Raw genomic sequence first — 43,511 nt, 5'->3', positions numbered from 1 at the left:
CCCCGGCAAAGATCGACGGTCCCCGCACCCAGATCCTCGCCTCCGGCGTCTCCGTACCCTGGGCCATCGAGGCACAGCGCGTCCTGGCAGATGACTGGAACGTCTCCGCCGACGTCTGGTCCGTGACCTCCTGGAACGAACTGCGCCGCGACGGACTCGCCGCCGAAGAAGAAGCCTTCCTCAACCCCGGCCAACCCGCCCGCGTCCCCTTCGTCACCCAGCAACTCGAAGGCGCCACCGGCCCCATCGTCGCTGTCACCGACTACATGAAAGCCGTCCCGGACCAAATCCGGCAATTCATCCCCAACGAATTCGCCACCCTCGGCGCCGACGGCTTCGGCTTCTCCGACACCCGCGCAGCAGCCCGCCGCTACTTCAAAAACGACACCCACTCCATCGTGGTCCGTGCCTTGGAGATGCTGGCGCGCCGCGGCGAGGTGGATGTTGACGCCCCGGTTAAGGCGATTGAGAAGTACAAGCTGCTGAACGTCAACGCCGGCACCACCGGCAACGCGGGCGGCGAGGCCTAGCCTCAGCCCTCCTGCAACGGCAGCAACGCACGACGGCGGCCCTCACCTGCAAAGGTGGGGGCCGCCGTCGTACTGTGCGGGCAACGCGGCACGGCGGCCGGACACACTGTGATCCTCGACAAGGGCGGTTGTAGCCTTCGCACAAATGGAGCTTGGGTGGCGGTGGCCGTATGCTCAAAGAATGCCAGCAGCAACCAGCCCGTCCTCGAAGCGGAAACCCTCCCCGCCGAAGGTCACGCCGGAGAAGTCCGAGACCCTCAAGCAGCTCCGCGCCAACGTTGGCCAGCTCTCCACCTCCACGATGCGCAAGCTTGAGCAGTCATTGCCCTGGTACAGCCGGCTCAGTGCCGATGAGAGGTCTGCGCTGGGCATGGTGGCCCAGAACGGGATCGCGGCCTTCGTCACCTGGTACGAGCGTCCAAGCTCACCATCGTGGATTCTGACGGACGTCTTTGGGACGGCCCCCACGGAACTGACCCGCTCCATCAGCCTGCAGAAAGCGTTGCAGCTGATCAGGATCGTGGTGGAGGTTGTTGAAGACCAGGTTCCCGTCATCGCGCCGGAGGCCGACCAGCCGTCCCTGCGCGAAGCAGTCCTGAGGTACTCGCGCGAAGTCGCGTTCGCGGCCGCCGACGTCTACGCCCGGGCCGCCGAATCACGGGGATCCTGGGATACCCGCCTGGAGGCCCTGATCGTGGATGCGATCCTTCGGGGCGAAAACACAGATGCGCTCCGATCGCGCATCGCCGCCCTTGGCTGGAAGGCGCAGGAGCGTTTCACGGTCATGGTGGGGAATTCACCGTCCGAACCCAGCGCCAGCTACGTGAGCGAATTGCGGCGGATGGCCGGGCGTTTCGCAGAGGATGCACTGGTCGGGATCCAGGGCGACCGGTTGATCCTGATCCTGGGCGGGGTCCAGGACCGCGAATCGGCCTATGTGAAGCTCAGCGAGATGTTCGCGCCCGGCCCCGTGGTTTACGGCCCGGAGGCGGGTTCCCTGCTGGAGGCCAGCGGTTCGGCGCAATCGGCGTTTGCCGGCCTGACGGCCGCCCGGGCGTGGCCTTCAGCGCCGAGGCCTGTGGCCGCCGACGACCTGCTGCCGGAACGGGTGATTTCCGGCGATGACGCGGCACGGCGCGCCCTGGTCAAGAACATCTACCGCCCGCTTGTGGCAGCGTCCAACGGCTTGGTGGAGACCCTGGGAACATACCTGGAGCTTGGACATTCGCTGGAGGCCACAGCGCGGGAACTCTTTGTCCACGCCAACACCGTGCGGTACCGGTTGAAGCGTGTTTGCGATGTGACGGGCTGGGACCCGCTGCTTCCACGGGAGGCGTTCGTGCTGCAGGCAGCGCTCGTGGTGGGCCGGCTTTCCGCCCCGCCGAAGGCCGCCACGGAGCGTCAGGCGTCCCGGAACCAAGGATGAGTCATTGTAGACTTCCTACAACCTGACCCCGTGAGCTTGGTGCGGTGAAACACCGCTGGATCACACAGTAATTTGGAAAGCTGGTTACGTGCTTGCAATAGTCTGCCCTGGACAGGGCTCGCAGACCCCGGGTTTTCTGGCCCCCTGGCTGGAACTTCCTTCGGTGGCAGGCCAACTGGCCGCCCTGAGCGACATCGCGGGGATCGACCTGATCGCCCACGGGACCACGTCCGATGAGGAAACCATCAAGGACACTGCCGTGGCGCAGCCCCTGATCGTAGCCGCGGGCTTGGTCACGGCGGCTTCCCTCTTCGACGTGGAGCTCAATTCCCTCCCGGTCATCCTCGCCGGCCACTCGGTGGGTGAAATCACCGCTGCCGCCCTCGCCGGTGTGCTGACGGAACAGGAAGCCATGACCTTCGTCCGCGAGCGGGCCAACAGCATGGCCTCCGCGGCTGCCGTCACCCCCACCGGCATGAGCGCCGTCGTCGGCGGCGACCCAGCCGAGGTCCTGGCAGCGATCGAGGCTGCAGGGGCGGCCCCCGCGAACGTCAACGGCGCCGGCCAGACCGTAGCCGCCGGAACCTTCGATCAGTTGAAGGCGCTGGCCGCGAACCCGCCGGCCAAGGCCCGCGTGATTCCGTTGAACGTGGCCGGCGCGTTCCACACGAGCCACATGGCACCGGCAGTGGACGCGCTCAAGGCGCTGGAACCGCAGCTGAACCCGGTGGCCCCCAAGGTGCCCCTGCTGTCCAACTACGACGGCGGCGAGGTCACCGACGGCGGTGCCGCCGTCCAAAGCCTCATCGCCCAGGTGTCCCGCCCGGTGCGCTGGGATCTCTGCATGGACACCATGGTCAAGCGCGGTGTCACCGGACTCATCGAACTCGCTCCTGCCGGCACCCTCGCCGGGCTCGCCAAGCGCGGCATGCCCGGAGTCAAGACGGTTGCCGTCAAAACCCCCGAAGACCTCTCCGCCGCCCTGGCGCTGTTCGCCGAACTGGAGGGCAACGCATGAGCGTCCCCACGCTGAAGCAGTCTCCCATCCACGAGCACACCCGCATCCTCGGGCTGGGCGCATACCGCCCGGATGTCATCGTCACGAACGAAGACGTGTGCCAATGGATCGACTCCTCCGATGAGTGGATCCGCCAGCGCACCGGGATCGTGACCCGGCACCGTGCTGCCGCGGACGTCAGCGTGATCGACATGGCCGAGGGCGCTGCCCGCGAGGCCATGGAGAAGGCCGGCATCGACGGCTCGCAGCTCGGCGCCGTCATCGTATCCACCGTGACGCACCCTTACGCGACCCCCTCCGCCGCTGCCAGCCTGGCAGACCGCATCGGCGCCACTCCGGCACCGGCCTTCGACATCTCTGCAGCCTGCGCCGGTTACTGCTACGGCATTGCCCAGGCCGACGCCCTGGTCCGTTCCGGCGCCGCGACGTACGTCCTGGTGGTTGGTGCGGAAAAGCTCTCGGACGTCATCGACAACCGGGAACGCACCATTTCGTTCCTGCTCGGGGACGGCGCCGGCGCCGTCGTCGTGGGTCCCTCCGACACGCCCGGCATCGCCCCGTCGGTGTGGGGTTCGGACGGCAGTAAGTGGGATGCGATCGGCATGAACCGGTCCCTGCTGGACGTCCGCGACCTCGGCATGGCGGCCCGTCAGTCCGATTCCACCGGAGACCTTGCCCTCCTTGAAGAGGCGCAGGAACTCTACCCCACTCTCCGGCAGGACGGCCAGACCGTATTCCGCTGGGCCGTGTGGGAAATGGCGAAAGTTGCCCAGCAGGCCCTCGATGCTGCCGGCATCGAGGCTGAAGACCTGGTTGCCTTCATCCCGCACCAGGCGAACATGCGCATCATCGACGAGATGGTGAAGAAGCTGAAGCTGCCCGAGACGGTTACAGTGGCACGGGACATTGCCGACGCCGGCAACACGTCTGCGGCCTCCATCCCGTTGGCAACGCACCGGCTCCTGCAGGAGAACCCCGGGCTGAGCGGCGGACTGGCGCTGCAGATCGGTTTCGGCGCCGGGCTGGTCTTCGGCGCGCAGGTAATTGTCCTTCCCTAGATACGCCCAAGGGCCGCGACCGCGGCCCGACCGTTTCCGGCAGCCCCTGCCGGCAATACAAGAAAAGGAGCCATCAATGGCTAGCAACGAAGAGATCCTGGCCGGCTTGGCTGAAATCGTCAACGAGGAAACCGGCCTGGCCCCCGAGGCCGTCGAGCTGGACAAGTCCTTCACCGAGGACCTGGACATCGACTCCATCTCCATGATGACCATCGTGGTCAACGCTGAGGAAAAGTTCGGCGTCCGCATTCCGGACGAAGAGGTCAAGAACCTCAAGACCGTCGGCGACGCCGTCAGCTTCATCGCCGGGGCACAGGCCTAATCCAGGCTTCCGCCGTCTCACGGCTTGGCTGGGCTGCCGGTCCGGATTGACCGGATCGGCAGCCCGCCGCATCTAACCGGCACAGTGCCCCGACCGGGACTGGCCGATCATCAAATGTGCGGGACCCTGCGGTTGTCGCAGGCGGATTCCCCACCGACGAAAGAGTGATCCCATGACGCGCAAAGTAGTCATTACCGGTCTGGGCGCCACCACGCCCATCGGCGGCGATGTACCCACCATGTGGAACAACGCCCTCAAAGGGGTCTCCGGTGCCCGCACCCTGGAGGACGACTGGGTCGCCCAATACGAGCTCCCCGTCCACTTCGCTGCCCGCTGCAGCACTCCCGCGCTGGACGTCCTTAGCCGTGTGGAAGCGAAGCGGATGGACCCCTCCACCCAATTCGGCGTCATTGCAGCCCGCGAAGCCTGGGCCGACTCCGGCATCACCGAATTTGACCAGGACCGTTTGGCTGTCGCCTTCGCCACAGGCATTGGCGGGGTCTGGACGCTGCTGGATGCCTGGGACACCCTCAAAGCGAAGGGCCCGCGCCGGGTCCTGCCCATGACTGTTCCCATGCTCATGCCCAACGGCGTGGCCGCGGCCGTCAGCCTGGACCTCGGTGCCCGCGCCGGCGCCCACACCCCGGTGTCCGCCTGCGCCTCAGGCACCGAAGCGATGCACCTTGGCCTCGAACTGATCCGCTCCGGAAAGGCGGACGTGGTGATGTGCGGTGGTGCAGAAGCAGCAATCCACCCTATGCCCCTGGCGGCATTCGCTTCCATGCAGGCACTGTCCCGCAGGAATGACGATCCCGAGCGCGCCTCCCGCCCCTACGACATCGACCGCGACGGCTTCGTCATGGGCGAAGGTGCCGGCGCCCTGGTCCTGGAGGCCGAAGAGCACGCCCTGGCCCGTGGAGCACGCATTTACGCCGAGCTGGCGGGTACCTCCGTCACAGCCGACGCGTACCACATCACCGCACCGGATCCCGAAGGCCTCGGCGCCACCCGCGCGCTCAAGGCGGCCATGTTCGACGGCCGTATCCAGGCCGAGGACGTGGTGCACGTCAACGCCCACGCCACGTCCACGCCCGTAGGCGACAAGCCCGAATACACGGCCCTGCGTGCCGCCTTGGGCAACCATGTGGACAGTGTGGCGGTCTCCGCCACCAAGTCGCAGATGGGCCACCTCTTGGGTGCGTCCGGCGCTGTAGAGGCGGTACTGACCGTCCTGGCCGTGCACGAGCGCAAGGCCCCGGTCACCATCAACCTTGAGAACCAGGATCCTGAAATCCCGCTCGACGTCGTTACCTCGGCCCGTGACCTGCCCGCCGGGAGTATCGTGGCACTGAGCAACTCCTTCGGTTTCGGCGGCCACAACGCCGTCGTGGCCATCCGCAGCGTCTAGCTATTGCCGGGCAAGCGCCCCGGAAACAAAAGGGAGGCCCCCCATCAGGCGGGGCCTCCCTTTTGTTGCTATGGAAGTGTCGCGGCGGCCAGGGCCACCGGGCGGACGACGGCGGTCAGCCGACCTGGTGCAGCCAGCGCACGGGGGCGCCTTCGGCAGCGTGACGGAACGGTTCGAGTTCTTCGTCCCAGGCCTCGCCCAAGGCGAGCGAGAGTTCGTGGTAGACGGCGGCGGGGTCGCCGGCACCGGATTCGTAGGCGTAGCGGATGCGGTCTTCAGACACCATGATGTTGCCGTGCACGTCGGTGACGGCATGGAAAATACCCAGCTCGGGCGTGTGCGACCACCGGCCGCCGTCCACGCCCTGCGTTGGCTCCTCGGTCACCTCATAGCGCAGATGCGCCCAGCCACGGAGGCAGGACGCCAGCTTGGATCCCGTGCCGGGGGTCCCGGTCCAGGAAAGCTCCGCACGGAACATTCCGGGTGCGGCAGGCTGCGGGGTCCACTCAAGGTCCGTCCGCTTATCCACTACCGCTCCGATTGCCCACTCGACGTGGGGGCACAGCGCCGTAGGGGCTGAGTGAACGAACAGCACACCGCGGGTCATTGCAACAGACATTCCATCCTCCATAGCTCTAGGTACGTCTTCCCCAACGACCTCTTGCCCGGATGGAACTGCCGTGCCCTGCACTGCGGCGGTGGTTCCCGGTATTCAGATGTATCAGATTAAGCAGTGTCCGGACTTGCCGAGCCGCAGGAAACTCAGGGAGCTTCAAGCGACACTTGAAAGTTGCCGGACGTGACTCTCATTGTGCCGTACCCCGTGGAATTACGCCAGTGCGATGAAACACACTCCTCAGGCCCGGGGGTGTGCCTGCTGGTAGCTCTTCCGCAAGCGGTCAACCGAGACGTGCGTATAGATCTGGGTGGTGGCCAGGCTGCTGTGGCCGAGGATCTCCTGCACGGCACGCAGGTCCGCTCCGCCGTCGAGCAAGTGCGTGGCAGCGGAGTGCCGCAAGGCGTGGGGCCCGGACGCGGAGGTGTCACCCAGTGCGCCGAACAGACCGTTGACAAGGGTGCGGACCTGGCGCTGGTCAACCCGGCCACCGCGGGCGCCGAGGAAGAGCGCGGGCCCGCTGGTGCCTGTTGCCAGGGCTGGGCGGCCCCGCCGCAGCCAGTCGTCAACGGCAAGGGCAGCTGGCACCCCGTACGGCACCGTTCGCTCTTTATTGCCTTTGCCGATGACCCGCAAGGTCCGGCGGTCCGGGTCCAGGTCGTCGACGTCCAGCCCGGCGAGTTCCCCCACCCTGGCGCCGGTGGCGTAAAGGAGTTCCACGATGGCACGGTTGCGCACCGCAAGCGGGTCGCCGTCCAGCGCCGATTTTTCGAGTCCGTCCAGAAGCCGTGCCAGCTGGGAGGCCTGCAGGACCCCCGGCAACGATCCCTCACGTTTAGGTGCTTTCAGGCGCAGCGCGGGGTCAGTCTCCAGAAGTTCTTCCCGGAGCGCCCAGGCGGTGAATGCCCTGGCCGTAGCGGACCGGCGTGCCAGCGTGGAGCGTGCGGCACCCGCCGAACTTTGGCTGCCGAGCCAACGGCGGAACGTTCCCAGTTCAAGGTCTTTCAGCCCGGCCGCGCCCTCGGATGCGGCGTGCGCCAGGAGGCTTCGCAGGTCGCCCAGGTAGGCGCGTCGGGTGTGCTCCGATACAGCCCGCTCCCCCGACAGGTGGCCGGCAAAGGCGTCCAGTGCCGCACCGAGTTCCTTGGGCAGTTCATCATGGTCCACTCCTACACTTTCTCAGTTTCCCGCGTTTCGCCGCAGCCGGACACGGTCATACCTTGCCTCGTTTCCAGCCGCCCCGTTCAGAGAGGGCCAGTCCAAGGAGCCCCAGCCGGCCCAGGCCCGCCCGGACCGAGTCCTGCCCCAGCCCGGCCACCGCCGACAGCTTCTCCACCGACGTCGTGGAGCGCAGCGGCAGTGCGTCCAGCAGGATCAGGTCTTCGAGGGTCAGCCCGTCCTGCACGGCCGCCGCGCCCGTCCGTTGTTCGGGCAGTCCTGCTCCGCTGGGTGCGGCAAGTTCGGCCACTTCGGCGGCATCAGTGACGCAGACCGCCCCGCCCTCCCGCAGGAGCCGGTGGCAGCCCGCTGAGTTGGCACTGTGGACTGATCCTGGGACCGCGCCCACCGCCCGCCCCAGGGTTTCGGCGTGGTGGGCCGTGTTCAGCGCACCGGAGCGCCACCGCGCTTCCACCACCACTGTCACTGATGACAGAGCAGCTATCAGCCGGTTCCGCTGCAGGAACCGGTAACGGGTGGGAGCCGATCCCGGCGGTACCTCGGCCAGCACCGCGCCCTGGTTGGCCACGGCCCGCAGCAGGTCCTCGTTCCCGGATGGATAGAACCTGTCCACTCCGCCGGCCATCACCGCGATGGTCGGGACGGCGGAGGCCCCTCCCGCAAGTGCGGCGCGGTGTGCGTGGGCATCAATCCCATAGGCGCCGCCCGACACCACCGTGAAGCCCCGCTGCGCCAGAGAGTACGCCAGGTCCCCCGTTACCGCTGCCCCGTAGCTGGTGCTGTCACGCGAACCTACCAAGGCAATGGACTGGGCCGCGGCCGGCAGCTGCTGTTTCTGGCCCCGCCACCACAGGCACAGCGGTTCCTGGATGCCGAGGTCGGCCAACTGGGCCGGCCACAGCTCGTCTGCGGGAATGATCAGGCGGCCGCCCAGCCGTGCCATCGTAGCCAGGTCACGTTCCGGCGCCAGGTCAGGGATCCGCGGCTGCCAGCGTTTCAAGGCTGCAGCCATTCCCGCCCAGCTGCCGGCCCCGCTTTCGGCCAGCAGTGAGGTTATTTCACGCTCCAGGTCCGGTCCGGCGGTCACCTGCCCGGTCGCAATGCGAAGCGCGTCCGGTGCCCCCGCAACCTGCACGAGGGCGAGCCCGGCGGCGTCCTGCGGCTCCATGAGCCGGGACAGTGCCGCCCGGGCCAAACGTTCGCCATCCATTGCCGAATCCTCTGCCACGCCCAGTTCCTTCAGTTCGTTCACGTTTGCCGTCCTCCTCAAGCCACTGCCGCGGCAGCCTGCCGCAAGCCAAGAGCCTGTCCGATGTCGTTTGCGTCCGGCAGGTCCCGCCGGCCCAGGTCAGCGAGGGTCCACGCCAGCCGGAGGACCCGGTCATAGCCACGGGCGGTCAGGACCCCGCGTTCCAGGGCCTGGTCCAGGATCCGGGTTGCTGCCGGAATGAGCCGCAAATCACCGCGCAGGATACGCCCGGGCACCTGCGAGTTCGTTTCCAGGCCAAAGCACCGCAGCCGCTCTGCCTGCCGCTCACGCGCCTCCCTGACCCGCCGGGCAACCGTTGCGGTGTCCTCTTCGCCGCCCGCCTGCCCGAACTCGGCCAAGGACACCCGCTCCACCTGCAGCTGAATGTCCACCCGGTCAAGGAGGGGCCCGGACATCCGGGCGAGGTATCTGCGGCGCATGACGGGCGTGCACGTGCAGTCCAGTCCCTTGCCGGAAGCCTTGCCGCACGGGCATGGATTCGCGGCCAGGACCAGCTGGAATCGTGCGGGGTAAGCGGCGGTCCCGGCCGCCCGGTGGATCACCAGCTCTCCGCTTTCCAGGGGTTGGCGCAAGGCATCCAGAACCCTGCGTTCGTATTCGGGGGCTTCGTCCAGGAACAGCACGCCGCGGTGGGCACGGGATGCGGCACCCGGCCGGGGAAGCCCTGAACCGCCACCAATGATGGCCGCCGCGGTGGCCGAATGGTGCGGGTTCTCGAACGGGGGCCGGCGCAGGAGCTGGACGGCGGACGCCGGCAGCCCGCACAGCGAGTGGATGGCCGTGACCTCCATGGACTCATGGTCGCCAAGATCCGGCAAAAGGCCCGGCAACCGCTCCGCAAGCATGGTCTTGCCGGCACCAGGGGGACTGCACACTTAAGTATGCATGCGCGCTGACCTGCGGTTATGTCCGAAAACGGACATCGCAGCGTGGGAGTTTTTGGAGGCTCAGCTCTCGTCGAACGGCAGGCCGACGACCTCATCGCCCGGGTCTTCCGGACCTGCTGGCGGAGCCGCGCTCGGGTGGTCCTGGTACAGCGCGTCGGAGGCGCTCTGGTCGTAGGCGTCGGAGAGGTCTGCACCCTTGGTCCCGAGGACCTGCTCCCAGTTGAATCCCATACACACGACTTTATCGGCCGGTATCGAACTCGCGAAGGATCGCCTCGACGCGCGCGGTGAGTTCGTCGGCGCGTTTGAGGATCTGCTCTTCCTCCTCATGTGACATCTGCCGCCGGGGGCTGGCCGGCATCGCAGCTGCAGCAGGCACCGGCGCAGGTGCGGGCTCCGGACCGTCGAGCAGCAGGGCCGCGGCACTGATGACCGCCGACAGCGAGGATGGGTGCATGGAGCGGTAGGCATCGATCCATCCCCAGCGGTCCATGGCTGGCAGCAAGCCGATGGAGAGGTGCCAATCCGGATTGGGATCCGGCCGCAGGTGCCGGTGCGCGGAGCCTACTTCGTCGCGGCGGTGTCCCAGGACCCGGACGGAACTGTGCGACCACCCGCTGTTGGTGCCGATCACATCAAGCCACGACCAGGTGGCGCACGCCGGGCAGGCGCTCGGGTCCTCGGCGATGCCAATCCACTGGCGCAGCTCGCGCATGCTGTCCGACCGCAGTCCCAGCGCACCTGACCTGTCCAGTCCGAGGCCTCCGTGGGAGCGCGGTGCGAGTAGCACCGCAGCGAACAGAATCCTACGCAGCCGCAGCCGGAAGACCCAGTGCGTGCCGGGGTGCTGGATGATCGCCGTCCCACGCCGGATCAGCCGCTGCAGTGAGCCGGCGTCCTCCCTGTGCCCGCGCGGCCACGCCGGGGCTGGTGGATCTTTGGGAGCCAGCCGCCGGCGCAGTGTCATGAGGACAGCCCGGGACGGCTGTACTTGCTGCACAAAGCGAGAGACTGTGGCCTCGTCGATTCTTCCGGCAGGCACGCCCGTGACCGAGCACCAGTCGGTCCAGAGGTCGGGAAGCGCCGTCGTCATCCTAACGATTCTCCTACCGCGGCTTGGTTCGACACGAGCGTCGCCTCAGGCGAGGGTCAGGCCTGCTATTCGCGACCGCTATTGTCCGCATAACTCTCGATGGGCCATCCGCCGATGCTCAGCTATCAAGCCCGAAAGCAGCGGTGACGTGCTCGATCGTGAACTGGTTTCGCAGCCTTGTAGCCGTGTTCTGGTTGGCGAAAAGACCCGTTTTCCGCACGGCCTCCGCTTGCGGAACGGCCCGTATCCATTCGACCGGAACAACCCATTCAGCATTGTCGTCGTTCTCATCACCCTCGTGGCGATAATTCCCGGAGAGGTCGAGTTCACGCAGCTGTCGCTCGGCCCCGTTCACGAGAAGCGTGCTTTGGTCGTATCGCTGGGCTTCGCCGGCGACGGTACCAACTCCTACATACCCAATCTTGGGAATGTAGGCGAAGACTCTGGCACCAATCGGCAGATTCTTGAGCGTCTGAGAGTACCTCTTGCCGCCACCGCCCGAGACGAAACCGTACTTCATGCCGTCGACCCATTGCCGGCCTGTTGGCTCTTCACCAAATGAGACGTACCAGTCAGACCCGTTCCAAGGCTCACGTGTCTTATTCTTCCGCGAGATCGCGGAAATGGACGACTTGGCTTGTTCGCTCTGATCGACCAGCCAGCTGCGGGCAAGGTACGAAGATCCGTTGTCCTGAAAATGTCTGAAGAAGACGACGTTGATGGGAACATCGAAGTCTTCATTGAGGAACCGCACGATGCGCTCGGTAGCGTTGTCAACGCTGGCGGCAACGATTGTAAATTCTTGTGCAGTGTTGACCTCTTCAGGAAGAGTGTCGCCGAAGCGATCGGCAAACGCTTCTTCAAGAGCAAGGCCTGGACGGTAGGTGGCGAAGATATTGTCGATATCGCTTCGGCCAAGGGTTGCTGCCCAGGAGCCGTAATCGAGGGTTTGAGCGGCAACATCGCGTGGAGTTTTGTCGCGTTTGAGTTCGATTACGTGCAGCGACGCCGTTTCGTCCAGGGCGAGCAGATCTACGAATCCCCCGTGCGCGGTCGGAACCTGCCGGCCAATGACGAGAAGCGGCTCGCCAAGCACTGACGGGTCAGACTCGATGTAGCCCTCCAACTGGGATTCCAAGCCGATTGATGTCGGCACTATCCGGCTGAGTTGGCCGCCCTCTGCCCGCCACAAGCCCATCTCAACAGCCATTCGTCATTCCCATCCTGCCTGTTGTCGTTCGACGAGTTTCTTGAGCTGAGCGTCGTAGACATAGTCGGTGATCTCGCCGGACATGATCATTGCGACGGCTTTGTTGATGGTTTCCAGCGGCACCACGAACCACTCCGATGGGTCGTAGTCGCGTCCCTTCCGGTCGACCTGCGTCAGGTCCAGACGCACCTCGGCGAACACCCGGTGCAAGAGGTGCTCCAGCCACGACGCACGCACATTGTAGAGGCGGTAGTCTGCCAGCACCTTCACGGGTGCCATCAGGTAGGTCGGCGACTTCGCCGCGTTTTTGATGCGGGTCTCGACTTTGGTAGTCGAGAAGCCGATCTTGTGGAGATCCTTCATCCCAGCGACAACAGGATCCTTGCTGAGCGACTGCAATACGTAGATGTGGCCGCTCTCCACGTCGGCGTCGAGGGCTTCGGTAGCATCGTGGCCTGTCCGCGCCAGGACCTGGCCCTGTGCTTCGTACATGCGGGTCATGAGGCTCTGTTTGTACATCGCCGATTCAGTGCCGTTTTCGAAGACGAGGCGGAGCCGCTGCTTCTGCCTGGGCTTGCCGCCGACAATCAGGTCCACGTCTTCACCGACCTCAGCGACAAAGCACATAACGCCACTGAGAACGAAGAACGCACCCTCACGGATAAGATCCATGCCGGTGAAAGGCACCAGACTATATGTGCCTTCGGCCAGCTCGGCGTGCTTCGCTTTGAACAAAGGTTCGAACAGGTCGAAGTCCTCGGCCTTTACCCGCTGAGCGACCGAGTCCGGAGACTCGGGCCGTTTGATCACGGGAAGATCCGATACGTCGAGGATGCCACTGTCGTCGCCGAGCAGATCGTCCAGGTCATCGCTGTCAAGAAGCTCGTCCAATGACTCTGGCGCTGCCTCTACAGCCAGGAGTTCGAACTCCGTGTCGAGGTGTTTGAGCGCTGCGATCTTTTCGTCGTTGGCCAGGATGCCCTCCAGGCGGGCCCCAAGCTTCCGCTCGGCGATCTCCCTCGTCGCCGAGCTCGGCAGACGCTCGTGTGTCCGGCGGAACTCCACGATCTCTAGGAAAGCCCGCTCAAGGCGGTCAGACGAGGTTACCTTCTTGGCTTTCTCAGGCACGTTGAGCAGGCCATCGAGGTCGTTGTCGATGAGGTCTTGCAGGGAAGCCGGCGCTTCCTCGAAAATTTCGTCGTTATCGATCATTCGTCCGTTGCCATTTCAGTCGCACGCTTTTGGGCTTCAAGTTTCTGCTTGGCCCGCTGGAGCCAGAGCAGCGCGTCGGCGTATCGTTTCTCAGTCGGTTCCTCGGCACGGGAGTCTGGCCGTCGATTGTTGACCTTGATCCAGTTCTTGATCCGGGGAACAAGAGCCAGAGCCTCTTCCTCAGTGAACTCGACGCGGGTAGCCGTGATCTGGTCCTGGATGATCCGCAGTACGGAGGGAGTCACCGACTTGGACATGACCTCGAAGGCGCGCTGGAAGGGGTTCACCGAGTCGATGAGGTTGATGGAGAGTTCATCGATGTTGACGAACTTCTCTGCCATCTTGATGAAGCGTTTGTCTCCGACTTCGCGGACCTCACCGTTCTTGACCACTGAGTCCACGACGACCTGCTGCCGCACCTCCTCAACCTGCGAGTCGCTGAGGTCCGGGTACTTTTCCCGGATGATCTTCGGGATCAGGAGCTTGTTGGCGGTCTCAGCGTCGATTGAGCCGGCAGCTGCGCGAGCGAAGGTGTCGTCTTGCAAGATCGTAGCTTTCAGGTCGTTCAGGTCCGTCTCGACGATCTGCCTGACACGCTCCGTCGAGGGCTCCTTGAAGCCCTTGATCTTCAGCTGACCGGGGATCTTCGAGTCGTCACCATCGAACTTCTTAGTTTTGAAGGTGAAATTCTGTGCGAGTACCTGCTCCATAAGCAACGATGCCGTAATGGCCTTCAGCATGTTGTTCACCGAGACCTTCACTTCACCCTGAGTGGCGTCGGGCTCAGCGATCAGGTTCGTGAACTGGGCATGCTCCTTGCCGGGGCTGTCGCGGGTAACGCGGCCGATGATCTGGATGACCTCGGTCAGCGAGGCACGGTACCCGACGGTCAGGGCGTGCTCGGCAAAAGGCCAGTCGAAGCCTTCCTTCGCCATGCCCAGGGCGATGATGATGTCCACAGCGTCGCGCTCTTTCGAGGCGACATGGGAGAGATAGTGGAGCGTGTCAGCACGTTTTTTCTGGTCAGTGTCATCGACGAGGTCGGCGACGCGAAGAATTTCACCGGTATCTTTGTGGCGAATGCTGATGATTCCGGTATCGGGGTCAGTGGCTTCGACATGGCCGATCGCATCGATGATGAACCCGACTTCTTCGATCTTGTCCTTGGTGGACTCCCCCGAGTTGACGTTCGGAATATGAACGATGGTCTTCTTATCCAGGTGCAGGACTTCACCTATAGCGTCCGTATAGCGGCCCTGGTAGAAGTGATGGCCGATGCCGAGCGAGTGCAAGTGCTCATAACCGTTGAGCTGGTCGTAGTAGTTGAACGTGACCGGCGTGAACTGTGCCTCGTCTTCAGCGGACAGAACCGGCACTGAGTCTCCGCGGAAGTACGAGCCGGTCATTGCCACGATGTGCACGTCCGAGCCGTTCATGACTTCACGCAGGAGCGCGCCGAGGCGGTTGGCTTCAGTATCAGCGGAGACATGGTGGAACTCATCAATCGCCAGCACGATGCCGTTGAACGCTTCCGGTGCGAGTTTCTCAAAGGCGAACCGTAGCGTCGCGTGCGTGCAGACCAGTGTGGCGTCGGGGCCTTTGAGAAAGTCGATGAATGCTCCGACCTTGCCCTGCGAGGAACCGGCGTCGCAGAGGTTGTGCTCGGCTTTGATTTCCCAGTCTGCGAAGAATCCGTGCGAGGTGAGCTTCGTCGAGGAGAAGGAGGCTCCGATGGATCGCTCGGGGACGGCGACGATGACCTTTTTCCGGCCCTGGTTATAGAGCTTGTCGAGCGCAACAAACATCAAAGCCCGCGACTTGCCTGAGGCCGGCGGGGCCTTGACCAGAAGGTGCTGGGCATCTCTCTTGGCGAAGACGCGCTGCTGCATCTCTCGCATACCTAAGGCATCGGTGTTAACCGACGCCTTGGTGCGGGCATAGGTCACGTCGACGATGTTGATCGGCTTGTTCACTTCTTCTTGCTCCCCTTTGCAGATTCCGCTGCCATCTCTTCATACATAGCAAAGAGGTCCGACAGTCTTTGCTCATCGGTCTCGTATCCGCGCTTGGAGTAGATCGAATCCACCAACACATCAATCTCGGCATGCGCCGTCCGCAGGTCCTCCGGCATAAAGTCCGGATCGTACAAATCGGCGAAGTTGCTCTCGCAGTGGTACTCACGTACGTCAAGCACACGCAATGCCGTAATGGTCAGCTTCTCCTTCATCGCATCCGACAGGGGCGGCAGCGGGAAATTGTTGTAGACGATCGTATTCGAGTAGCGGATTCGGGTTTCCAGTTGCCCGCCAACAGCTCGGGTCCAAACCATGTGCATCCGAGACATTAACAAAGCGAAGACCCAAGGCTTCGCGTCATACACAGCGTTCGCCGAATCTCCGACAACGGTCTCTGGCCCCAGATAGCCAAAGGGTATGTACTTGCGTCGCTCGGAAGAGTGCCGAGGGACAATGATGGATTCCGTCGGCTTGTAGCTAATTTGTACAAATCTATGAGGTTGAGAGGCGTACGCGGCCGTGCTGGCCGCTTTGCTCTTGCTTCGTTCCTCCGCTACGCGGGCCAGTCGGCTGGCGATTGGTGCGATGGATAAGGCAGTCGCAGCGAAGCCGTCAGGAATCCAGAGGCAGTAGCGTTCTCCATCGTTGATCACTTCGGATGTTCCCATGAATCGCTTGATGAACTGACCGCTCTGCGGGTCGTTGTCGATCATCTGCTGGCGCTCATCCGGAGACAGTAGGAGACCACCACCGTCACGCGGCATCGAGCCGAAAACCATGTCGGGCAGCTGAGCACTGAGTGGCTTCTTGCGCCGTTCCATGACGACATTGGGTCCATCAGCGAGATAGCCGTTGATGTTGTCCGCTGTAATCTGAAGGTCCTCGGTATAGAGGTACTTCGGCTCCGTCCGAGCCATTCGCAGGCTGATTACTGCGACGGTGACGCCGGCGTTGCGTTTGGCGTTGTTCTCCCACTTGAAGGACGTGTAGGCGAACCCGATTTCTATACCCTTGGTGAAGATCATCGGGAACATCAGGCCAACGTGTTCGCCCTGAGACACCGAGTTCGTAGTGACGAACGCGAGCTCGGCTCGCGTGCCCTCGATATAGTCCGCACCCTTCAGGAACCAGAGCGCGATGTAGTCCAGGTTCTTCGAGTATGGACGGCGTCCGAACACGAAGTCGTAGTCCGCCTTTTGATCCTTGGTCTGGGTCTTCGCCCCGACGTACGGAGGGTTTCCGATGAGATAGATCTCCGCCTGTCCGTTGTTCGAGCAGACCGTGTTCCAGTCGGTACGTGCGGCGTTGCCAGCCTGGATCTGTCCGGTCTCCTTGAGCGGGATCAGCGGGATAGAGATGTTGAACTTATCTTTGAACTCTGCATTCATCTGGTGCTTGGCGATCCAGAGGGAGAGGATCGCCACCTCGACTGCGAAATCGTCGATCTCAATACCGTAAAAACTCTCGATGTTGATCTTCGACTCGGCATACAGCATCTGGTGCTTCGGATCGATCTCGAAAAGGCGTTCAAGGATCGCGTGTTCCAGCCGGCGCAGTTCCTTGTACGCAATGATGAGGAAGTTGCCGGACCCACAGGCAGGATCGAAAACTTTGATCGCGCTGATTCGCTCGAGCAGTGCTTCAAGCTTTTTGACTGAGTCGAACCCTGCATCGAGCTGTTCCTTCAAATCATCCAGGAACAGCGGCTCGATGGTCTTGAGGATGTTCGGCACTGACGTGTAGTGCTGGCCCAGGTCGCTGCGCTTGCCCGGGGTGACAATGGCCTGGAACATCGAGCCGAAAATGTCCGGGTTGATGTCACGCCAGATCAATGTGCCCAACTCAATCAGCAGGTCGCGGGCCTTTTTCGTGAAGACCGGAACGATGTGCTCAGATGACATCGTGAACAGTCGGCCGTTGACATACGGGAACCCTGCCAGGTGTGTGGGCTTCTCGGCGGCATCTTCAGTATCCAGTGCCAGAAAGACCTCGGTGAGGAACTCCGCGACGTCGGATCCATCAAGCTGAGTATGAGAGCCGACTGCATTGACGAAGACACCCTCTTCGAAGATGCCGGTGTCTTCGGCGAAGAAGCAGAATAGGAGCCGGGTGAAGAACACGTTGAGCGCGTGACGCCCGTGCGCCATGTCGAACATTCCGGGGTTCGCCGCCAGCAGTTCGTCGAACAATTTGCCCATTTTCTCGGCAGCTTTGACGTCAGCGTGCGCCTCAGCGACATATTGTGCCTTCTCCATGCCGGCCCAGGGCAGGAAGAACGTGAAGTACTGGTCGATGTCCCGGATCGGGATCATCAGGTTCTCGCCGGTCTTCGTATCGATGGCCAGCAGTTCCGTGTAGTCGGTGACGATCACGAAGCGGGTGTTGTATCGGACGACCAGCGGTGAAGTCTTCAGCTCGTCGATGACGGCGAGAGGATCACCGGTCGTCTCCTTGAAGTAGACGACGTTCTTTTGTGCCACTTCAGTGGACGGGTCATGGGCAACGTTGAGCGAACCATTCCGCAACCTGGTCACGTTGCCTTGCGGCTTGCCGTAGGCCAGCAGCAGGCTGAAAATGAACTCGCGATCGTAGGATTCACGGCCCCCGAGCGGGGCAACGCGTTCCTCGACGGCTTTCAGGTTGAGCTTCACCATGAACGAGTTTCCTTCGCGAACATGATCCCATCATGGGCCGCGGTGCAATTGGTGATGAGGCCCTTGTCCCTGGCACTAGCTGAAATACCGTCGGCAGACGACCACGGTTCACACACGTTGTTACTCCTTACATGGCAGGGCGGGACGCTCTACCTCCCCGTGATCTTATCCGGGACGGTGCGGCGGTTGTTTTTCCCTCACCGCGTCACGCGAGGGCAGTCTTCCTCCATGCCCCGATAAGCGCCCTTACCAGAGACCCGGTTCGAAGCCGCCCCGTCGATCGCGGGTATGGGGAATCGCCACTGACAGACCATTGCGACTTGGATTCTCCGGCCAGTGAGTCGAGACTGGAGTCATGGCAGTACAGGTGAGGCTCGCAGCGCTCAGCGCTCCCACCGTCCCACCTGAACCGGAGGTGGACGACGAGCTGCGCGAGCTCGAAGAAATTTCGCGGTCTTTGGAAGGACACACGCTGTCTGCTGCCACCCGGCGCGCCTATGCCACGGCGTGGCGTGCCTTTGATGACTTCTGTACCGGCCACGGACTGGAGGCGCTGCCTGCGCATCCGGAGACCGTGCGCTGGTACGTCGCCTGGATGTCCACGCAGCTCGATGACGACGGGCTCCCCCGGTTCTCCGTCGCGACGATCCGCCAGCGCCTGGCCGGTATCGGCGAGAGGCACCTGCGCGGCGGGCTTCTGGATCCCACGGCCCACCGCGGCGTGGTGGATCTCGTGCGCGGGCTGGCCAAGCTGCGGGCCACCAGGCCCCGGCGCAAGCGCCCTCTGCTTCTGGACGACGTGGTCCGGATCATCGCGGTGATGGAGCACGACACATATCCGGCAGGCGTGTCAGCCACCAGGGACGCCCTGGCGGTGTGGCTCGGGTTCGCAGGGGCCCTGCGCAGGAGCGAGGCGGCGGCCCTGACGCTGAACCGGCTCGAGCTGCACCCGGTCGATGGTGTCCACGTTCATGTGGGGGCCTCGAAGGCCGACCCGGAGAACGCGCTGCCGGACGTGGTCGTGCTGCCGTTCGGGAGCTCGCCGGCATCCTGTCCCCCGTGTGCGGTGCACCGTTGGGTCGTGCTGCTCGGGCTCGCCCGGCAGGACGATGCGCGCACACGGCGTCGCGGGATCATGCAGCAGCTGTTCTCGTACGGTCTCGAGGAGCACGTCTGCGGAGCCGCCGGCTCAACGGCGCTCATCAGCAGCGCCGACCTGGCCTCGGGCGCGCCCCTGCTCCGGGCAACGTACCGCAACAGGAAGGACGCCCGGATCCATGCACGGGCGGTGAGCGGCGACGCGCTGCACACGATGCTGCTCTCGCGCATGGTCGAGGCGGGGATGAACCCTGCTGCCTACGGCTTCCACTCGCTGCGGGCCGGGCACGTCACCCAGGCGCGGCGCAACGGTGCGAGCACGGAGGAGATCATGCGCGCCGGCCGGTGGAGCCGGGCAGCGACGGTAGACGTTTACGACCGCGAGTTCAATCCTGCGGCACGCAACAGCGTCATGCGTCTGGGGTTGTAGACCCCTCGATGCCGGGGGCAAGCCGGTGCCCGTACTGGTCGTCCTCCTCGACCGGGACGCGGGCGTCGATGCTTTCCATGAGGCGGAAGTCGACGACACCTTTGAGTTGAGCGCCGCCGCCGAGCACTTGAATGGCCTTGGAGAGCCGCAGCACCTCCAGCCTGTTCTTCTCCCACTCGCGCTGGGCCGCTGCCAGGTCGGCGAGGTACTGCTGCAGCTGGGCCTCGCTCTCTGCCTCCGGATCCTCGGCGACCAGGATCGCCAGGGGGACGTCCAGGGCCTTGGAGGCGGCGACCGCCTCGTCCAGGCGGACGGCGCGGATTTGCTGCTCTATCCGGGTCACCGCCGAAGGGTCGACGTTCGTTCCAAGGATCTCGGCAATCCTGCGGGCCAGCTCAGCCTGGCTGATGCCCAGGCGTTCCCTCTCCTGTCGCAGTCGGCGGGCGAAGAGGTCTCCGGGCAAGGCGTTCATCTGGTTTGGGCTCCTGGTCGGGTACATGGGCGCGAAGGGCTCAGCAAGAAGCGTATGCCGAGCCGTGCCGGAGCCGCACACCGCGCGCCCCGTCATGTGAAATCTACACGTTTTTGAGCAGAACGTCAGTCCTCCCGCCGACACCTCGTTTGCGCTGGTCTTCGAGCACATTTTGGACTCGTATCCGACTCGTCACGGATACGACTATGACTGATGACTCGAATGATGTAGATTGGTCACTGAAGATGTGCACGTATACGAGTCCCTAGAGAGGGGTCGGCCGCATGATTGCAGGCATGTCGTCCCGCTCAACGGGGAGTCACGTCGCATCGGGAGAGACCATTGATAGGGCGCTGTGCTCTGTCTAGGCGAATCGGTTGTGCCAGTCGCCTCGTGACACATGTCATGCAAGCGACCATTCGATAGGCGAGAGGAAAGAACCATGACGAAGATTTACGAGGCGGCACTCGAGCGGGTCGCCCTGCCCACCGCGGCCTGGGACCTGACGAGCTTCCTGGAGAACGCGAAGTCCCAGATCCAGCTCTGGGGCGGGCTGCTGCTCATGCTCCTGGGTGCGGTCGGACTGGTCTGGGGCGGCGTGCTCCTGATCAAGAAGCTGATGGCCACCCCGCAGTCCGCGGGCCAGCAGCAGGGCTGGGGCACCATCGCCCTGCTCATCCTGGTCGGCGGCGCGCTCGGCACCGGTGGGTGGTCGCTGATCAACACCATCGGCTCCGGCGGCCAGAAGACCCTCGAGGACCTCGGCGGCGGCTCTGTCCTCGTGCAGACGGTCAGCCACGTACTGACCAGCGGCGTCCTGGGCTAAGCCCGGCGCGGCAGGAATCAACGGCCGGGCACACAAAGCGTCGACGGACCGCACCGGGTCGGTTGAGGTCACCAGGCCTCAACCGGCCCGGTGCGTCGTTTCCGGGGTCGGACGACGGCGCTGACGACGAGCAGGACAGGCAGAGCAAGGAACAGGACGAACGGGAACGGACATGGGGATCAAGGACAAGGCGCTGGCCTTCGGCAAGCGGTTCAAGCTCGACTCGCACCACGCAATCGAGCGCTTCGGGGTGTTCTTCGGCATCTTCGCTGTGATGGGGCTGGTCGTGGTGGCCGGCTCGGGTGCCGCCGCCTTCAAGGCGGGCAGCGACGCGGTGTCGCACACCGCGCTCTACAACACCGAGTTCACCTCCTCGAAGACCCAGCTCAAGGGCACGGTCGACGGGGTCTACACCAATCACACCGGCAACAGGGCACTGGTCATGATGCACTTCCCCGCCAGCGCGGCGATCTCGTACAACGCGGCGGACTACCAGGCCTTCCTGCTGGGCACCAACGACAAGCTGCAGACCGAGAAGGTCAGTACCAGCGGAATCAGGGGCACCTTCCACGTTTTCGGCTCGACCGGTTACGTCGGGGTCCTCCTGGACGCGGACCGGCCCTTCGACCGGCAGGTGCTCAACCTGACCGTCCGCGCGAACGCCGAGCTGACCTACGACGAGCGGCAGCAGAGCAGGGATGACCAGGTCGTGGGCGACTCGAGCTTCAAGAAGTACGACCAGTGGCGCGTGATCATCAACCCGGGTGCGTCGGGCACCACCGACATCCCGGCCCTGGACGCGGCCAGCTTCGACCCGGCCCGGGCCTATTACGACGTCGTGCTGAAGACCCAGGAGCAGCAGACGCGGGACAAGCTCGACCAGAAGCTGCTCGCGATGCGCACGAGCCTGAAGCAGGTCGAGTCGTACACCTCCGACCTGGCGACCACCAAGGTCGATGGGCTCTTCCTCCGTCCGCCGGCCGTTCCGACCTCCATCGCAGGTGATCAGGTGGCTGGTGTCTCGGCGGCCGAGGCCAAGGACGGGAAGGCGACGCTGGAGCTGAAGACGGGCCATGTCGTGCCCGGCGGATTCGACTTCAACTGGCGCGCGGGCAACGTCTATGCCGGCTACCTCGACACGCTCGTGCCCGCCGGTAAGGGCTATGTGCAGTTCCTCGCCGACAAGCGCGCCGAGGGCAGCGACAGCACGAGCCAGCAGGTCTCGGACATGAAGTGGGTCCTCTCCGACGGCACCGACCTGAAGAAGGACTACCGGTCCTCCGAGGTGACGATGCGCCCGCTCACGAACGTGATGAACAACCTCTCTCAGGCCTACCAGGACTACGGCAAGGCCAAGTCGGAGTACCAGTCCGGGCTTCTGCTCGAGCTGCTCGGCCTGGACGTGAAGCTGCGCGATGTGCAGTCCAACAGCACTGCGAACTCGGCCGGGGACTTCCTGACCGTCTATCACTGAGCGCGCTCCACGGAGCGGGCAGTCACCACCCAGGCATCGAGCCGGAAAGGACAAGCTTATGGCCATCGACCAGCCGACGCGGCGGGATGACCCGGCCCGGCGCGCTGCATCGCCCCGCGGGGACCGCAGGTCCGCCGACGGGGGTGCGAAGGAGGAGTCGCAGCCCCCTCGTCGTGAGGGGTCCGGCGTACGCCGCGCCGGGCCCCGTACCGGAGCGGCCTCCGCTCCTTCCCCGTCCGGGGATGCAGCCAAGGGTCTGCCGAAAACCCCGGGGGCCGCCCCCGCGCCGCAGCCCGTGGACCCGACGCCTGCGGGCCGCGGGTCGAAGCACCTGGGAGCCGCACCGGCCCCGGACGCAGCGGCTGCCGCTGGCAAGGCCACAGGTGCGGCCGACACAGCCAGCAAGACCAGCAAGGCCGCCAAGGCTGCCAAGAGCCTCGACGGTGTCGCCGCCGGGGCGGCCGGGGGAGCTGCCCGCAAGGCGGTCGAGGGTGACGGCAGCAGCGCGGTCCGCCGCGGTGCCGGCCGGTACGCGGGAGCGGCTGCCTCGGGAGCTGTCGCCGGGGCGCAGGCCGGAGCCGCCGCCGGTGGTGTCGGCGCGCTGCCCGGGGCAGCGGTCGGCGCTGCCAAGAATGTGGGCCTGGAGACCGGCAAGGATGTTGTCGACGGTGCGTCCAAGGTCACCGGCGGAGGTCCGGACGCCGAGCCTGCCGACAAGCGGCTCGGTGCCGGGGGCACCGGCTACGAGCGGACCTCGCAGAAGGAGAAGGACGGCCAGCTGCTGTCCAAGACCGCCAGGGGTGTCGCCGTCGGCGGCACCGCGGCGGCCGCTCCCCCGGCTGCGGGGCTTCTCATGGTCATGGCCTTCCTGAAGTGGCTCAAGACCATGTTCTTCGCGATGCTCGCGATGGCCGCCAACGCGGCCAGCATGATCTGGGGTTTCATCCTTGGGATCGCCAAGGCGGTCGGGCACACGATCGCCGCACCGTTCATCGCACTGGGCGGGCTGGTCGGCAAGGCGGCAGGAGCCGTGTTCGGGGTCACCGTGACGGCCACCGTCGCCCCGGTGGCCACGGCCGCATCCGGGGTGGCTGCGACCGTTGCCGCGGTGGCTGTGCTCAGCACGGTCCTCACGGGTGTGCTCGACCAGGCCGGCCTCGATGGCGGCCGCGGCTCGACCATGACCAACTGCATCGTCAATGTCAGCCGCAACGGCCCCGGCGCTGACGTCCCGGCGAATACCGAGGCGAACGCCCGGGCGGTCTACTCCGTGCTGAAGACCTGGGGTATGCCCGAGGAGAACATCGCGGGCATCCTGGGCAACTGGTCGCAGGAGTCGGGCGTGGACCCCACCAGCGTGGAGGGCATCTACAACGAGCCCTACCAGATCGGCCCGCGCAAGCAGACCGCCTGGGACGGGAACTTCACCCACATCCCCGGCCAGTCGCACGGCGGCATCGGTCTGGGCCAGTGGTCGAACGGGCGCACCACGATGCTCCTGGATTATGCCAAGTCCAAGAACCTGGACTGGTACACCATCAAGGCCCAGCTGGCATTCATGGCGGAGGGCGACAGCCCGGGGGACGTGGCCGTGTTCAAGGACATGATCAAGACCTCGCAGGGCTCTCCCTCTGCTGCTGCACTGCACTTCCACGACAAGTGGGAGCGCTCGGCCGACAACGCTTCACAGCTGCAGGAGCGTAAGGCCGACGCCGAGATGTGGTTCGGCAAGATGAGCGGCTGGACCGTCGACACCTCGGTCGTGGGCGGGGTCCAGGACATCGTGGGCGGCATTGTCGACACGGTCGGCAGCGGGATCCGCTCCATCTTCGGCAACTGCGACAGCGACACCAAGGTGCGCCCGGGCAGCCTCGTCGACGGCGGCATGAACGAGGAGCAGGCCCGGCAGCTGATCGACCTGTACAACCAGGAGGGCGACAAGTTCCTGGACGACAAGTACGGCGCTGGCGGACCGGGCTCCTGCGGCGACAACCACGCCATGAACTGCGTGTCGTTCTCGGTCTACTTCATGAACAAGTACACCTCGTTCCAGCAGTACCCGCCGGGCGACGGCATCCAGACAGCCCACGCGATCGCGTCCATGACGGGCAAGCAGGTCTCGAGTACGCCGACGGCGTACTCGGTCGGTTCCGGGCCGGGTACGGGGTCCGAGGGCCACACCCTCGTGGTGCTGGGCGTGCAGGGCGACAAGGTCATCCTCGGTGAGGCCGGCTACTGCGCGTTCATGGGCCGCGTTCGCGTTGACAGTGCGGAGCGGATGAAGTCCGAGGGGTGGGTGTTCGTCGACGTCACGGACCTCATCACCACGGGCGGCAACCTGCCGGCGTAGCCGGCGGAAGCAGGGCCGGTGTCCGGACGATCCGGGCACCGGCCCTTTCTGCGTCCCGATCCGTGCGCAGTGACCTGTCGAATGGGGCAGACTCGTTATTGAATGACCATTACAGATAGACTTGGAGTCATATATGAGGACAACACGAGAAAGGGCGGGCATCGTGACGAGTGCGGACGATGATGCGCATGGCAGGGCCGGGGACACGGTCAAGGACGAGGACGGCGCGCCGAAGAAGCTGAAGGCCCCCGCCACCCGCAGGCGGGTCAGCGGGGTCGAACTCGAGGCCCGCTTCGAGGGCTGGCGCTCCGAGCGGCGCGGAGAGCGGCAGGCACGCACTCCGGAGGAGTCGGCGCGGCGGACGCGCCTGGTTTTGAGCGCCGCAATGGGCGTGGCGATCCTCGGGCTCGCGGCGGCCGCGGGAGTGAGCGGCAAGGGATTCGAGGTGGAGCACGCGGCCAACGCCGACCGGATCTCCGCGCTCCAGGTCCAGATCGAGGATGCCAGGAGCACTCCGGTCGCCCCGGATCTGCCCGGAAAGATGACGCGGCTGATGGAGGCAGCCGCAAAGGACGCCCAGAAGGTCGCGGAGGCCCAGCAGCGCTTCGCGCAGCTGCACCACGAGGCGGCGACACAGCCCAATGCGGGCAACGGTACGCCGAACGCGGCGACACTGCAGATCGCCGAGCACCGCCGGACGCTGGCACCCCTGTTCAGCCCGCGCTCGTTCCTGGCCGACGAGAAGGGGGCCTACTCCTGGACCTCTGTGACGCCGTTCGACCCGAGCACGCAGATCGACCCGCGGTTCCCCTGGTACGTGCGCTACGAGGGTTTGAAGGCTTCCTCGCCCGGAGCGTACGCCTGGTCGGTCGAGTCGGTAATGCCGGACCTCGCCACCCAGGACGCCACGGGCACCACGCGCACGGCGCGGGTGATCTGGCTGTGCCGGGACACCGCGGGTGGACAGGTGCTGGCGTGGGCGAACGCGGCCTACTCCTACGACGGGAAGGCCGGGACTTTCGCGGATCTCAAGGTCGTGGTGACCGCCGCCGGCGCGGAGCACCAGCAGGGCGCATCGACGACGGGTAACGGAAGCGGAGAGGGCTGATGATGCAGGAGCAGCAGATTGACGGCACGGACGAAACGGCAGCGCCGGAACCGGGCTTCATGCGGCGCAACGCCCTGGTGGTCGGGGTCACGGTACTGCTGGTTACCGCCGTGACGGTGACCGGCCTGACATGGGGGTCCCAGCGCAGTGCACTGGATCAGCAGCAGCAGACGATCACGGGCCTTCAGGGCCAGCTTGCCTCGGTCGGGACCGCGAAGTCCGAGCAGGTCGAGCAGGATGTCATGCAGTCGCTCGGCGTGAGCCAGAGCCGGATCCACGACGACACGCAGATCGTGGACCGCCTGGTGAAGACGGCATTCACCTGGGACTCCGGCCAGGCCTACGAGGCCGCTCGCCGGGACCTGAAAGAGCGCTACCACCTGTCCGAGGACGAGCAGTTCCTGAAGCAGTTCATGCCGCCGGCGCGCTTCAACGAAGACGCCGCGGGCAAGCGCTACTACTACATCGACACCCAAGGGCTGAACTCGGCGGTCAATGCCGACGCGGACCTCGAGGTCGTGAAGGTCACCGCGGACGAGTACACGTATGCCGTGCAGATCGAGGTGGCGGCTACCTCCGATGCGGTGTCCCAGAACAAGGTGGCACCGGACCGGGTCAAGTCGTACCGGACCGTGCTGGTGTACCTCACCGTCGACGCGCAAGGGAAGGTCTCTGGCCTGTCCGCCATTCCCGCTGGCGGTTCGACTCGTCATTCTAGATGATCCGACTCCCTTTCGACTCATCTTCTTGATAGAGTTGTACTGGTATTCGAGACGAAGAGCGAGTTGAGGGGCAATGGCATCGACAAAGATCGGCCAGTCGGGTGTGCAGGCTGACAAGCCTGTCCGCAAGACCCGCTTCGTGGCCGCGCCGGACGCCGGTGCGGCACCGGGCGACGCCGACCCCACTGGGGACGGAAATGTCCCGGGTGCGCTGATGAGCCGCCGGGCGGCCATCGGCGGGGTGTGCACGGGGGCAGCTGCGCTGCTCTGCTTCCTGGTCGGCGCAGGTCTCTCTGGTGGCGAGGCCACCGTCAGCCAAGACAAGGCTCAGCAGATCGTCTCCCTGCGCGAGCAGATCCGCACCGCCGAGGTGCGCACCGACGCCCTCCCGGAGGCCAAGGACGCTGACCGCGCCCTGGTCACGGCACAGGGAGCTGCGGAACAGATCGCCCGGTTGCAGAACGAGTACCGCTACCTGACACCCTCGGTGGCGGACTCGGGCGGGACGCTGGACCAGGCTGCCGCCGAGCCGACGCGCCGGAACCTCACCCCGTACTTCGCCCCCGACGTCGGGACCACTCTCCAACCCTGGTACCTGCTGGCCGCCGACAAGGACGTCGCCGCGGGCAACGAGATTCCGATGAGCTTCGACTCCGGCTTCAAGTGGGTCGCCCAGCGCCCTTACTCGGTCGAGGTGGACGGCACGATCCGGGTCACCTGGTTGGCGGTGCAGACCCGCCCGGCGGCCGGGCAGGCCCCGGCGGTACTGGCCTGGGCCCGGGCTGACTACGACATGACCCGCAAGAGCTTCTCCGGGGTCCAGACCGGAACGACGACCACGGGCGAGGCCCTGCGGCAGGAGGTGAAGGCACCGTGATCGAGGACGTGAAGGACTGGGTGCGCGCGAGGGCCGGGAAGGTCCTGGTCTGCAGCACCGGAACGCTGCTGGCGCTGTCGCTGCTCTCTCTGGCCCCGGCGCTGCTGGCCGACGGTTCGGCGGACGCCGACGCCAAGGCCGACCAGCTCATCGTCCAGCTCCAGGGCAAGCAGGAGGACGCGCAGGCGGCACTTGAGACCAAGCATGCCCGGTTGCTGGCTGCCCTGCCGGGGATGGATGCCGAGCGGGCCGACCGGGACCGGGCCGCAGCGCGCTCGGTGCTGCTGAGCCTGACGGATTCTTCGGCCGCCTCGCGGACCGTCAAGGAGACGCAGGCCGCCCTCGACGCCCGGTACGGGTTTCTCGGGACCTCGTCCCGGGCCCTCACCGAGTTCATCCCGGAGTGGATGGCAGCGACCGGTGCCGGAAAGGGCGCGGGGACGGCGTACCAGCTGGCCGACTTCGACGTCGACGTTGCCGCGGTGAAGGGCCTGGACTACTCCGTCATCGGAGTGGCGCGCCTGGACCCGGTGTCCGCCGACGGCAAGTCCACGGCCAAAAGTGAGTACGTGGTCTTCACCTTCGCCACCGGACAGGACGGCACGGTCGCCTCGTTCGAAGCGTACCGGGCCTCGGGCCGGACGCGGGACCAGCTTGCCGCGCAGAGGCCACCTGCCTCTGCTTCACCGGTCGATACCGCCAGCCCCGGACCCAGCCACAGCGGCTGACCGGCGGGACACCCGCACAGACACGACACGACACGACAACCACGAAGGACGAGACGAATGACGATCCAGACTCTGGACAAGACCGGCAGCGCGACCGAGCACGAAGCCCGGGTGGAGGCTGCCACTGCAGTCCCCGTCGAGAAGGCCCCGGTCAAGCCGAAGGCCGGGCGTGGCCCTTCGAAGCTGGCCGGCGCGCTGCGCCGCCTGGCCCCCGGGAAGGGCTTCGGCGGATCGCCGGTGCTGATCTGGGCGGTGTTCTTCCGCTCGGTCGTGCTCATCGCCGACTACGTGCTGGCCTCGATGACTGCGATGGTCGTGATCCCGATGCTCGGCGCGTGGCTGCACCGGCAGTCGGGCGCAGCAAGCGGCGACCTGACCATGGCCGGGACCGTCGCGATGTGGATCGCCCCGCTGCTGTTTGTGGTCCTGTTGCTGGCCGCCGCGGAGATCGCCGCGATGCGCGGGATGTGGCGCTGGTCCACCCGCCGGATCCGGGCTGTACGCGACGCCCGCACCCCGGCGCTGGCCCCGGCCACCTCCGCCCCCAGGACCACCCGCCCGAGCAAGAAGACCAACCGGAAGAGGAGCAACTGATGCGCACTGCTGGACTGATGATGAATGACGTGTGGGCCGACCGGGCCCTGCGGGAGCGTGGCGTGCAGGCGCACCGCTACGACGGCCTCGATGCCCAGATCGGGGTGCTGGTCGACTCTGTCGAGCTCAAGCACCGCGGCAAGGAGGAGAACTACCGGCCCTACCTGCACGTCGTGGGCGAGCTGCGCTCGATCACTCCCGCCGAGCCGCTTCCGTACGGGATCACCCAGGTGACCTACTCGCACGGCCAGGGCGAGAAGGTCGACGCCTTCTACGAGTTCGACGACGAGCAGCTGGTCGCACTGGCGGCCAAGGGCTACTTCAGCCCTTCGTTCACTGTGCCCGACCAGCTCACGGGGATCGAGTGGGAGCTGCCCGCCAGGGCGGATGCCCTCGTGCTCACCCCGTCCGGGGACCAGGCCGATGCCCCCGTGGTCTTCATGAACGTGCACCGCATCGCCGATCTCGAGATCGACCTGGCCTCCACCGAGTACGACCTGGCGGCCTACTTCGCTGACCGCTCCAAGGATGGTCATGGTCCGGTCGAGTCCGTCGTCGACCAGCGGGGCCTGCGGGCCCGCTCCGACGCGATCAACTCGCTGTTCAGCGAGGACGAACTCGACTTGGTCGCGCAGGCGGAGAACCTCCAGCGGCCCGAGGAGCAGCAGCCGGCTGCCGAGGGCGTCACCGCGCAGTTGCTGGCGGTCGAGGCTGAGATCACCGCGGAGCGCGAGCGGTATCAGGCTGAGCTGGAGCGCACTGAGGGCACGCCCGAGCACCTGTACCACCAGCGTGTGGCCCCGGCCCTGCACCTGGACGGACCGGAGGATGCTGCCGTCCCTGCGGACGCGGAGCCGGATGCCAGCGCGACCCACGATCTGGACTTTGGTCTGGATGAGGAGGCCACCGGGCAGGAGGTGCCCGCGCCGACGCTCGAGGAGCGCAAGCGCGAGGCCTCCCGCCGCGCCGCCGACCTCGACTTCGGCGAGGAAGACGGGCACGGCCTGGGCCACTGAGGCCGAGGCGGGCAGAGCAGTCAGGACGGGCCCCGGTCGCTGGAGGACAGCGGCCGGGGTTCTGTGCATTCACACGACGGAGGGATGAGGCGGGATGGGCCTGAAGCAGTCAGTGGTCATCGTCAACGAGTTCAGTGTGCCGCTGCCCGGCGGCAAGGGGTCCCGGGGCGGCACCCCCGGCGACTACGTCACCCGGTACATGGCGCGCGAGCAGGCGACTGAGTCGCTCGCGCCGATCCAGCGGCTGCGCACGGACGACTTCATCCTGCGCTACATGGCCCGCGAGAGCGCGGTCGAGCGCGCCGGGACGAGCAGGGTCGAGGCCAAGACGATAATGCGCCAGGCCCAGGGCGATGGCGGCGTGGCCTTCGGCTACGGCTCAGTGTCGCTCTCCGACGAGCAGCTGCGGGCTGCATCCCGGGACATCCAGAAACACTTCGAGAGCGGCAAGACGGTGCTGAAGACCGTGCTCTCCTTCGATGAGGAATACCTGAAACGGCACCGCATCGTCGGCGAGGACTTTCACTGCGAAGGCCGCGGGGACTACCGCGGCCACATCGACCAGATGAAGCTGCGGATGGCGATCATGCACGGGCTGGAGCGGATGAGCTCGGGCACGAGCGGTTTCGACGACCTGCGCTACGTCGGCGTGATCCAGGTCGACACCGAGCACGTCCACTGCCACCTGGCGATGGTCGACGCCGGACACGGCCACCTGGCCAAGGACGGCACCCAGCGGGGCAAGCTTCTGGACCGGCACAAGTCCCGGTTGCGGCGCGGCGTGGACGCCTGGCTGGACGAGAAGCAGGCCGTCGCGCACCTGTCCAGCGCCGTCGGTTACGAGCGCAGGAACGTGACGACCTTCATCAAGCGCTGGGCACACGAGCGCATGCGCTCAGAGGCCCTCCCCCAGTTCCTGTTGGCCTGCCTGCCCGCCGACCGCTCGCTGTGGCGCGCCGGAACCAACGATCTGCGGATGCGCAAAGCCAACCGTCTGGTCTCCGAGCTGGTGGCCGAGCAGCTGGAGCGGCCGGGCTCTCCGCTGCCGGCGGCAATGGAGAGGGTCGTGGAGTACGCCAATCAGCGCCGGGAGGCCGAGGGCCTGCCCACCGACGCGTGGCAGCGCCTGGTCGACGCGGGCCGCAACCAGATCACCGAGCGGGCGGTCAACGGGGTCTACCAGATGCTGCGCGCCCTGCCCGAGGAGGAGCTGCGGGTGCGTACGCCGATGCTTGAGGTGATGGGTATGGACTACGCCGAGATGGCCGCCCTGGCCGCAGAGCGCCAGCAGCAGCACGGCAGCTCGGAGGACGACGTCGTCTCCTTCGGCTTCCGGCTGCGCAGCTATGCCTCCCGCCTGCAGCATCACAAGTCCAAGGCCAGCGCCTACCGCGACCTGGCCCGGCAATGGGAGCGTGCCGAGAAGGCCGAAGTGGCCGTAGAGGACTCCCGGCCGCTCTACGACTTCTACCGCTACGAAGAGGACTGGCACCGGCGGGTGATGAGCAAGTACCAGCACTTCCTGCCGTTTGTCGGCGACGCCAGCCAGTGGTACGCCCAGCAGCAGGAGGTCGCCGCGTACGGCCAGCGCCTGCTCTCGCTGATGGCGCTGCGCCAGGACGCCTCGCTGCAGCGGATGAAGGACGCCGACCAGGCCGAGGAGATGGGCCGCGAGATCTACGGCCAGCCCGGCGGACGGCACCTGACCGCGGGCAAGGCCGGACGGGCGGTGCTGGACGCGCGCATCGAGACGATGAAGCAGGTCTACGACGAACGGCTCCAGGAGCTGCGCACCGACCTGGCCGACTCGGGGCTGGTGCTCGTCGCCGGTCCTGCTGACCAGCGCAGCGCCGTCGCCGGCGGGGATCCGGAGGTCTCCACCCAGCTGTCGATCGAGACCGGGACGGCGCACCCCTTCGACGACGTCAAGGCACTGGACCTGCATCACCTGGGCTACGACTTCGTGGCCGATGTCGAGATCGGCGAGCGGGCCCGGCGGGAGTTCACCGCAGCCGCGGCCGAACGCCGCCGGCTGCTGCTGGCGGCCATGGAGTACCTCGACCAGTCAGGCCAGTCTGAGGCGATCGCCGACCTCCCTGTCGACGACATCGCCGCGATGACCCGGGTCTCGCGGGAACTGGTTCCGGTGGAGGACGGCTCCATGCGGCCGCTTCTGCGTTCGAGGATCGCGGCGCTGCGCGAAGAGCAGGAACAGGCGGCCCGGATGCGCCGTTCGAAGGCCTCCTCGCTCGACGCCGGCCTGGTGGTGCGTGTCCAGCAGCGGGTCGACGCCGCGGTGGCTGGTGCCGGGGTCCTCCCCGGCCCCGAGCAGGAGCCGGCAGGCCGGTCCGACGGTATCCAGCACGAGTAGGGACACGAGTCGAAAGATCATTCGAATGGTTGCGGAATGCTCTATAGGAGTATTAGTGTATAGAGCAGTTCGGCACTGCACTTCGGGGCTTTGCTCGGACGACGTGAATGATCAAGGCCGTTCTGCCGAGTGGCGGACGGAACGACGAAAGGACGAGATCATGGCACTTCTCAAGGGCAAGGGCGCAATGACCGGGGTCAACCTCATCGCCAAGGTCTATGACAACGGCGCGACCAAGGACGGCAAGTCGCACTACGCCGACATCCAGGTCGACGCCCGCGACTCGCGCGGACCGGAGCAGAGCAACCTGCACCTGAAGTCCGAGCGCGTGAAGGGCCCGGACGGCAAGGAGCGCTTCGCCAACACCGCCCCCTACTCGGTGGGCCAGCTGGAGGAGATCGTCAAGGCCGCGGGCCCGAATACGGAGCCGCTGCTCAACAAGGACGGCGAGAAGGTCGGCACCGTCTACGGCTTCAAGGGCAACGTGATGCCGGCCTCGCGCGGCACCGGTCTGGTGGTCAACACCAAGTCCGTGGAGGCCAGCGACTTCAAGGTCGACGCCAAGACCCTGGACAACCAGTTCGCCTCCATGAAGGCGGCCAAGGAGACCCAGGCGGCTGCCAAGCAGAGCCAGGCCGGTCCGGAGCAGACCGCCCAGGCCGAGCAGGTCGTCGAGGCCGAGGCCCCCGCGGTCGGCTGACACCGATCCACGGCTCAGCAGAACTCATTGAAAGGCCCCCGGAGAAACCTCTCCGGGGGCCTTTCGCATAGAGAGGAACGAATCATCATGGCAGATCTCAGTAAAGGTTCCCAGGGCCGACCGGAGCACGGCCAGCGCCCGACGTCGTACACGCCCGAGCAGCTGGCGGCGATCCGCGGGGCCACCCCCGATACCGGAGAGCAGCGGGGCCCGAGCTCGCAGGCGGGCCTCGGCGCGGTGCGGGGTCCCCGATACAGCTTGCCCTCCTCCCCCGCTCCCGGCCAGCCGGGCTCGAGGTTCAACCCCAACGTGGTCGAGCGGCGGCCGCGCCCGCAGGCTGAGCCGGCACCGGGGATGATCACTTCAGCGGATGTGCCGAAGCCGGAATCGTCCCGGCAGGAGCAGCCCCAGGCGAAGCAGGCCCATGCCGGCGGCACGGTTCAGGGTCCGGTGAAGGTCCCGCTCACCCAGCGGGCCGCCGGGTCGAAGGTCGGACAGGCCGTGCAGTCCGCGGGCCTCCGCGAGGGAGCCAGGCGGCTCGGCACCGAGGCCATGCAGGATGCCGCGGCCCACGCCCAACGTGCCCAGCAGTCTGGTGCATCGACCAGGGGCGTCGCCGCCAGCGCCGCCAGGGGAGCTGCCGTGGGTGCAGCCCGCGGGCTGCACACGGAGCTGGCCGGACATGGCGGACAGAAGGCCCCCCAGGGCTCCGCTGCCGGGGCGGACCTGGTCGGGCGGATGGGCTCGGTTGTCGGCCGTGGTGCTCAGGAGCAGCTGCCGGGCACCTCGCCGCAGGGACGGAAGCCGGTCAGCGAGAGGTACGACTATCAGTTCGAGGGCCAGGGCGGGCCCGAGGGCACCGAGCAGCAGCGCGGGGCCTGAGACAGGCACGGAGGAGGAGAAGGCTATGGCGACGAACGATCCCAGCCCACTGAGCGGCACGAGCCTGCTGGAGCTGGGCCTGGACGAGATCACGGCCCCGGACGAGGGCAAGGACATGTGGGCGGAGGCCGGGCGCGCACTGGTCGACCGCGTGGGTGCCTCGATGCGTCAGCAGCGGGAGGCGAACGAGCGGGCACGGCGCGACCGGGAGTCCAGCAGGCCGCTGAGCGAGCGGTACGACTACCAGTTCGAGCAGGATGGGGCTTCGTCCCAGGAGGACCGCCAGCCGGGGCTGTGACAGCACCCCTACGGAGTGAATGGCCAGGAGGCCCCCGGATATGAGTCCGGGGGCCTTTCGCTGTCCTATCACAGTCGAGCCGAATGGTGCCATGATAGACTTTTGACTGATCTATCAGATGAATTCAAGTCTTGGCGAGAGGTCTTCCACGGCATGTTCCATGAAGTGCACCTGAATGAGGGCTATCCGCTCCTGTCGAAGCTGTCGGACCCGCTCAAGAGGGCCGAGCGCGAGATCGTCGGCCGCGAGCACGAGAAGCTCCAGCTGCTGGCCTCGATGAGCAGGCCGGAGCTCTGCAACGCCCTGCTCCTGGCCGAGGCAGGTACGGGTAAGACCGCTCTCGTCCAGGCCACGATGGCCGCTGACGCCGAGCGGCTCTATCTCGAGGTCGATCCGTCCCGGATGATCTCCGAGGCCGGCGACTCGGACCGCATGGCCGCCATGCTCAAGGGCTTCTTCGACGAGGCCGAGCACTTCGTGGCGGACGAGAAGCAGGAGCTGGTCCTGTTCATCGACGAGTTCCACCAGATCATCCAGCTTTCCGATGCTGCGGTTGAGGCGATCAAGCCGGTGCTGGCGGCTTCCGGGGCACGCGGCATCCGAATCATCGCCGCGACGACCTATGACGAGTTCCACAGGCACATTGCGCCGAATCAGCCGCTGGTTGAACGGCTGCAGCGCATCAACCTGACGCCGCCGGACCAGGAGACGACGATCCGGATTCTGCAGGGCATGGCCGAGCACTACGACGTCGCCGACCAGTTCTACGACGACCACATCTACCGGCAGATCTATGAGTACACCACGCGCTACATGCCGGCGAGCTCGCAGCCGCGCAAGTCGATCCTGGTGCTGGACAGCATGGTTGGCTGGCACCGCCTCACCAAGCGGGCGCTGGACCGCGATCTGCTCTCGGACGTGCTCCAGGAGTCTCTGGGCGTCAACGTTGCCTTCAAGGTCGACGGCGCGAAGATCAAGGAGCAGCTGGACTCGAAGGTGTTCAGCCAGGACCTGGCCACGCGTGCGGTCGCGCGGCGGCTGCAGCTGTCGGTCGCGGACCTGAACGACAAGGGCCGGCCGGAGGCCTCGCTGCTGTTCACGGGGTCGACCGGTGTGGGTAAGACCGAGCTTGCCAAGCAGCTGGCACGGCTGCTCTTCGGTGACGACCAGCGCCACCTGATCCGATTCGACATGTCCGAGTACGCCCAGGACTCCTCGATGGACCTGTTCCGCTCCGAGCTGACGAAGCGGGTCTGGGACCTCTCGCACGCCGTACTGCTGTTCGACGAGGTCGAGAAGGCCTCGGCGATGGTCACCCGCCTGCTGCTGCAGGTGCTCGACGACGGCCGGCTCTCCGACGACAACAATCGCGAGGTCAGCTTCCTGAACACCTACATCGTCATGACGACGAACGCAGGCTCGGAGATTTACAAGACCATCGCGCAGTACGCGGCCGACGACACGGGCTCGGGCGAGCAGCTGCTGAAGTACGACAAGCTCATCCGCCGCTCGATCACCGAGACCTCGGCGGATAACCGCTTCCCGCCCGAGCTGCTGGGCCGTATCGACGCCATCGTCCCGTTCCAGCCGCTCTCTGAGGACACGCAGCGCAAGATCGTGCGCAACAAGCTGCGCCACATGGTGCAGGAGGTCCTCATCAAGCACAACGTGCGGGTAGACATCGACCAGAGGGTCCTGCAGTACCTCATCGACGACAAGGGCGACACCGACTCCAATGCCGGCGGTGCCCGTGGCGCGGTGGCGAAGATGACCGACGAGGTCACCACCGGAGTGGCGACGTTCATCAACGAGCATCCCTCTGAGCGGCGGATCCGGATCGACGTCGTCGGCGAGCTGGCGAGCGACCACAAGGACATGCTCACCTCCGATGCGTGCATCGAGGTGAGCGCCGTGCGCTGATCTGCGCCAGCGGCCATTGTGGGTCATTCGGCGTCGTGTCGAATTGTCTATCATTGCACCTATCGACTCATAAGCGATAGGATACTCATAAACCAGGCGAACTGCGTTTCATCATCGAAGGGATCGACACCAATGGGCATTCTGGGCACGGCTGCGGGAAGCCGGAACAAGGATCGGAAGAAGAAGCCTGACGAGCTGCTGTCGTCCGTGGTCAGGGAGACGGCGATCCCCGCAGCAGTCGAACTGCTGCGGTCGAACGCGAAGTTCGTCTTCCCCAGCGGCACGGCGTGGGTCATGCTCGTGCTGGCCGCCGAGTCCATCGGCGGGCTGAGCAAGCGGCACGGCCGCGACGAGGCGAAGGGCTCGCTCATCGAGCTCATTGACTCCGACCAGATCAAGACCGTCGCCACGGCAGAGATGTTGGGCGAAGAGGTCTTCGGCATCATCCCCAACACGGAGACGCTTGCGCGCATGGAGGAGTACTCGCTCCTGGCTGGCGCGGAGTACTCCTGGGCCGTCGTCTGGCAGAAGCCCAGCGGCGAGCTGCTGGTGGACCTGGTCGCCGAGGCCACGTTCAAGCAGGCCCAGGAGGTCGCTTCCGGCACGCTGAGCCTCGAGGAGGCTGTCGGAGCGCAGGCCTGGCGCGAGCACAGCGGCGTCACCACCGACGAGCCCGGGACCCGTCCCGCGGCGGACGCGGACGCTGTTGCTGCCGTGGATACCGCCGACGAGGGTGACCCGATCTTCGACTCGATCTCCGGCGGGGACGAGGGTGCCGGTGACGAGCCGGTCTTCGACGCTGCGGGCGATGAGCCCGTGTTCGACGACGAAGCCGTCGACTTCGGAGACGAGGACGCGGCCCCGGTTGCGGTGGAGCCGGAGCCCGGCTTCGACGGCACGGCCGGCTTCGAGGAGTTCGACGAGGAGTCCGGTCCCGTGACCGCCGACGATACGGCGTACGCCCCGGCCGAGGAGGAAGCCGTCCTGCTGGAGAACCAGGAGCAGGTGCGTGAGGTCATTGCACGCCGCTTCCTCTCCGAGGACCTGGACCTCGACGTGCGCCTGGACGAGTTCAATGCGACCTTCGCCATCGGCGCGCCGGTCGTGCAGATCGAGGTGCCGCAGGGTGCGACCGAATGGCTCGGCGACCAGGTCGCCCAGCTCAACCGGCAGGCCAACGCCGACCTTGCCCAGCTGCGGTGGGCGCACGAGGACGAACTGCGCACGCTGTACGTGAACCTCATGTCGGCCCACGTCGAGCAGGTCATCCGTGACGTGGCCACCGACCGCGAGGGCTCGCGCTACAAGGCACTCAAGGACGGCACCGAGGCGGCGCACCGCGAGCGGGAGTCCGAGAAGGAACAGCGGATCCGCACCCGCAAGGCCGAGATCGTCCAGGACTACGAGGCCCAGGCGAAGAAGCTCGCCGAGCAGGCCGCCCTCCAGGCGGAGATCCAGTACAAGGAGCGCAACCGCTCCCGCATGGAGCGCGAGCAGGCCGACGCCGTCGCCGAGATCGAGCGGGTGCTCGAGAACTCCTACTCGCACGACCGCCAGGAGATCCTGCGCGTGCGCCGCTCCGACGCCGCCCTGAAGATGCAGGTCGGCACTACGCGGATCTTCGAGGTCCTGGCCGAGAAGCAGAAGGCCTACCTCGAGGCCGAGGAGCAGCGTCTGGGGCAGTGGAAGGCCGAGATCCAGCGGATCGTCGACGACAACCGCAAGGCGGACATCGCCCAGGCCGAGGCTCTGGCAGAGCACCAGCGCACCACCGACGAGATCGGCGTCCTGCGCCGCGAGCAGGAGGCGCTGCTGGAGTCGATCCGCAACGAGCACGCCGACCGCATCCGCCGGATGGAGGACGAGCTCGACCGCAACCGCAAGGACGCGATCACGCAGATGCAGGCCCGCGAGACGGAATGGCAGCACAGCCTGTCCCTCGAGAAGGAGAAGACCGACTCGGCCACGCAGCGCAACACGGACCTGCTGCAGCAGATGGAGGTTGTCGAGGACTCGGTCAAGCGCCGTTACGAGGCGCGGCTGGAGGAAATGGCTGCGGACAAGGAGTCCTACGCCAGCGAGCTGGCAAGGGCTTCGGAGATCCAGAGCCGCTACAACAAGATGCTCATCGCCCTGATCGTCGCGCTGCCCGTGCTCGGCGGCCTCGCCGGCTTCATCGGCGGGGCGGCCATGGGCGGCTGATCCGACTCGGAGATCGACGGGGGTCTGACGGCGCATGGGGCTCGCACCCCGTGCGCCGTCGGCGTCTTCCGGATCACAACAGGCGCAGGACACACAGACACACGCGGAAACAGGCAGGGAGAACCATGGCAGGCAGCAAGCGCAGGGCGGCACGGCCCAAGGCCAGCGGCTGGGAGAAGATCTCGGCGCGTCGGCCGGAGGAGACGCTGACGAACCGGGACGTCTATGAAGACCAGCAGCTGGACCGCGGCGAGCGGCTGAGCAAGAAGTCGAACACGTCGGGCCTCGCGCTCGCCGGCGTCGCCGGCCTGCTGGTCGCGATCGTGGCGTGGGTGCTGTACTCGGTCATTGCTACGGCAGTGCTCACGCTCGGGGCGACGATGGGCGGTGGCCTGGGCGGAAACAGCAGCGGAAAGCCGGACTCGTACTACGTGGAGGACACTACGACAGGCCAGGGCGGGGCCCCGATGACGTGCTACCGCGCCGTCAACGAGAAGGGTAACCCCGAGATCGGCTCGAAGTGCTACCCGGATCTCAAGGACGTCCCGGTGCCAGCGTGGTGGACCCACGCAGGCAGCGCCGCCCAGGACGCCCCGGAGGCTGACCAGGGGGCCACGCCCACGGCGACGAACGTGGGCGGGCAGCTGGGGTCCGTCACCGGGTTCAAGCTCTTCCTGACGCTGGGATCGGGCGCGCTGGTCATGATCATGATCTCCACCTGGACCGGACGCCAGGTCGCCAAGCACAACGCGACGGTCGACCACACGGACATCAACGACCACCGCAACGACCAGCACATCGCGCTGCCGGAGGAGGTCCAGCAGAACTACGACTGGTTCCCGGACGCCGGTGCGCACTCGGGGGTGCAGGTCAGCTCCATGATCAGTCACATGATGCTCAGCAAGAAGGGGCTGGGCACGGTCAAGGTCTCCCGGCGCGCAGAGTCCGACGTGATTGACCAGGACGGCAACGTCGTCTACTACAAGGGTGAGGTCATGGACGGCGACGACGGCGAGCCGCTGGTCGAGACCCTGCCGCTGATCGACGAGGAGTTCGGCGAGGCGCTCTTCGACGCCTCGGGCCTGCCCCGGGACAAGCGGCTGCGCCGGAAGTATGACGCAACGGTGATCCCGTACAACCCGCCGACCGAGGAGAGCCGGCGCAAGGCCAAAGAGGCGATGGACCCTGGGAAGCTCCAGGGCGCGAACCGTGACAAGCTCGGGCCCTACCGTACGGTGTCGGACCTGATCACTGATGATTGGGAGTTCCCGGCGTACGAAGTCCAGCGCCCTGCCGGTGCCTACATCGTCGACACTGCTCCCGTGAACACGATGGTGCTGGCCATCACCCGGGCGGGCAAGGGCCAGACCTACATCGAGCCGATGATCGACATGTGGTCGAGGGAGAAGGAGCCCTCGAACATGGTCATCAACGACCCCAAGGGCGAGCTGCTCGTCAAGAACTACATCCCGCTGGTCACGCGCGGCTTCGAGCCGGTGCAGTTCAACCTGATCAACGCGATGAAGACCGACATCTACAACCCGCTGGGCATGGCCGCCGACGCCGCCCGCGAGGGCGACTCGACCAAGTGCGCGCTCTACATCGAGAACATCGGCGAGGTTTTCTTCCCGCTGGACGGCGGTGAGGACCCGGTCTGGCCGAACGCGGCGAACAACGCCTTCAAACGGGCCGCCTACGGTCTCATCGACTACTACCTCGAGGAGGAGCGTGAGCTGCGCGAGTACGCAGCAGCCACCGGCATGGACCCGGGCACGCTGGAGCAGCGGCTGGACGACATGTGGGGAAAGGTCACGCTGTACAACTGCTACCAGCTCTTCGTGCAGCTGACCTCGAAGAAGTGGAAGAACCCCGCTGCCGAGCTGGAGAAGCGCATCAAGAACGGCGAGTTCGAAGAGGACGAGGACGCCCTGGCCGAGGAGCAGGCCAAGGTCGCCGAGAAGGATTTCCTGTGGGAGGGCAAGGCCGAGCAGGACCTGCTCACGCTCTACTTCAACGCCACCCAGGCCCTGCCGCGCAACTCGATGCGCACGCTCGTCGGCAACGCCCACAACGCCCTGGTCGCCATGGCCGGTGCGGAGAAGATGATGTCCTCGGTCTACGGCATCGCGATCACGGGCATGAGCTTCTTCACCGACCCGACGATCTCGACCCTGACCTCGGGTAAGCCGAGCCAGAACACTGACCTGGCGGGCCTGTCCTTCCCGCGGCGGCTGGGCGTGCGGTTCTCGCCGAACTTCATGAAGCGCGACCACCTGCTCGGCCAGATGGCGAGCTGGTCGGCGTACGCGGACCCGATGTTCATCCAGAACCTTGGCAAGGACTTCGAGCACTCGGAGATTGTCGGCCGCGTGGGCTGGGCGCGCTACAACTTCAAGGGAATCTTCCCCGGCGACGAGGCCTGGCTGAAGCTGGAGCTGAAGAACCCGCAGAGCGGCATGCTCGTGCGCACTTTCTACTTCCACTTCCGCAAGAGCTACCAGCTCTCCCTCAACGGCCGGCACTTCGTGGTCGAGCCGGTCACCGGCAAGAAGATCGTGAAGAACGGCGTGCTGCGCGAGCTGCGGCCGGTGCGCGAGGGCGGCACCCGCGACAGGAAGATCCTCTCGTTCCAGCCCGGCGACACGACCTTCCCGAGCCGCAAGCTGGACTTCTCCGGTGGCGGGCACCCCGAGGAGGTCGAGGTCCGGGCGCGCGCGATCACGCAGACGATGGCGCGGTACTCGGAGTCGCCCAAGGCGGTCTTTCTCGTCACTCCCCCGCACCTGATGAAGTACGCCAAGCTGATCCTGATCCTGGTCAAGCAGCTGGTGGACGTCTCGTTTGACCAGTCGTACATGACCAAGTCGAACCAGAAGCCGCTCTACCGCACCCGGTTCATGCTCGACGAGCTCGGCAACCTGCAGTCCGACGGCAACGGCATCGCCGGCTTCGAGACCATGCTCTCCATCGGCCTCGGCCAGGAGCAGCAGTTCACGCTTATCCTGCAGACGCTGCAGCAGCTGCGCGACGTCTACGGCGAGTCGGTCGACAAGATTGTGCAGGGAAACACGAGCAACATCGTCTTCCTCAAGTCGACCGACGACTCGATGATCGAGACGCTGGAGAAGATGAGCGGCAAGACCCACCGTACCCACGCCAGCTCGAAGCAGATCACGCAGAACTTGGACAAGGTGGTCGGCGGGAAGACGGACGGAGCGATTTCGCGCACCTGGTCGACGGAGGAGGAGCCGCTGATCAAGTACAACGATTTCGCCTTCCTCTCGCCGCGCAACTCGATCGTGCTGCGCGCCGGCGACGCGCCGGTCTGGAACCGCAACGAGACGATCCTGCCGATGTCATTCAAGCTGCTCGGCAACACGATCACCCACCCGGGGCACGAGTACTCGCTGCAGACGATCCCCACGCTCAGCTCCGCGATGGAGTTCGACGTGCGCATGAACCAGCCGGACTTCGTCAAGATGCTCGACAAGCGCATGGCCCAGGCGGTCAGGGCGGCCGACGCCAAGACGCTCTACCAGGAGACGTACGACTACAAGGACATCGACATCGAGCGCCTTGACCCGGACGTCTACTCGGACGAGGTCATGGAGGTCATCACGCGCATGGTTTTCACCGACGAGAGTGGCGACCCCAACGCCCCGGTGGTCGTGGACCCGGACGACTACGAGGCCATGATGCTGGGCAACGACGAGGAGTTCCTGGAGGACGTGGAGGTGGCCGCGACCGTGGCTGCCCACCAGGCGACGCAGAAGGACCACAAGCGCCTGGTCTACGCCGAGGGCACGGTCAGCAAGGAGATGCTGATCAATCTCGACGGCTCGGCGAAGGTTAAGGCCCTGGACCTTGAGATCGGTGAGGCGTACAAGACCGCGCTGGTGGAGATGCAGCGGGACCGCGAGCACTTCTCAGTCGGCGGGGACGGCGAGCTGCGCAGCGCCGACGGGTCGAAGACCTACATCAGCCAGGTCCGCTCCGATGCCTACACCGACGCCGCCCGCAGGATCAACGGCCAGATCAGCGACGAGGGCTCGCGCGTGTTCGCCGAGCAGGACGTGACCGAGGAGGATCTGCGGTCGCTGGCCACGGTCAAGGTGCACGCCGCCTTTTACACTTACCTGGCCTCGCTGCCCAGCTGGGAGGTCCTGGCCGATGGGGCTTTCGACCGGGCCATGGCCGTTGAGATGAAGTCCCGGGGGTAGTGCCGGCGGGTCTATTCGCTCCGTGCCGGGACGGTCGATGCAATTCGACTGTCCCGGCATTCGTCTTTTGGCTCGCTTCTGACTCATCTATCGCTTCCATTCGAATCATCAGCGTATGATCTATACATAGTTATGTCCCCGAGCGTCCACAGGAGGCTGAGTAGCAATGAAGAAGGCACACGGACTGAGGCGGTACTTCTACGAGTACGTCTTCTACAAGGCAGTCGAGCAGGCCCGGGAGCAGAGCGGGGAGATCATTCCGATCTCCCAGGCGAAGGCCATCCGTGCACGGGTCGACCAGATCCTCGGCCAGCGCGGAACCGCCCTGGCTGATCCCGGACTCGGCGTCACCGCGTGTCTGACTGCGATCGACACGGCCTTCTCCGAGCGCGTCCCGGACTACGAGCCGCAGTTCGGCGACCACTCCCCCGCCAACGAGCGCTACCAGACGCTGCAGCGCGAGTTCACCCGTGCCACGGGCGTCGGAGCGGAGATCGACCCGCGTTCGGCGCGGCTGCCGATCTGCCCTTACGACCCGGCCTGGTCCGAGCGCGCGACGGTGAAGCGCGCAGGTACCGAGCTGCTGTACATTCCCGACGAGACGATCGTGAAGAACGCCGGCGGCGAGGTGGAGTCCTTGTCTGAGCCGCGCCGCGGGAACATGACGCTCTGGCGGCTCGACGAGGACAGTAAGCCGTACGAGGCCGGCCGTGCCATGACCAACGACGACGCCGCAGGCCTCACGGCGCTCATGGACAAGATGAGCCGCCAGGAGTACGACCAGGTCCGCGAGTGGGTCATCGACGGCGGACGCGACCCGCAGACCGGCCGCGTTGACCGCAACCGTTTCATGTCCCAGCGGGCGGTGGCACGCTCGGCGGCGTTGCTCGAGGAGCTGAAGTCCCAGGGCGTGGCCTACGAGGTCCTGCGCGACCGTGAGCCCGGACAGATCAAGGCCCGGATCTCCGGGACCGGCATGGAGATCCGTCTCACTGACACGCGCCAGGAGGAGTACGCCGGGGCGCGCATCTACGACAACGGAACGGTGCTGCGCTACAGCACCAATCACCGGGTGCCCGGCGGCATGGCCGTGCCCGCCCCGACTCCCGAGGACGCCGTGCGGCTGCTGCGTTTCGCCCAAGGCCTGCCCATCGAACGCGAGGACCGTCCCGGCACGGTGGTTGGCGTCGTCGGCTCCAGCCACCCCGAGCATGGCCGCGGCCGCTCCCTCATCGACGTGCCGGACAGCTATCACGTCGACCGCGAGAGCATGTTCGTCGTCGCGGACTATGTCGTCCCCGGTGAGAGCGCCCCGCGCCCCGGGT

General features: G+C 65.8%; 34 protein-coding genes and 1 pseudogene (1 of these 35 running past the window's edge). 24 read left to right on the top strand and 11 right to left on the bottom strand.

Features of this window, described 5'->3' with window-relative positions; all coding sequences use genetic code 11:
- The 6 genes from QRN53_RS11840 to fabF form a co-directional block, all read left to right on the top strand.
- Nucleotides 1-530: transketolase-like TK C-terminal-containing protein (locus QRN53_RS11840; RefSeq protein WP_502934841.1), on the top strand; the 530-nt coding region annotated here is incomplete at its 5' end.
- A gap of 181 nt (nt 531-711) precedes the next feature.
- Nucleotides 712-1,956, top strand: a complete 1,245-nt coding sequence (locus QRN53_RS11835) for a PucR family transcriptional regulator (RefSeq protein WP_285244030.1) — start codon at nt 712-714, stop codon at nt 1,954-1,956.
- An 88-nt stretch (nt 1,957-2,044) separates the two neighbouring features.
- On the top strand, nt 2,045-2,974 hold the full coding sequence (locus tag QRN53_RS11830) for an ACP S-malonyltransferase (RefSeq protein ID WP_285244029.1): 930 nt from the start codon (nt 2,045-2,047) through the stop codon (nt 2,972-2,974).
- Nucleotides 2,971-4,032 (top strand): beta-ketoacyl-ACP synthase III, encoded by a 1,062-nt coding sequence (locus QRN53_RS11825; RefSeq protein ID WP_285244028.1) that lies wholly within the window; start codon nt 2,971-2,973, stop codon nt 4,030-4,032. The genes QRN53_RS11830 and QRN53_RS11825 overlap by 4 nt, the downstream gene beginning before the upstream one ends.
- Before the next feature lie 76 nt (nt 4,033-4,108).
- Entirely contained in the window at nt 4,109-4,354 is a 246-nt protein-coding gene (locus QRN53_RS11820) for an acyl carrier protein (protein ID WP_009359314.1), read from the top strand.
- Nucleotides 4,355-4,526: 172 nt separating this feature from the next.
- The gene (fabF, locus tag QRN53_RS11815) at nt 4,527-5,762 is read left to right on the top strand and encodes a beta-ketoacyl-ACP synthase II (protein ID WP_285244027.1); all 1,236 of its coding nucleotides are present in this window, start codon (nt 4,527-4,529) and stop codon (nt 5,760-5,762) included.
- 115 nt (nt 5,763-5,877) lie between these two features.
- On the opposite strand, the gene QRN53_RS11810 is transcribed toward fabF, so the two are convergent.
- The 10 genes and pseudogenes from QRN53_RS11810 to QRN53_RS11765 form a co-directional block, all read right to left on the bottom strand.
- The gene (locus QRN53_RS11810; protein WP_026264214.1) at nt 5,878-6,381 is read right to left on the bottom strand and encodes a DUF3145 domain-containing protein; all 504 of its coding nucleotides are present in this window, start codon (nt 6,379-6,381) and stop codon (nt 5,878-5,880) included.
- 237 nt (nt 6,382-6,618) lie between these two features.
- Nucleotides 6,619-7,545: a tyrosine recombinase XerC gene (locus tag QRN53_RS11805; protein ID WP_285244026.1), complete on the bottom strand. Its 927-nt coding sequence runs from the start codon at nt 7,543-7,545 to the stop codon at nt 6,619-6,621.
- A 46-nt stretch (nt 7,546-7,591) separates the two neighbouring features.
- Nucleotides 7,592-8,767 (bottom strand): DNA-processing protein DprA, encoded by a 1,176-nt coding sequence (dprA, locus tag QRN53_RS11800; protein ID WP_285244039.1) that lies wholly within the window; start codon nt 8,765-8,767, stop codon nt 7,592-7,594.
- 56 nt (nt 8,768-8,823) lie between these two features.
- Nucleotides 8,824-9,693, bottom strand: a pseudogene (locus QRN53_RS11795) (YifB family Mg chelatase-like AAA ATPase); the annotation flags it as partial.
- Nucleotides 9,694-9,774: 81 nt separating this feature from the next.
- Nucleotides 9,775-9,945 (bottom strand): hypothetical protein, encoded by a 171-nt coding sequence (locus tag QRN53_RS11790; RefSeq protein ID WP_156400141.1) that lies wholly within the window; start codon nt 9,943-9,945, stop codon nt 9,775-9,777.
- Nucleotides 9,946-9,955: 10 nt separating this feature from the next.
- Nucleotides 9,956-10,807, bottom strand: coding sequence for a hypothetical protein (locus QRN53_RS11785; RefSeq protein WP_056387349.1), 852 nt, complete (start codon nt 10,805-10,807; stop codon nt 9,956-9,958).
- 118 nt (nt 10,808-10,925) lie between these two features.
- A complete protein-coding gene (locus tag QRN53_RS11780; RefSeq protein WP_056387352.1) occupies nt 10,926-12,017 on the bottom strand; it encodes a DUF8606 domain-containing protein in 1,092 nt (363 codons plus the stop codon).
- Between the two features lie 3 nt (nt 12,018-12,020).
- Nucleotides 12,021-13,229 carry a GIY-YIG nuclease family protein gene (locus QRN53_RS11775; RefSeq protein ID WP_056387355.1) on the bottom strand — a complete coding sequence of 403 codons (1,209 nt, stop codon included), beginning with the start codon at nt 13,227-13,229 and terminating at the stop codon, nt 12,021-12,023.
- Nucleotides 13,226-15,202, bottom strand: a complete 1,977-nt coding sequence (locus QRN53_RS11770) for a DEAD/DEAH box helicase (protein WP_056387358.1) — start codon at nt 15,200-15,202, stop codon at nt 13,226-13,228. The genes QRN53_RS11775 and QRN53_RS11770 overlap by 4 nt, the downstream gene beginning before the upstream one ends.
- Nucleotides 15,199-17,898, bottom strand: coding sequence for a DNA methyltransferase (locus QRN53_RS11765; protein ID WP_056387359.1), 2,700 nt, complete (start codon nt 17,896-17,898; stop codon nt 15,199-15,201). The genes QRN53_RS11770 and QRN53_RS11765 overlap by 4 nt, the downstream gene beginning before the upstream one ends.
- A 355-nt stretch (nt 17,899-18,253) precedes the next feature.
- On the opposite strand from QRN53_RS11765, the gene QRN53_RS11760 reads away from it, so the two are divergent.
- Nucleotides 18,254-19,426, top strand: coding sequence for a site-specific integrase (locus QRN53_RS11760; protein ID WP_056387362.1), 1,173 nt, complete (start codon nt 18,254-18,256; stop codon nt 19,424-19,426).
- On the opposite strand, the gene QRN53_RS11755 is transcribed toward QRN53_RS11760, so the two are convergent.
- Entirely contained in the window at nt 19,407-19,898 is a 492-nt protein-coding gene (locus QRN53_RS11755; protein ID WP_082581619.1) for a helix-turn-helix domain-containing protein, read from the bottom strand. The genes QRN53_RS11760 and QRN53_RS11755 overlap by 20 nt on opposite strands.
- Before the next feature lie 442 nt (nt 19,899-20,340).
- Between QRN53_RS11755 and QRN53_RS11750 the strand changes: the two genes are divergently transcribed.
- From QRN53_RS11750 to QRN53_RS11670, 17 genes are all read left to right on the top strand, one after another.
- A complete protein-coding gene (locus QRN53_RS11750) occupies nt 20,341-20,724 on the top strand; it encodes a hypothetical protein (protein ID WP_056387364.1) in 384 nt (127 codons plus the stop codon).
- Between the two features lie 172 nt (nt 20,725-20,896).
- Nucleotides 20,897-22,198 carry a hypothetical protein gene (locus QRN53_RS11745; protein WP_056387367.1) on the top strand — a complete coding sequence of 434 codons (1,302 nt, stop codon included), beginning with the start codon at nt 20,897-20,899 and terminating at the stop codon, nt 22,196-22,198.
- 58 nt (nt 22,199-22,256) lie between these two features.
- Nucleotides 22,257-24,548: a phage tail tip lysozyme gene (locus QRN53_RS11740; protein WP_285244025.1), complete on the top strand. Its 2,292-nt coding sequence runs from the start codon at nt 22,257-22,259 to the stop codon at nt 24,546-24,548.
- A gap of 133 nt (nt 24,549-24,681) precedes the next feature.
- A complete protein-coding gene (locus QRN53_RS11735) occupies nt 24,682-25,656 on the top strand; it encodes a hypothetical protein (RefSeq protein WP_056387374.1) in 975 nt (324 codons plus the stop codon).
- Entirely contained in the window at nt 25,656-26,378 is a 723-nt protein-coding gene (locus QRN53_RS11730) for a hypothetical protein (protein ID WP_056387377.1), read from the top strand. The genes QRN53_RS11735 and QRN53_RS11730 overlap by 1 nt, the downstream gene beginning before the upstream one ends.
- 73 nt (nt 26,379-26,451) lie before the next feature.
- Nucleotides 26,452-27,255 (top strand): hypothetical protein, encoded by an 804-nt coding sequence (locus tag QRN53_RS11725; RefSeq protein ID WP_056387380.1) that lies wholly within the window; start codon nt 26,452-26,454, stop codon nt 27,253-27,255.
- Nucleotides 27,252-27,983, top strand: coding sequence for a hypothetical protein (locus QRN53_RS11720; RefSeq protein ID WP_056387381.1), 732 nt, complete (start codon nt 27,252-27,254; stop codon nt 27,981-27,983). The genes QRN53_RS11725 and QRN53_RS11720 overlap by 4 nt, the downstream gene beginning before the upstream one ends.
- 57 nt (nt 27,984-28,040) lie before the next feature.
- Nucleotides 28,041-28,577, top strand: a complete 537-nt coding sequence (locus QRN53_RS11715; RefSeq protein WP_056387384.1) for a hypothetical protein — start codon at nt 28,041-28,043, stop codon at nt 28,575-28,577.
- Nucleotides 28,577-29,593, top strand: a complete 1,017-nt coding sequence (locus QRN53_RS11710) for a hypothetical protein (protein WP_056387386.1) — start codon at nt 28,577-28,579, stop codon at nt 29,591-29,593. Before QRN53_RS11715 ends, QRN53_RS11710 begins: the two co-directional genes overlap by 1 nt.
- A gap of 94 nt (nt 29,594-29,687) precedes the next feature.
- On the top strand, nt 29,688-31,964 hold the full coding sequence (mobL, locus tag QRN53_RS11705) for a relaxase MobL (RefSeq protein ID WP_160141486.1): 2,277 nt from the start codon (nt 29,688-29,690) through the stop codon (nt 31,962-31,964).
- Between the two features lie 160 nt (nt 31,965-32,124).
- On the top strand, nt 32,125-32,664 hold the full coding sequence (locus QRN53_RS11700) for a hypothetical protein (protein WP_056387390.1): 540 nt from the start codon (nt 32,125-32,127) through the stop codon (nt 32,662-32,664).
- An 87-nt stretch (nt 32,665-32,751) separates the two neighbouring features.
- Nucleotides 32,752-33,546 carry a hypothetical protein gene (locus tag QRN53_RS11695; protein WP_142133568.1) on the top strand — a complete coding sequence of 265 codons (795 nt, stop codon included), beginning with the start codon at nt 32,752-32,754 and terminating at the stop codon, nt 33,544-33,546.
- A 25-nt stretch (nt 33,547-33,571) separates the two neighbouring features.
- Complete coding sequence (locus QRN53_RS11690) at nt 33,572-33,844, top strand: hypothetical protein (RefSeq protein ID WP_056387396.1); 273 nt, start codon at nt 33,572-33,574, stop codon at nt 33,842-33,844.
- Between the two features lie 153 nt (nt 33,845-33,997).
- Nucleotides 33,998-35,764 carry an AAA family ATPase gene (locus tag QRN53_RS11685; protein WP_056387398.1) on the top strand — a complete coding sequence of 589 codons (1,767 nt, stop codon included), beginning with the start codon at nt 33,998-34,000 and terminating at the stop codon, nt 35,762-35,764.
- Between the two features lie 132 nt (nt 35,765-35,896).
- Nucleotides 35,897-37,966 (top strand): coiled-coil domain-containing protein, encoded by a 2,070-nt coding sequence (locus QRN53_RS11680; RefSeq protein ID WP_142133567.1) that lies wholly within the window; start codon nt 35,897-35,899, stop codon nt 37,964-37,966.
- Between the two features lie 125 nt (nt 37,967-38,091).
- A complete protein-coding gene (locus tag QRN53_RS11675; RefSeq protein WP_056387403.1) occupies nt 38,092-42,186 on the top strand; it encodes a type IV secretory system conjugative DNA transfer family protein in 4,095 nt (1,364 codons plus the stop codon).
- A 166-nt stretch (nt 42,187-42,352) separates the two neighbouring features.
- Nucleotides 42,353-43,511, top strand: partial view of a hypothetical protein gene (locus tag QRN53_RS11670; protein WP_285244024.1) — the beginning only. The gene runs 4,403 nt beyond the window's last position; only the first 1,159 of its 5,562 coding nucleotides appear in the window; the start codon lies at nt 42,353-42,355; its stop codon lies off the right edge, out of view.

This window comes from Pseudarthrobacter sp. fls2-241-R2A-127, assembly GCF_030209355.1.
Taxonomy (GTDB): Bacteria; Actinomycetota; Actinomycetes; order Actinomycetales; family Micrococcaceae; genus Arthrobacter.
Note: the sequence above shows the minus strand (reverse complement) of the source record. Positions and strands in the feature narration are given on the sequence as shown.

Coding starts and splice junctions, on each gene's coding strand:
- QRN53_RS11825 (WP_285244028.1), top strand. CDS start 2,971: ATGAGCGTCCCCACGCTGAAGCAGTCTCCCATCCACGAGCACACCCGC.
- QRN53_RS11775 (WP_056387355.1), bottom strand. CDS start 13,229: ATGATCGATAACGACGAAATTTTCGAGGAAGCGCCGGCTTCCCTGCAA.
- QRN53_RS11835 (WP_285244030.1), top strand. CDS start 712: ATGCCAGCAGCAACCAGCCCGTCCTCGAAGCGGAAACCCTCCCCGCCG.
- QRN53_RS11685 (WP_056387398.1), top strand. CDS start 33,998: ATGTTCCATGAAGTGCACCTGAATGAGGGCTATCCGCTCCTGTCGAAG.
- QRN53_RS11690 (WP_056387396.1), top strand. CDS start 33,572: ATGGCGACGAACGATCCCAGCCCACTGAGCGGCACGAGCCTGCTGGAG.
- QRN53_RS11760 (WP_056387362.1), top strand. CDS start 18,254: ATGGCAGTACAGGTGAGGCTCGCAGCGCTCAGCGCTCCCACCGTCCCA.
- QRN53_RS11755 (WP_082581619.1), bottom strand. CDS start 19,898: ATGAACGCCTTGCCCGGAGACCTCTTCGCCCGCCGACTGCGACAGGAG.
- QRN53_RS11740 (WP_285244025.1), top strand. CDS start 22,257: ATGGCCATCGACCAGCCGACGCGGCGGGATGACCCGGCCCGGCGCGCT.
- fabF (WP_285244027.1), top strand. CDS start 4,527: ATGACGCGCAAAGTAGTCATTACCGGTCTGGGCGCCACCACGCCCATC.
- QRN53_RS11750 (WP_056387364.1), top strand. CDS start 20,341: ATGACGAAGATTTACGAGGCGGCACTCGAGCGGGTCGCCCTGCCCACC.
- QRN53_RS11780 (WP_056387352.1), bottom strand. CDS start 12,017: ATGGCTGTTGAGATGGGCTTGTGGCGGGCAGAGGGCGGCCAACTCAGC.
- QRN53_RS11765 (WP_056387359.1), bottom strand. CDS start 17,898: ATGGTGAAGCTCAACCTGAAAGCCGTCGAGGAACGCGTTGCCCCGCTC.
- QRN53_RS11745 (WP_056387367.1), top strand. CDS start 20,897: ATGGGGATCAAGGACAAGGCGCTGGCCTTCGGCAAGCGGTTCAAGCTC.
- dprA (WP_285244039.1), bottom strand. CDS start 8,767: ATGGATGGCGAACGTTTGGCCCGGGCGGCACTGTCCCGGCTCATGGAG.
- QRN53_RS11785 (WP_056387349.1), bottom strand. CDS start 10,807: ATGACGACGGCGCTTCCCGACCTCTGGACCGACTGGTGCTCGGTCACG.
- QRN53_RS11675 (WP_056387403.1), top strand. CDS start 38,092: ATGGCAGGCAGCAAGCGCAGGGCGGCACGGCCCAAGGCCAGCGGCTGG.
- QRN53_RS11715 (WP_056387384.1), top strand. CDS start 28,041: ATGACGATCCAGACTCTGGACAAGACCGGCAGCGCGACCGAGCACGAA.
- QRN53_RS11710 (WP_056387386.1), top strand. CDS start 28,577: ATGCGCACTGCTGGACTGATGATGAATGACGTGTGGGCCGACCGGGCC.
- QRN53_RS11810 (WP_026264214.1), bottom strand. CDS start 6,381: ATGTCTGTTGCAATGACCCGCGGTGTGCTGTTCGTTCACTCAGCCCCT.
- QRN53_RS11735 (WP_056387374.1), top strand. CDS start 24,682: ATGAGGACAACACGAGAAAGGGCGGGCATCGTGACGAGTGCGGACGAT.
- QRN53_RS11725 (WP_056387380.1), top strand. CDS start 26,452: ATGGCATCGACAAAGATCGGCCAGTCGGGTGTGCAGGCTGACAAGCCT.
- mobL (WP_160141486.1), top strand. CDS start 29,688: ATGGGCCTGAAGCAGTCAGTGGTCATCGTCAACGAGTTCAGTGTGCCG.
- QRN53_RS11700 (WP_056387390.1), top strand. CDS start 32,125: ATGGCACTTCTCAAGGGCAAGGGCGCAATGACCGGGGTCAACCTCATC.
- QRN53_RS11790 (WP_156400141.1), bottom strand. CDS start 9,945: ATGGGATTCAACTGGGAGCAGGTCCTCGGGACCAAGGGTGCAGACCTC.
- QRN53_RS11820 (WP_009359314.1), top strand. CDS start 4,109: ATGGCTAGCAACGAAGAGATCCTGGCCGGCTTGGCTGAAATCGTCAAC.
- QRN53_RS11695 (WP_142133568.1), top strand. CDS start 32,752: ATGGCAGATCTCAGTAAAGGTTCCCAGGGCCGACCGGAGCACGGCCAG.
- QRN53_RS11730 (WP_056387377.1), top strand. CDS start 25,656: ATGATGCAGGAGCAGCAGATTGACGGCACGGACGAAACGGCAGCGCCG.
- QRN53_RS11680 (WP_142133567.1), top strand. CDS start 35,897: ATGGGCATTCTGGGCACGGCTGCGGGAAGCCGGAACAAGGATCGGAAG.